The 57113-nt window shown below is 68.0% G+C and carries 45 protein-coding genes and 1 pseudogene (2 of these 46 running past the window's edge); 12 read left to right on the forward strand and 34 right to left on the reverse strand.

Annotated features, from left to right (window positions below; all coding sequences use genetic code 11):
* The 4 genes in view from KBY95_RS06450 to KBY95_RS06465 are tightly spaced (each overlapping or abutting the next) and all read left to right on the forward strand, a layout consistent with a single transcriptional unit that may run on beyond the window.
* Positions 1-579 carry the 3' portion of a MoxR family ATPase gene (locus tag KBY95_RS06450; RefSeq protein WP_254964144.1) on the forward strand. The gene continues 333 nt to the left of window position 1, outside the view, so the window shows 579 of its 912 coding nt (coding positions 334-912); its start codon lies beyond the left edge, outside the window; it ends in the stop codon at positions 577-579.
* Complete coding sequence (locus KBY95_RS06455; protein WP_254964145.1) at positions 566-1477, forward strand: hypothetical protein; 912 nt, start codon at positions 566-568, stop codon at positions 1475-1477. The genes KBY95_RS06450 and KBY95_RS06455 overlap by 14 nt, the downstream gene beginning before the upstream one ends.
* Positions 1474-3333, forward strand: coding sequence for a DUF3488 and transglutaminase-like domain-containing protein (locus tag KBY95_RS06460; protein WP_254964146.1), 1860 nt, complete (start codon positions 1474-1476; stop codon positions 3331-3333). The genes KBY95_RS06455 and KBY95_RS06460 overlap by 4 nt, the downstream gene beginning before the upstream one ends.
* Positions 3330-4163: a pentapeptide repeat-containing protein gene (locus KBY95_RS06465; RefSeq protein WP_254964147.1), complete on the forward strand. Its 834-nt coding sequence runs from the start codon at positions 3330-3332 to the stop codon at positions 4161-4163. The genes KBY95_RS06460 and KBY95_RS06465 overlap by 4 nt, the downstream gene beginning before the upstream one ends.
* Before the next feature lie 32 nt (positions 4164-4195).
* On the opposite strand, the gene KBY95_RS06470 is transcribed toward KBY95_RS06465, so the two are convergent.
* The 6 genes from KBY95_RS06470 to KBY95_RS06495 are packed head-to-tail and all read right to left on the reverse strand — an operon-like array spanning position 4196 to position 11186.
* Positions 4196-6841: a type II secretion system protein GspD gene (locus KBY95_RS06470; RefSeq protein WP_254964148.1), complete on the reverse strand. Its 2646-nt coding sequence runs from the start codon at positions 6839-6841 to the stop codon at positions 4196-4198.
* Positions 6842-6843: 2 nt separating this feature from the next.
* The gene (locus KBY95_RS06475) at positions 6844-7605 is read right to left on the reverse strand and encodes a hypothetical protein (RefSeq protein WP_254964149.1); all 762 of its coding nucleotides are present in this window, start codon (positions 7603-7605) and stop codon (positions 6844-6846) included.
* Positions 7602-8309, reverse strand: coding sequence for a PilN domain-containing protein (locus KBY95_RS06480; RefSeq protein WP_254964150.1), 708 nt, complete (start codon positions 8307-8309; stop codon positions 7602-7604). The genes KBY95_RS06475 and KBY95_RS06480 overlap by 4 nt, the downstream gene beginning before the upstream one ends.
* Positions 8306-9208, reverse strand: coding sequence for a hypothetical protein (locus KBY95_RS06485; protein ID WP_254964151.1), 903 nt, complete (start codon positions 9206-9208; stop codon positions 8306-8308). Before KBY95_RS06485 ends, KBY95_RS06480 begins: the two co-directional genes overlap by 4 nt.
* A gap of 33 nt (positions 9209-9241) precedes the next feature.
* The gene (locus KBY95_RS06490) at positions 9242-10429 is read right to left on the reverse strand and encodes a quinone-dependent dihydroorotate dehydrogenase (RefSeq protein WP_254964152.1); all 1188 of its coding nucleotides are present in this window, start codon (positions 10427-10429) and stop codon (positions 9242-9244) included.
* Positions 10430-10439: 10 nt separating this feature from the next.
* Complete coding sequence (locus KBY95_RS06495; protein WP_254964153.1) at positions 10440-11186, reverse strand: ribonuclease H; 747 nt, start codon at positions 11184-11186, stop codon at positions 10440-10442.
* A 73-nt stretch (positions 11187-11259) separates the two neighbouring features.
* On the opposite strand from KBY95_RS06495, the gene KBY95_RS06500 reads away from it, so the two are divergent.
* Entirely contained in the window at positions 11260-12003 is a 744-nt protein-coding gene (locus KBY95_RS06500) for a DUF3747 domain-containing protein (RefSeq protein ID WP_254964154.1), read from the forward strand.
* A gap of 324 nt (positions 12004-12327) precedes the next feature.
* Here the strand turns inward: KBY95_RS06500 and rplL are convergent, their stop codons facing one another.
* The 9 genes from rplL to gloA all read right to left on the reverse strand — a co-directional run bounded on the left by rplL (position 12328) and on the right by gloA (position 19940).
* Complete coding sequence (gene rplL / locus KBY95_RS06505) at positions 12328-12714, reverse strand: 50S ribosomal protein L7/L12 (protein WP_254964155.1); 387 nt, start codon at positions 12712-12714, stop codon at positions 12328-12330.
* A gap of 63 nt (positions 12715-12777) precedes the next feature.
* The gene (rplJ, locus tag KBY95_RS06510; RefSeq protein WP_254964156.1) at positions 12778-13305 is read right to left on the reverse strand and encodes a 50S ribosomal protein L10; all 528 of its coding nucleotides are present in this window, start codon (positions 13303-13305) and stop codon (positions 12778-12780) included.
* 259 nt (positions 13306-13564) lie between these two features.
* A complete protein-coding gene (locus KBY95_RS06515; protein WP_254964157.1) occupies positions 13565-14173 on the reverse strand; it encodes a GDSL-type esterase/lipase family protein in 609 nt (202 codons plus the stop codon).
* Between the two features lie 45 nt (positions 14174-14218).
* Positions 14219-14926, reverse strand: coding sequence for a 50S ribosomal protein L1 (rplA, locus tag KBY95_RS06520; protein ID WP_254964158.1), 708 nt, complete (start codon positions 14924-14926; stop codon positions 14219-14221).
* An 82-nt stretch (positions 14927-15008) separates the two neighbouring features.
* Positions 15009-15434, reverse strand: a complete 426-nt coding sequence (gene rplK, locus KBY95_RS06525; protein WP_216906672.1) for a 50S ribosomal protein L11 — start codon at positions 15432-15434, stop codon at positions 15009-15011.
* 158 nt (positions 15435-15592) lie between these two features.
* Positions 15593-16327 carry a transcription termination/antitermination protein NusG gene (gene nusG, locus KBY95_RS06530; protein ID WP_254964159.1) on the reverse strand — a complete coding sequence of 245 codons (735 nt, stop codon included), beginning with the start codon at positions 16325-16327 and terminating at the stop codon, positions 15593-15595.
* A complete protein-coding gene (gene secE / locus KBY95_RS06535) occupies positions 16327-16620 on the reverse strand; it encodes a preprotein translocase subunit SecE (RefSeq protein ID WP_396094880.1) in 294 nt (97 codons plus the stop codon). Before secE ends, nusG begins: the two co-directional genes overlap by 1 nt.
* Positions 16621-16669: 49 nt before the next feature.
* A complete protein-coding gene (locus tag KBY95_RS06540; protein WP_254964160.1) occupies positions 16670-19549 on the reverse strand; it encodes an ATP-dependent Clp protease ATP-binding subunit in 2880 nt (959 codons plus the stop codon).
* Positions 19539-19940: a lactoylglutathione lyase gene (gloA, locus tag KBY95_RS06545; protein ID WP_254964161.1), complete on the reverse strand. Its 402-nt coding sequence runs from the start codon at positions 19938-19940 to the stop codon at positions 19539-19541. The genes KBY95_RS06540 and gloA overlap by 11 nt, the downstream gene beginning before the upstream one ends.
* A gap of 141 nt (positions 19941-20081) precedes the next feature.
* Between gloA and eno the strand changes: the two genes are divergently transcribed.
* Complete coding sequence (eno, locus tag KBY95_RS06550; protein ID WP_254964162.1) at positions 20082-21377, forward strand: phosphopyruvate hydratase; 1296 nt, start codon at positions 20082-20084, stop codon at positions 21375-21377.
* A gap of 11 nt (positions 21378-21388) precedes the next feature.
* Here eno and KBY95_RS06555 read toward each other — a convergent pair whose 3' ends face one another.
* From KBY95_RS06555 to argJ, 4 genes are read right to left on the reverse strand one after another with little or no spacing between them, the layout of a single operon-like run.
* Positions 21389-23086 (reverse strand): AarF/ABC1/UbiB kinase family protein, encoded by a 1698-nt coding sequence (locus KBY95_RS06555; protein WP_254964163.1) that lies wholly within the window; start codon positions 23084-23086, stop codon positions 21389-21391.
* On the reverse strand, positions 23086-23427 hold the full coding sequence (locus KBY95_RS06560) for a hypothetical protein (protein WP_254964164.1): 342 nt from the start codon (positions 23425-23427) through the stop codon (positions 23086-23088). The genes KBY95_RS06555 and KBY95_RS06560 overlap by 1 nt, the downstream gene beginning before the upstream one ends.
* 34 nt (positions 23428-23461) lie before the next feature.
* Positions 23462-24043, reverse strand: coding sequence for a hypothetical protein (locus KBY95_RS06565; RefSeq protein WP_254964165.1), 582 nt, complete (start codon positions 24041-24043; stop codon positions 23462-23464).
* A 46-nt stretch (positions 24044-24089) separates the two neighbouring features.
* Entirely contained in the window at positions 24090-25355 is a 1266-nt protein-coding gene (gene argJ, locus KBY95_RS06570) for a bifunctional glutamate N-acetyltransferase/amino-acid acetyltransferase ArgJ (protein WP_396094881.1), read from the reverse strand.
* A 16-nt stretch (positions 25356-25371) separates the two neighbouring features.
* Between argJ and coaE the strand changes: the two genes are divergently transcribed.
* Positions 25372-25992 (forward strand): dephospho-CoA kinase, encoded by a 621-nt coding sequence (coaE, locus tag KBY95_RS06575; protein WP_254964166.1) that lies wholly within the window; start codon positions 25372-25374, stop codon positions 25990-25992.
* Here coaE and KBY95_RS06580 read toward each other — a convergent pair.
* Positions 25985-27484, reverse strand: a complete 1500-nt coding sequence (locus tag KBY95_RS06580) for a 2OG-Fe(II) oxygenase (RefSeq protein WP_254964167.1) — start codon at positions 27482-27484, stop codon at positions 25985-25987. The two genes, coaE and KBY95_RS06580, sit on opposite strands and share 8 nt — an antisense overlap.
* Positions 27485-27528: 44 nt before the next feature.
* Entirely contained in the window at positions 27529-29010 is a 1482-nt protein-coding gene (gatB, locus tag KBY95_RS06585) for an Asp-tRNA(Asn)/Glu-tRNA(Gln) amidotransferase subunit GatB (RefSeq protein ID WP_254964168.1), read from the reverse strand.
* Positions 29011-29120: 110 nt separating this feature from the next.
* Between gatB and thiO the strand changes: the two genes are divergently transcribed.
* Complete coding sequence (gene thiO / locus KBY95_RS06590; protein ID WP_254964169.1) at positions 29121-30296, forward strand: glycine oxidase ThiO; 1176 nt, start codon at positions 29121-29123, stop codon at positions 30294-30296.
* Positions 30297-30318: 22 nt separating this feature from the next.
* Here thiO and KBY95_RS06595 read toward each other — a convergent pair.
* The 3 genes and pseudogenes from KBY95_RS06595 to ndk form a co-directional block, all read right to left on the reverse strand.
* A pseudogene (locus tag KBY95_RS06595) lies at positions 30319-32064 on the reverse strand (CHASE2 domain-containing protein); the annotation flags it as partial.
* Positions 32064-32750 carry a FecR family protein gene (locus KBY95_RS06600; RefSeq protein ID WP_254964170.1) on the reverse strand — a complete coding sequence of 229 codons (687 nt, stop codon included), beginning with the start codon at positions 32748-32750 and terminating at the stop codon, positions 32064-32066. The gene KBY95_RS06600 and the pseudogene KBY95_RS06595, both read right to left, overlap by 1 nt.
* 34 nt (positions 32751-32784) lie before the next feature.
* The gene (gene ndk / locus KBY95_RS06605) at positions 32785-33243 is read right to left on the reverse strand and encodes a nucleoside-diphosphate kinase (protein WP_254964171.1); all 459 of its coding nucleotides are present in this window, start codon (positions 33241-33243) and stop codon (positions 32785-32787) included.
* 128 nt (positions 33244-33371) lie between these two features.
* Here ndk and speA point away from each other — a divergent pair, with 128 nt between their 5' ends.
* Positions 33372-35366 (forward strand): biosynthetic arginine decarboxylase, encoded by a 1995-nt coding sequence (gene speA, locus KBY95_RS06610; protein WP_254964172.1) that lies wholly within the window; start codon positions 33372-33374, stop codon positions 35364-35366.
* Here speA and KBY95_RS06615 read toward each other — a convergent pair.
* The 4 genes from KBY95_RS06615 to KBY95_RS06630 all read right to left on the reverse strand — a co-directional run bounded on the left by KBY95_RS06615 (position 35351) and on the right by KBY95_RS06630 (position 39947).
* Positions 35351-37249, reverse strand: coding sequence for an adenylate/guanylate cyclase domain-containing protein (locus KBY95_RS06615; RefSeq protein WP_254964173.1), 1899 nt, complete (start codon positions 37247-37249; stop codon positions 35351-35353). The genes speA and KBY95_RS06615 overlap by 16 nt on opposite strands.
* Positions 37250-37338: 89 nt before the next feature.
* Positions 37339-38430, reverse strand: a complete 1092-nt coding sequence (locus KBY95_RS06620; RefSeq protein ID WP_254964174.1) for a hypothetical protein — start codon at positions 38428-38430, stop codon at positions 37339-37341.
* A 7-nt stretch (positions 38431-38437) separates the two neighbouring features.
* A complete protein-coding gene (locus KBY95_RS06625; RefSeq protein ID WP_254964175.1) occupies positions 38438-39166 on the reverse strand; it encodes an iron dicitrate transport regulator FecR in 729 nt (242 codons plus the stop codon).
* A 76-nt stretch (positions 39167-39242) separates the two neighbouring features.
* A complete protein-coding gene (locus KBY95_RS06630; RefSeq protein WP_254964176.1) occupies positions 39243-39947 on the reverse strand; it encodes an SIMPL domain-containing protein in 705 nt (234 codons plus the stop codon).
* Between the two features lie 87 nt (positions 39948-40034).
* Between KBY95_RS06630 and KBY95_RS06635 the strand changes: the two genes are divergently transcribed.
* Both KBY95_RS06635 and KBY95_RS06640 read left to right on the forward strand, forming a co-directional pair.
* On the forward strand, positions 40035-41516 hold the full coding sequence (locus KBY95_RS06635; RefSeq protein WP_254964177.1) for a mechanosensitive ion channel family protein: 1482 nt from the start codon (positions 40035-40037) through the stop codon (positions 41514-41516).
* Positions 41516-43468 carry a CHASE2 domain-containing protein gene (locus tag KBY95_RS06640; protein WP_254964178.1) on the forward strand — a complete coding sequence of 651 codons (1953 nt, stop codon included), beginning with the start codon at positions 41516-41518 and terminating at the stop codon, positions 43466-43468. Before KBY95_RS06635 ends, KBY95_RS06640 begins: the two co-directional genes overlap by 1 nt.
* On the opposite strand, the gene KBY95_RS06645 is transcribed toward KBY95_RS06640, so the two are convergent.
* The 3 genes from KBY95_RS06645 to KBY95_RS16375 all read right to left on the reverse strand — a co-directional run bounded on the left by KBY95_RS06645 (position 43422) and on the right by KBY95_RS16375 (position 48794).
* Entirely contained in the window at positions 43422-44060 is a 639-nt protein-coding gene (locus KBY95_RS06645) for a hypothetical protein (RefSeq protein ID WP_254964179.1), read from the reverse strand. The genes KBY95_RS06640 and KBY95_RS06645 overlap by 47 nt on opposite strands.
* A 95-nt stretch (positions 44061-44155) precedes the next feature.
* Positions 44156-44479 (reverse strand): DUF3307 domain-containing protein, encoded by a 324-nt coding sequence (locus KBY95_RS06650; protein WP_254964215.1) that lies wholly within the window; start codon positions 44477-44479, stop codon positions 44156-44158.
* Positions 44480-44600: 121 nt separating this feature from the next.
* Complete coding sequence (locus KBY95_RS16375) at positions 44601-48794, reverse strand: CHAT domain-containing protein (RefSeq protein ID WP_254964180.1); 4194 nt, start codon at positions 48792-48794, stop codon at positions 44601-44603.
* Between the two features lie 509 nt (positions 48795-49303).
* Between KBY95_RS16375 and KBY95_RS06660 the strand changes: the two genes are divergently transcribed.
* Entirely contained in the window at positions 49304-50749 is a 1446-nt protein-coding gene (locus tag KBY95_RS06660; RefSeq protein ID WP_254964181.1) for a ShlB/FhaC/HecB family hemolysin secretion/activation protein, read from the forward strand.
* 17 nt (positions 50750-50766) lie between these two features.
* Here the strand turns inward: KBY95_RS06660 and alaS are convergent, their stop codons facing one another.
* The 3 genes from alaS to KBY95_RS06675 all read right to left on the reverse strand — a co-directional run.
* Complete coding sequence (alaS, locus tag KBY95_RS06665) at positions 50767-53442, reverse strand: alanine--tRNA ligase (protein WP_254964182.1); 2676 nt, start codon at positions 53440-53442, stop codon at positions 50767-50769.
* A gap of 65 nt (positions 53443-53507) precedes the next feature.
* Positions 53508-55400 (reverse strand): glutaminase A, encoded by a 1893-nt coding sequence (gene glsA, locus KBY95_RS06670; RefSeq protein WP_254964183.1) that lies wholly within the window; start codon positions 55398-55400, stop codon positions 53508-53510.
* Positions 55401-55490: 90 nt separating this feature from the next.
* A protein-coding gene (locus tag KBY95_RS06675) for an HD family phosphohydrolase (protein WP_254964184.1) crosses the window boundary here: on the reverse strand, positions 55491-57113 show its 3' portion. Its footprint extends 195 nt past the window's final position; only the last 1623 of its 1818 coding nucleotides appear in the window; its start codon lies off the right edge, out of view; it ends in the stop codon at positions 55491-55493.

Consider the following 57113-nt stretch of genomic DNA (forward strand, 5'->3'; position numbering starts at 1 on the left):
CGCACCCAGAGCGCCCTGCTGGAGGCGATGGCCGCCGGGAGGGTGAGCGTGGACGGCGTCAGCCATCCCCTGCCCCAGCCCTTTCTGGTGATCGCCACCCAGAACGGCCTCGACCAGGGGGGAACCTCGGCCCTGCCGGAATCCCAGCTGGACAGGTTCCTGATGCGCCTCAGCCTCGGCTACCCCCCCCGCCAGGCAGAACGGGCCCTGCTGCAGGGCGAGGGTCTGCGGCCCGATGGCCTCAGCGGCGCCTTCGGGCCGCAGGATCTGCTGGAGCTGCAGGCCCGTTGCGAGCGGCAGCACTGCAGCGCCGCCCTGCTCGACTACGTGCTCGACCTGCTGGACCGCAGCCGCAGCCAGCCGGCCCAGGGCCATCCCCTCTCCCCCCGGGCCGGGCTGGCCCTGGTGGCCGCCGCCCGCGCCTGGTCGCTGCTGGAGGGTCGCGAGCATGTGATTCCAGACGATGTCCAGGCGGTGCTGGCCGCCGTCTGCGAGCACCGCATGGACGGCGGCCAGCGGGGGGAGAGCGATGGGAAGCTGAGCCAGCGACTCCAGGCGGGTGTCGATGGACTTCGGTAGGCCCCAGCAGGGGGAGCGGGTGCGCCTGCGGATGCGGAACCTCTACATCCTGCCGACGCGCTTCGGCTGGCTCTGGCTGGCGGGCACCGTGTTGCTGCAGGTGATCGGCGTCCAGATGCAGAGCAACGGCACGCTGCTGCTGAGCTTCCTGATGCTCAGCCTGTTCCTGCTCACCCTGCACCTCACCCACTTCAACCTGCAGGGTGTGGAACTGGGCTGCGGGGCCCCGGCGCCGGGCTTCGCCGGGGCCCCGGTGGCCTATCCGATCCAGGTGCGCTGCCCCGGCCGCAGCGAAGGGGTGCGTCTGCGGCTGGCGGGAGAGGCGGCGGGTGCCCCGTTTTCTCTGTCGCCGGGGGAGCACGCGCTCACCGTGACCTGGACGCCTCCTGGGCGGGGCTGGCACAAACCTGGATTGCTACGCGTCCAGACCACCGCGCCCCTGGGGCTGTTCTGCTGCTGGTCGCGCTGGTACCCGGAGGCGGCCCAGCTGATCTACCCGGCCCGCCGGGCAGGACCGGTGCGGCTGCTGGCCGGTGCCAGCGCCCCAATGGCCGGTGAGCCGGCCGTCGCCAGCCGCCAGGACGGCAGCGACGACTGGCGCGACCTGGCCCCCCATCGCCCCCAGGACAGCCCGAGCCGGCTGGCCTGGAAGCTGCTGGCCCAGGGGCGGGGCGAGTACGCCAAGCGGTTCCTGGACCAACCGGACACGGCACCGCTGCTGGCCCCGGACCCTGGGGTGCCCCTGGAGGTGGCTCTCGAACACCTGAGTGAGCGCATCTGGAGCTACCACGGCCAAGGCCTCAGCTATGGCCTGGTGCTGAGTGGCCAGAGCATCGAGCCCGGCCGGGGGATGGTTCACCGCGACCAGTGCCTGGCGGCCCTGGCCTGTTGCCGATGAGCCGCGCTGCTGCTCCCTTGCAGTGGCTCACCATGGGCCTGCTGACCGTGGGTCTGCTGGGCCTGTCGCCGGCCCTGTCCCTGAGCCTGCTGGCCTTCGGCCTGGCCGTGCTGACGGCCCTCAAGCTGCGCGAAGCCCGCAGCCTCGAGGAACGGCGGGTGGTGGCCCTGCTGCAGCTGGTCGGTGCCGGTCTGCTGGCGGCCCTGCGGCCCGAACTGGGCCCGAGCCTGCTGCAGGGCCTGGCCATCCTGATGGCCCTGGCCGGCCTGCTGGCCCTGGAACTGGGGGCGGGTCCGGACTGGAAAGCACTGATGCGCCGCAGCCTGCAGGTGCTGGTGGCGGCGCTGCCGATCGCCCTGGTGCTGTTCCTGCTGCTGCCCCGGCTGATGCCCTTCAGCAGCCTGGGATCGGGCCATGGCATGGGGGCGATGACCGGCCTCAGCGACAGCATGGACCCGGGCTCCATCGCCAGGCTCGCCGTCAGCCGGGAAGCCGCGGCCCGTGTTGCCTTCCCCCTCGGCGGCGGACCACCCCCTCTGGAGCAGCGCTACTGGCGGGTTCTGGTGCATGAACGCTTCGATGGCCGCAGCTGGCGCAGCACCGCCCCGCCGTTCCCCAGGCCTGCGGCCGGCCAGCCCCCCGCGCCGGCACCGACGCCCGCCGCCCCGGGGGAAGGGATCCAGCTCTGGCTGGTGGAACCCAGCGGCCTGTCGGCGGTTCCCTGGAGCGGCGCCGGCCGGCCCCTCTCGCCCGACCTGACCCCACAGCGCAGCGGCGAACTGCTGAACCGGGCGCCGGGCAGCCAACGGCGTGTCTACGCCCTCACCCGGACGGCGGATCCGGGCGACTGGCGCACGGAACCGCCCGGGCCCATCGATCTGGTCCTGCCCCGGGGCGAGAACCCACGACTGGAGGCCCTGGCCGCTGGCTGGGGACGCCTCGGCAGCGACCGGGAGCGGCTGAACGCCGCCGGCAGCTGGTTCCGCAGCCAACCGTTCCGTTACACCCTTGAGCCCGGGGCCCTGCCGCGCCAGGCCCCCCTCGACCATTTCCTCTTCGAAACCCGGCTCGGCTTCTGCGGCCACTACGCCAGCGCCTTCACCACCCTGATGCGGGCGGCGGGGGTGCCGGCACGGGTGGTGAGCGGCTACCGCGGCGGCCAGTGGGTGCAGCCGGTGGGGGGCACCGGCTACGTGGACCTGCGCCAGGCCGATGCCCACGCCTGGAGCGAGGTGTGGCTGCAAGGCGAAGGCTGGCAACGGGTCGATCCCACCGCCTGGGCCGATGGGGACCCACTGGCGACCGCGGAGACCAGCGGCGAGACAGCCACCGGCACCGCCCCCTGGGACTGGCTGCAGCGGCAGTGGTGGGGCCTCGACATCGCCTGGGCCCGCTGGTGGCTGGGGTACGACAGCGAGCAGCAACAGGCCCTGGTGCAGCGGCTGCTGGGCGACCAGCGCCATCTGCTCGGGCTGGTGGTGTTGCTGGCGGTGGCCATCAGCCTGGCCGCCAGCCTGGGGGGCCTGGGCTGGCTGGGCCGCCGCCGCAGCGGCGATACCCTGCGCCTGGAGCTGGAGCACACCCTGCGGGCCTTCGCCAGGCACGGCATGGCGCCCGATGCGGGGGAAACCCTCCCCGTCTTCGCCCAGCGGCTGACGCAGCGATGGCCGGCCCTGGGCGATCCCCTCAACGCGTATGTGGGGAACTACCAGCGGCAGCGCTTCGCCAGCACCCCCAGCCGTGCGGGACGGCGAGAGACTCGGCGGCTGGGACGGGCCCTGCGCCGTTCCCTGCGAACCGGCAACCTGCCAAAAGAAGCGGTACAACGGGGGGTACCCCTGAACAGGCGACCATGACCAGCGTGCACGGGTCCGCCCGGAGCCAGATCCACCTCAGGGGCCTGCTGTTCACCGGCGCGGCGTTGCTGGCCCTGCTGCTGCCCGGGGCCGTCCAGGGGCGCAACGACGACGACCTTCTCCGCCTGCTGAATCAGCGGAACTGCCCCGGCTGCAAACTTCAGGATGCCGACCTGGTCCATGCCGACCTGCGGGATGCGGATCTGCGCGGGGCCAAGCTTCAGCGCGCCAATCTGGGCCAGGCCCGGCTGGACGGGGCGCGTCTTGAGGGGGCCGACCTGCGCTTCACCAGTCTCCAGGGAGCCTCCCTGCGGGGCGCCGATCTGCGCGGCGCCAACCTGGAGGGCACCGACCTGCGCCAGAGCGATCTGAGCGGCGCCCAGCTTGACCCCGGCGGTCTCGCCCGCAGCCACTGGCAGGACGCCAGAGGTGTCGCCCCCACGGTGCTGAGCTACCCCGAACTGCACAACGCGGGCGTCACTGCGGCCCTGGAGGGCCGCCATCCCCAGGCGGAGCAGCTGTTTTCCGAGGCGATCCGGCTGCAACCCGAGGCAGCGATCAGCTGGGTGGCCCGGGGCCTGAGCCGCACGGAACAAGGCAAGACGGAGCTGGCCGCTCAAGACATTAACTATGCCGCCGTCCTTTACGGCCAGGCCGGCGAGGAGGCCCAGGCGAAACAGCTGACAAGCGTTGCCGCAGCGATATTGAAACCCAATCGCAAAGCCGACCAAGGCAGTGCCTTGGGAGGTCAATTACTTACAGGCGCAGCCGGCTTTGCTCAGTTTGTGGCGCCCCTGGCTCTTAAGTTCCTGCTCCCCTTGGCATTCTGACAAGAAGACAAGATGCCAACTTTCGCGTCTTCCTAAGGCGTACCTCCGAGGAACGCTCGGGAGGCTGGCGTTGAGGGCTGATAGCCATAACCATAGGTGCCTCCCTCTGTGTCATTGATGATGCGTGGAGATACCATAATGACAAGTTCTCTCTTCTGGCGGTTATTGGCAGAGCCTCGAAAGAACTGACCAATCAAGGGAATGTCGCCAAGAATTGGCCACTTCTTGACCTCGGCAACATCAAAGTCAGAGATCACACCAGTGAGAATCAGAGTCTGCCCATCACGTACCCTTAAGGCGCCTGTATCAAGCCGTCGAACGCTGAGAATATCGATCGATCCACACCCTGGAACTGGCAGTCGATCGGTAACAGCAGAAACACTAGGCGAAAGCGAAAAAGTAACAAAACCATTATCATCAATTTTCTCAACTCGGGCCCCAAGCACGAGTCCAGCGGTAGACAAGGTTGGGGTACAAGTGATCACATTACTCGCCGTGCCGCTATTGGCCGATGAATTGGTTTCGAATTCGGTGATCACATTAGTACCCACTCTCACCACCGCTTCGTTAGCACGACGCCGACCGATCGGAGAATCGATCGTGTACTGGTCCAAACCGCCAGGTCTATCTTCATCAGCTCCACTCGAAGATCCACCGCCAGAAGATTCACGCAAAAAAGAGGAATTCTCCTGCAGAATCAATGTAGGGCTGGCGATGAGCTTGGAGTTGCGTGAAACGATTTGAGCTTGGACGAAATTAAAAAAGTTGTCAGGCGGATAATTCAATCCAGGGTTGGGCCTGCGAGATCCAGAGAAAGCAGACGATGCAGATTCGTTAGCACTAAACGAGGAAGAACTGGAAGCGTTTGAGTTTTGTTGAACATTGATATTGCGACCAAGAACATTAGATATCACCCGTTCAACGCTTGACGTCGCATTAGACAATGATCGACTCAGCTCAGAATCAATTGGCCGAATAAGTCCCGAAGGCAAAAGCTCAAAACCCGTCTCTCGAGTGAGCGTTGAGTTGATAGAGGAAAGCTGACTAAGGGTCAAATTACTGGTGTCAGCAGAGTTTAGGCCTAGCTGCGCAGAAGAGGTATTTGCAGCAGAACCCAAAGCAGAGCCTTCTGTACGACTTGATCGGGTGATCAGTTCTGTTTCTGAAAAGTTATCGGCGGTGGGAGGGAGGCTTCGCCCAAAGGCTCCCAATAGCTGGCCATTATCATTAACAATGAAGTTATTTCCCCAGCGAAAAGCAAAACTATTGGCCACCTCAAAATCATTCTCTAGATTTACATCCAGAATCTTCACCGCCAGAGCCACCTGCCGCTGGCGTAGATCCATTTGCTTGAGATACTGCTCAGCGATGGTTACCAAGCGCGGAGCGCCCACCAAGGTGATAGTGGAGAGCCTGGTGTCGGTGGTGGCCTGTAGGCCTACCAGTGGGCCGTTGGCGGCCCCGTAGGACTCCACGCTGGTGATCGTGCTGGAGGTAGTCGTGGAGGACGTTGGACTGCCGACAGGAGCGGCCGTTGCGGCAATTCCCTCAGAGACTGCTGTGGAGATGGTGTTGGTCTTGGTGACCTGGGCCCCAAGGTTTGCCAGATAGTCAGCAGCAGAGTTGGCTGGCACCTGATTCAACCTGTAAACCTTTGAGAGCTGGGCGCCGAAGCTCTTGGAAAGCACCCTGGGGCCGGCGAAGATCGTGTTGCCGTCGCGCTTGCCTTGGAGCCCAGCCGCCAGCAGGGCGGAGTTGATCGCCCGGCCATAGCCTTCGCGCCGGAAGGAGATCGAGATGGGCCGCATATCTGGGGACGAGGCCGATGGTGCAGCGCCTCCCGAGGGTCCGGAAGCCGGGGTGTCGCCGACGTAGACGAACCCGTATCCACCCAGCTGACTGAGCGCCATCAGCACATCCTTGGCCGGAGCGTTGCGCAGGGTCATCGTCACCGGCGGCCCGCTGACATTCACATAGCTGGGATTGCTGATGGTCATGGTGCCCACAGCCATGTCCCCGAGCGGCGGCGCCACGGCGCGGGGCTGCAGGGGGGGGATGAAGCCTGGCTGCGGCACCCTGCCCGGGGTGTTGACGTTGGGGGTCAGGGTCTGAAGGGTGGTCTGAGCAGGCGCGTTGAACGTAAGGATCAGGTTGCTACCGTCGGCGCTGACCACAGGACGCCCGACTGGAAATCCGGGAGTGGGGGAGACCCTTAGCTCGAAGAGGTTGCCTGAACCCTGCAAGCTGATGCTCTGGAGTCCAGCCTCTGGCAGGGAGAGCTGCACCGGGCCGCGCCTCAGGGTCATCGGCATGGCCGTCTGCAGACGGCCCGACCAGATGGCTCCCTGGGTGGTTTGTTGCAGCAAGGGGGAAGGGCCAGTGCCTTCGATCACCACCTCGACCGAATCGGGCGTGCGCCGCAACTTGATGTCGAGGGAGCCGCTGGCCTGGGCGATCTCATACAGCCGTGGGCTTGCAGCCCGCCCTGCTGCGGGTGGGACAGCGGTGGCAGCCACAGCGTGGAGCCCTGTCCCCTGCTGCAAAACAACGAAGCCGAGAGATGCAGAAATAACGTGCCGCCACTGACGTTTTGCCACGTTCCGAAGCTCTCCGAATCGGTCGAATGGTATCGGCGATTGGGCGAAACGGCCAGTTTCCGGATCCCGTTGCAACGGCATGGTCAGTTGGGAGTTGCAGGAGCAGCTGGCGCCGGGGCTGCCGCTGCGGGGGGCGCGGCAGCAGGAGCCGAAGATCGGCTGTAGAGACCCAGGGTGAGCTTCATGACCACTTGGGGACTCGGTTGGAGAGATTGGCCGTCGGAGGGTTTGTCGTCGGGCAGGGTGAGATTGAGATCGCTCTGCACCACCAGCACATTGAGGGATTCCAGGCGACGCAGAAAGGCCAGCAGCGCAGGGAATGACCCACGGGCCGACACCAGTAGCGTTCGCTGGCTGAGTCCCTGCTGTGCCAGAGGATCACTCGGGGCGGCGGCGGCGCCTGCCGGCGCTGCGGGTGCTGCGGGGGCAGCTGGTGCGGCGCCAGCGGCGGGCGGTGCCGTGGCCGCGGGCACCGCCTGGGTGGGCTCGTACAGGGTCAGCTGAACACCCGAACCATCGGCCTCGCGGTCGAGCATGGCCAGAAAGGTTGAGAGGTCGCCGTTGCCGGTGATCAGCCGCTCGATCTTGGCCTTGCTGGCCATGGCCGCCTCGGTGTTCTCCTGGGTCGCGACCAGCTGCCCCCGCATCAGCGTCACCTGATCCCGCAGCTGCTCCAGCTCCTGGAGGCGCTGGCTGTCCCGCTGGAGGGTGGCCCAGAGGGGCAGCAGGGCGGCGAGGACCACCAGCAGGCCCAGCCCGCCGATCACGGCCGCCGGCAGCGTCAGCCAGATCAGGCGCAGGGTGGAAACGGGGAGCCTGGAGGCCTCTTGCTGAAGATTCGTCATGGGATGAGGCCCTCCGCCTGAAGGAGTTGGAGCCGGCGCACCATGCCCTCGGATCCCAGCTGCCGCATGACCACCAATTGACGGGCGGGAGTCAGGCTGGCGAAGGGACCGACAAGTTCGAAGCTGACCGCGGCCGGGGCCGCCGGCCCGGTCTGGCCGGCAACGGGGGCGGCCGCAGGGACCCGCTCCAGCTTGACGAGCGTCACGCCCTTGGCCTCCATCAACGGCGAGCGGGCCAGCTCCAACTGCAGCGCATTGATGCGGGCAAAGGCCAGGGGGTCCAGCGCCTGCCCCTTGAGCACCAGCTTCTGCTCCTGGGCTTCCACGCTCTGGAGCTGAATCCCCTCGGGAATGCGCAGCTGCAGGTCGGCCAGAAGCGCCGAGGACGTGCGCAGGGTGGTGAGGCTCTCGGTCAGGCTGCGGGTGGTGGTGGTGAGCTGGTCGAGCTTGGCCTTGCTGGCCGCCATCTCCGCCTGCATCTGGGTGGCCTCGACTTCGAAACGGGTGAGCTGGGCCGTCTGGGCCTTGACCACCGGGTAGCGCAGGAGCACCAGGGCCGTGCCGACCACGGCCGCCGCCAACACGGCCGTTCCGATCAGGGCACCCCGCAGCAGCAGGGACCGTCGATCCAGCAGGGCCGTGACGATGCTCTCCTGGCCGAGTTCCTTGCGCCGCTCCCGCAGCAGATCCAAGGGAGCCGTCATCGGTCCCGCTCCGCCATCGCCAGCCCCTGCAGAACCAGGGACCCGAACGGCTGGGGGGTGAGCAGCTCGGCGCGCACCTTCAGGGTGTCCTGAAGATGGTCCTGGCTGGCCAGCGGCCCGCTGAGCAGCAGCCGGAGCCGATGCACGGAAGGATCGCGACGTCGATAGAAGGCCACGCAGCGGACCACGTCCCGGACGAGCTGATCGTCCTCCTCGGGCAGAAGCCAATCGAAGACCGGCTCGGCGCGCCGCAGCAGCAGCAGCCGGGCACCCACCGGCAGCGGATGGATCAGCAGGGTCAGGACGTCTTCCGCGGCGTGCTCCAGCAGCGCGTTCACCGCGGCCAAACGGCAGGACTGGGCCGGGGCCAGCCTCTCCAGCTGGGCTCCGGCCAGGTTGAACACCTCAATCCAGTCGTCTACCAGCTTTTTGGACGCCACGGCCAGCAACATGCGCGGACTGGGGCCCGGCAGAGGCCGCAGGTCGATGCTCGCTTCGCTCAGGGGAACGGCCAGCGTGAGGGGCGGGTCGATCGTCCGCAACGCTTCGATGGGGTCGTCGGGGGTGGCCTCCAGGGGCCAGTCAATGACGCGCCACTCGACAGCCCCCTCCGGAAGCGAGGCCAGCACCACGGCATCCAGCAGACCGTCACGCACCAGCAGATCGCCGATCAGGTCGCCCAGGGGTTCTTTCTCCAGGGGCTGGCCATCGAGGCAGGTCAGCGGAGGCAGCGGCAGATCAATGCTCACGGGCTCCGGTCCGTTTCCCCGCAGGACCTGTCCCATCAAGGACACGTCCTGCAGCTCAAGCAGCAACTGCCGCGGAAAAACTTGCGCACGGATCGGACGCAGGCGATCGTCCAGATCATCCTTCAAGCCGATCAGGCCAGAAAAAACCAAGGCTGAGATCCGTTGCCTGCGAAAGGTACCGAATTATGGGCGCCAAGGCATCCCCGAACCTACAACTTCAGAAAGCGTCCGACATCCATGGCGATCGAGCTGGCGGGTCAATCCCTCCAGAATCGATGGCACAAGTGCGGGGCCTGCATAGATCCAACCGGTGTAGATCTGGATCAGGGACGCTCCTGCGCTGATGCGCTCCCAGGCAGCCTCGGCTGAGTCGATGCCGCCCACACCGATCAGCGGCAGTGCGGGACCTGCGGTCGCCCGCAACCGGCGCAGCACTTCCACCGCCCGTCGCCGCAGGGGCCGGCCGCTCAGTCCTCCGGCTTCCTCGGCAAGGGTCTGACCGGTGGCCTCCAGACGACGTCCTTCGAGCCCGAGTCGGTGGACCGATGTGTTCACCGCGATCACTCCGGCCAGACCCTCCTCGTAAGCCAGGCGGGCAATCGTGTCGATGGCATCGTCCTCGAGATCGGGGGCGATCTTCACCAGCAGGGGAGGACAGGCCGGTAGCCGCCGCAGACGCTCCACCAGCCGCCGCAGCTGGGCTTCCTCCTGCAAATCCCGCAACCCCGGGGTGTTGGGTGAGCTGACATTCACCACCGCATAGTCGGCCAGGGGGGCCAACAGCTCCAGGCTGGCCGCGTAATCGTCGGGGGCCATCTCCAGCGACACCATCTTCGATTTTCCGAGATTGATGCCGAGCACCGCGGGCCGCTGGCCCGGCGGGGGCAGACCCTGGCGCTCCAGGGTTCGACGCACGCCCCTGGCCCCATCGTTGTTGAAACCCATGCGGTTGAGCGCCGCCCGCTCCTCGGCCAGCCGGAACAACCTCGGCCGGGGATTCCCCTGTTGTGGCTGCCAGGTGATGGTGCCCAGCTCGGCGAAGCCGAATCCGAACAGATGCCAGATCGCGGCCGCCACACCGTTCTTGTCGAAGCCCGCGGCCAGCCCCACCGGATTGGCAAAGCGACAGCCGAACAGCGTCTGCTCCAGGCGGGGATCCCGCCGCTGCAGCTCCGCCCCCAGCCCCGCCAGGCTGCCGCTCACCAGGGGCCATTGGCGGCGCAGGGACGCCTGGCCCAGGGCCAGCAGCGTCAGACGACTCAGCTGTTCGGCGTCGGCGCCGTCATCACGACGCAGCAGCGGCTCGACGAACCGGGCATAGAGGGCACCGGTTCCCAGCTGGCCGCCACCGGTCGATTGCTCCTGCGGCATCCCTGTCTCCTTACTGCGGCCTGGCCAATCCTCCCGCGCCGCGCTCCAGCCGCCAGTTCCCATTGCCCAGGGGCCTGACAAGCCAGTCGCGCCAGAGCCAGGGATCCTCTTTCCCCTCCAGGGTGGCTGTGGGTACCTCCAGCAGCCTGGCAAGCTCCACGGCCCGCAGGCTGTAGCCCCCCGCGGCCAACCGATCGGCCAGCTCCATGCGGGAGAGCAACTCCTGCAGCGACGTGGGGGCCAGATCCCTGGCCTCAGACTGCGGCGCGAGGGAGGGCTGGGTTTCGACGGCCAGGGCCGGGGCCTGGCCACGGGAGAAGGCGACGGCGATGGCATCGCAGCGGTCATTGTCCGGATCACCGCTGTGGCCACGCACGTGGCGCAGGGCCAGCCCCGGCAACCTGGCGGCATCCAGCAGTTCCCAGAGGTCGCGGTTGAGCACGGCTCCACCGGACGCGGTGCGCCAGCCCTTGCGCTTCCAGCCGGCCATCCACTTCTCGTAGCCATCGATCAGGTAACGGCTGTCGGTACGCAGCACCAGATCGGGATGACGCGGCAGGTCCCGCAGCGCCTCCAGCACCGCCAGGGCAGCGGTGAGCTCCATCCGGTTGTTGGTGGTGGCTTGGGCCGCCCCCCCCAGCTCCCGACGGGAACCGTCCTCAAAGCGCAGCAGCGCCCCCCAGCCTCCCGGCCCGGGGTTGCCACTGCAGGCCCCGTCGCAGGCGGCAGCCAATACCCGCACCGGACGATCACCCATGGAGTTCCCTTGACAGCATCGCTTGAATTAGCCTCTGTCTCCCGGAAAACGCCCGGGCCCTGGAGGTGTTTCCATGCAGCGAACCTACCTGGCCCTGGCGGGCCTGGTCCTGGCAGGAGCAGGCCTGCCGATGGTCCAGCCCAAGCTGGCCATGGCCGCTGCTCTCTTCCAGAGCACGGAGGTGGACGCCGAACGTTTCGCGGTGCTGGCCAGGCCGGTCGGCGACAACGACTGGACGCTCCTGGTGTTGGAACAGCTGGCCGCCAAGCCCTCCTGCTGGCAGGCCCGCCCGGATGGCCTGGTTGATCCGACCCTGAACCGGTTCGACTTCACCGGCATCTGCAATCGCTACCTCGACAGCAACGGTTACTCGCTGCGGGTCGCCGACCAGGACCTGGGCACCAGCTATCGCCTGCAGGTGCAGCAGGTGGGCTCCCGCCTGGAGCTGCAGGCCGTCTCCCCAAGGAATTCCGCCGTTCTGGTGGTTGGCAGGGCCGAGGTGCCCCTGCGTGACCGCGACGGCTTCGTGGCCCTCAAGCTCGAGCCAGGCTGGGATCTCCAACGGCGCACCTATGAACAAAGGGCGTTGACGCACCTCTACTTCGCCAGCCCGGCCCCCTTGGAGCAACTGATCGCCCGGGCCGGCGGCAGCCAGACCTTCCGACGTCCCCAGGGCACCGGCCGGGCTGAACTCCCTGGAATCGATGCTGACCCGATGCTGGGCCAGGGTGACGACAGCATGGGCTCGGGCCGCTCCGGTCGGGCGATCGCCCTCCAGGTGATTCCCTACAGCGAAGCCAACCCAGGAGGGCTCTGAGCCCACTCTTTATCCCGTTTGGTTTCCCGGGCCTGGGGGCCAGTTGGATCACCGGACTGTTCACCCCGCACCTGCCTTTCGCCTCACTTATTCTGATCTGGTGAGGAGTGAAGGACGCTCTTCCAGGGTCGAAACGAGGACAGACTCCCGGAATCGTTCCATCTCCAGAGCCCTGCCTTCGGCGGGGCTCTTTTTTATGGATCGGGCTCCCGGTTGCCGGTGTGGGCCACGCGCCCTCAGCGGCCTGGAGCATGAAAAAAGCCGGCCCGAAAGGCCGGCTGGAAACGAAGGGGTCGCCGCGCCCGGGGGCACGGCTTCGGCCGGTCACTTGATGGAGACCTTGCCACCCACTTCTTCGATGCTCTTCTTGAGAGCTTCGGCATCGTTCTTGGAGATGCCTTCCTTGACGGCCTTGGGAGCGGCTTCGACAAGGGCCTTGGCTTCGCCCAGACCGAGGCCGGTGGCCTCGCGGACGGCCTTGAGCACCTTGATCTTGGCGGCCGGATCGAAGCCATCGAGGATGACGTCGAATTCGGTCTGCTCCTCAACCGCCTCGGCGGCGGCGCCGGGGGCGGCAGCGGCCATGACGACGCCAGCCGAAGCGGCGGCGGACACGCCGAAGGCCTCTTCGATCTGCTTGACGAGCTCGGAAGCCTCAAGCAGCGAGAGGGATTTCAGTTGTTCGAGAATCTGGTCGGTGGTAGCGGACATGGGGGGGGAATCAGCAACAGAACGGGAGGATCGGTGGAGCCCAGGGGTTCGCGAAAGGCGAACTCAACCTTCGCCGGATTCGGCGTGCTGCTTGAGCGCCCTGGCGAGACCGGACGGAACCTCGTTGATACCCACAGCCAGCTTGGTGGCCAGGCCATTGATCGCACCGGCGATCTGGGCCATGAGCACCTCCTTGGAGGGCAGATCCCCGATGGCCTGAATGTCGGAGGGGGACAGGAGCTTGCCTTCGAAAAGGCCTCCTTTCACATCCGACTTCTTGGTGTCCTTCTGGAAGGACTGCAGGGCCTTCACCGCACCGCCGACATCGCCCTTGACCAGGACGAAGGCGTTGGTGCCGGTGAGCAGGGAATCGAGATCCGACCAGGCGCTGTCACCATCAATGGCACGGCGCATCAAGGTGTTTTTGGTCACCTTGCACACACCGCTGCTGGCCTGCAGACGGGTCCGCAGATCAGTCATCTCCTTGATGGTCAGGCCCTTGAAATCCAGGACCAGCGCCATTTCGGCTTCACCGAGGAGCCCTTTGAGCTCTTCGACGATCTGTTGCTTGTTCTCCAGCGTGCGGCCCATAGGAGGTGGATCGGATCGGGGGAACAAGCAGGGAACGCGGCCCGGACGGCCTCCCGGGAAGGGAAGCTTCGAGGCCGCTCATCGCTCCGCTCCGATCTGAGGGACTCCTGCGGAGACCCCAGCACAGGCAAAAACCAATCGCGTGAACCTCGGCAGGGCTTATGACGGAGCAACATCGACCGAAATCGACGACCCTGACAACCTGCTGTCTTGGGTGGGGCGCGAGCCCTTCTGGACGAATCCAGCCTTTTAACCTACATCACGGCAGGCCCAGTTCCCGCAGTCGCGACTGCCACCGGGCGTAACCGGCGGCGTTGAGATGCACGCCGTCCACCGTATAGGCGTGCTTCAGCCCATCGGCGTCGGCCATCACCGGGGTGAGGTCAACAAAGTCCTGCGGGGGAATCTGTTGGGCAAGCCGCTGGTTGAGTTCCGCCACCCGGTGAAGACCCTCGGGACCACAGCGGAACCGTGCGCAAGGGATGGTGGACTGGACGATCACCCGCGCCCCGCCGCCGAGCTGCAGGCCCGATCGCAGCCACTGGATCCGGCTGGCGATGCCCCTGGGGCTATAGCCCCAACCGATGTCATTGATCCCCACCATCACCAGATAGGTGCTGGCACCCGTCTGGCGGACCGCCGGCAAGCGGGCCATCAGCTGGAAGGTGGTGTCACCGCTCACGCCCCGGTTGTGAACCTGATGCCCGGGAAAGGCCGCCTGCCAATCGCCCTGGGCCGTGAGCGAATCACCGACGAAGGTCACCGGACCGCCACGGGTCAGCAGCGAGCCGGACGGCTCCTGCGATAGGGCACCGGGCCTGGCGAGCAGGGCCCACCCCAACCCCAGCAGAAGGAGCGGAAACGCCACCCAGCCAGCGGTCCGTAGCCATGACGACGCAGGCACGGTGATGACTCAGCTGTCCTGCTTGATGTCCTGGAGGGCGGCGAAGTCGACCTGCACCGAAGGGCCCATGGTGGAGGCCAGATAAAGGCTCCTCCAGTAGCGGCCCTTGGCTCCGCTGGGCTTGTTGCGGTCGATGGTTTCCTGCAGGGCCTTGAGGTTCTCCAGCAGCTTGGCGCTGGTGAAACTGGCCTTGCCGAAGCGCACGTGAACAATCCCGGCCCGGTCGGCACGGAACTCCAGCTTGCCAGCCTTGAACTCGTTGATGGCACCGGCCAGATCGGTGGTGACGGAGCCGGCCTTGGGGTTCGGCATCAGGCCGCGGGGACCGAGCACCCGGCCGAGCTTGGCCACCTTCGGCATCATGTCGGGGGTGGCGATCAGCAGATCGAAGTCAATGGCGCCACCGGCGATCTGGTCGACCAGCTCATCGTCGCCGGCCAGGTCGGCACCGGCGGCCTTGGCTTCGGCCACCTTCTCACCACGGGCGATCACCGCGATGCGAATCGACTGACCGGTGCCGTTGGGCAGCGCCACGGTGGTGCGCAGCTGCTGGTCGGTGTACTTGGGATCGATGCCGAGACGCACATGGGCTTCGATCGTCTCGTCAAAGCGCGCGGTGGCGGTGTCCTTGACCAGCTCGATGGCCTCGAGCGGTTCATAGGCGCGGTCCTCCACCTTGGCGGCGAGGGCCGTGAAGCGTTTGGAGATTTTTGTCATGGCAGGAAGGGGTGCGGACGACCGTGGACGGTCTCCCCCGGATAAGTGAATGGAAATGGAATGGAACGACGCCCGGGGAGGGTCAGTCGCTGACGGCAACACCCATGTTGCGGGCGGTGCCTTCGATGATGCGCATGGCCGATTCAACGCTGGCGCAGTTGAGATCGGGCAGTTTGGTCTTGGCGATCTCCTCGAGCTGGGCGCGGCTGATGGCACCCACCGCGCCCTTGGCGGACGTGGCGGCACCCTTGTCGATGCCGGCGGCCTTGGAGATCAGCACCGAGGCGGGCGGGGTCTTGGTGATGAAGGTGAAGCTGCGGTCTTCAAAGACCGAGATCTCCACCGGGATCACGTACCCGGCTTTCTCCTGGGTGCGGGCGTTGTATTCCTTGCAGAACGCCATGATGTTGACCCCGTGTTGACCGAGGGCAGGGCCCACCGGTGGTGCAGGGTTCGCTTTGCCGGCCTGGAGGGCCAGCTTGATCACAGCTACGACTTTCTTGGCCATCGTCTGGGCTAGGGGACGGAACTCCCTTGCGGGAGAGCGGGACGGGACTCCCTTGCGGGAGCACTGCGGATGGCCGGGGCGGTGGCCGGCCCGGCAGCGTGGCGGTCCTGTGAGGGACCACCCTGGGCCGCCCTCCGCAGGGAGGCGGCCGCCGCTGATCAGCTCTGTTTGCTGATCTGGGAGAACTCGAGTTCGACCGGGGTTTCCCTGCCGAAGATCGACAGGAGGGCCTTCAGCTTGCTGCGTTCGCCTGAGACCTCAATCACTTCGCCCTGGAAGTCCTTGAAGGGACCGGCCGTGACGAGGATCTGATCACCCTCGGTGAGGTCGACCTTGAGAACGGGCTTCTTCTCGGCGGCACGCTTGAAGATCCGATCGACCTCCTGGCGGCTGAGGGGCCGGGGCCTGATGTGGCCCCGGGCCTTGCCGGTGGCGCGGCGTTCCTCCTGGCCGACGAAATTGATGACGTTGGGGGTGCTGCGCACCGCCATCATCGTGTCCTCGTCGAGGACCATGCGCACCAGCACATAGCCGGGGAACACCTTCTCCTCGATGGACTGGCGGCTGCCGTCCTTCTTGAGCTTGACACCAGGGGTCTGGGGAATCTCGATCTCGAGGATCCGGTTGCTGACACCCAGGGTGACGGCCCGCTGCTCGAGGGTGGCCTTCACCTTCTTCTCGCAGCTGGAAGCCACCTGAACCGCGAACCAGCGCGCCACCTGGGGCTTGACGGCTTCACCCGCCTCGGCGCCAGCCTCCCCAACAAGCTCGCCCCCCTCGTTGGCCACGTCGATGGCAAGGGCATGGCCTTCGCCAGGAGGCTCGAGCACCTCGGGGGCGTCCGGTTCGATCTCGGGCACGGTCTCGGGCACGGCAGACAGGGGAGGGGTCATCAACGGAAGATCTGGGCCGATCCCCAGTGATAGAAGCGATCGATCGCGGCGATCGCCGCAGCCGAAAGACTCACCATCAGGATCACCGCCACCGACTCGCTGAACAGCTGCTGGCGGCTCGGCCAGACAACCTTTTGCAGCTCCGCAAGGGTGACCGCGAGGAAACCGGTGGGGGTCTCCTCCTCAGCTCCAGGACCGTCCTGCCCAGCTTCGGAGGCGGACAGGCCGTTCCTCTGGGCCAGGGGCCCGTCGGGACTGCTCGTGGTGGTGGTGGCGGGGGGGATGGGTTCCACGGCGTGGATTCCGAGGCCTGCCGTTCTATCGGCAGACATCGGCAAACGATCACCCTACCGGACGTCCTTCCCCTGCAGCCTTCAGGGGAATGAAGCGAAAGCCCGCTTCCCCGGGGCCGGCGAGCTCCAGCCGCACCCCCCTGGCCCCACTGAAGTGCTCCTCCAGCAATTCGGTCGCCAGGGGGTTCTCGACACGCCGGCGCAGCACCCGCCGCAGCGGACGGGCGCCGTACTCCGGCTCGTAGCCCTGTTGGGCCAGGGCCACCACGACAGCCTCATCCAGTTCCAGTTCCAGGTGCTGCTCCCGCAGCAGGGCGGCCAGCTCCGCCAGTTGCAGCCGCACGATGCGCTCGAGATCGGTGCGGGCCAGGGGCCGGAAACGGATCACCTCATCGATGCGGTTGAGAAATTCCGGGCGGAACTGGCGCGACAGGGCCTCCTCCACCGCCAGATCGAGGGCCCGTTCCTGGGCCAGCTCCCCCTCCGGGGAGTGGGGATCCCCGCCGCTGTCGGGGCTGGAGCCAGAGCGGGCCCGCTCAAGGATCGCCCGGCTGGCCAGGTTGCTGGTCATGATCACCACCGTGTGGCGGAAGTCCACCGTGCGGCCCTGGGAATCGGTGAGGCGGCCGTCATCGAGCACCTGCAGCAGCAGGTTGAACACATCGGGGTGGGCCTTTTCCACCTCGTCGAGCAGCAGCACCGCATAGGGGCGGCGGCGCACGGCCTCGGTGAGCTGGCCCCCCTCCTCATACCCCACGTAGCCGGGAGGGGCCCCCACCAGGCGGGCGACGGCGTTGCGCTCCATGAATTCACTCATGTCCAGCCGCACCAGCGCCTCCTCCTCATCGAACAGGGCTGCCGCCAGGGCCTTGGCCAGTTCCGTCTTGCCGACGCCCGTGGGCCCCAGGAACAGGAACGACCCCACCGGCCGGGTGGGGGCCTGCATCCCGGCCCGGGAACGGCGGATCGAGGCCGCCACCGCCGCCACCGCCTCCGGCTGGCCGATCACCCGCCCGGCGAGCCGCTGCTCCAGCTCCAGCAGCTTCTGGCGTTCCCCTGCCAGCAGCTGCTGCACGGGAATGCCGGTCGAGCGGGCCACCACATCGGCGATGTCCCCCTCCTCCACCTGCTCCCGCAGCATCGGATCGCTCTGCAGTTCCGCCTCGACGGCGGCGCGGCGCTGCTGCACCTTGTGCAGCTGGTCGTACTGGAGTCGGGCCGCCTCCTCCAGGTCCCCGTCCCTCTCCGCCTCGGCGATGGCGTGGCGCAGGTCCTCGTCCTGGTGCATGAGCTCGCGCAGTTCCTCAAGGCGTTCCCGCTCCCCCGCCCAGCGACGCTGCAGCCGTTCGAGCTGCTCATGCGCGCAGCGTCGCTGCTCCTGCAGCTGCACGCGTTCCTCCAGGGGGGCCGCTTCAGCGGCCAGCAGCTCCAGCTCCACCCGCCGCAGGTCCGCCTCGGCCGCCTCCACCACCTGGGGCTTGGAGGTGGCCTCCATGCGCAGGTTGGCGGCGGCCTCGTCGATCAGGTCGATGGCCGAATCCGGCAGGCAGCGGTCACTGATGTAGCGGGCCGCGAGCCTGGAAGCGGCCACCAGGGCCCCATCGGTGATGGTGACGCCGTGGTGGAGCTCGTAGCGCTCCTTCAGCCCCCGCAGAATCTCGAGGCAGGTGGCGCCGTCGGGCTCGCGGATCACCACCTGCTGGAAACGGCGCTCCAGGGCCGGATCCTTCTCGATGCTGCGCCGGTAGTCCTCGGGGGTGGTGGCGCCGATGCAGCGCAGGTCGCCCCGGGCCAGCACCGGTTTGAGGATGCTGGCCGCATCGGTGCCGGAGCGGTCGCTGCCCACCACCGTGTGCAGTTCGTCGATGAACAGCACCACCCCGCCAGACCGGCCAACGCCCCTCTCCGCGCCAGCAGCACCATCGTTGTCTCGGACCTCGGCCAGCACGCTGCGCAGGCGCTCCTCGAACTGGCCGCGGAACTTGGCCCCGGCGATCAGGGCCCCCAGATCCAGAGCCACCAGCCGCAGCCCCCGTAACGCATCGGGCACCTCACCGGCCACGATCCGCTGGGCCAGGGATTCGGCCACGGCGGTCTTGCCGACGCCGGGCTCACCGATCAGCACCGGGTTGTTCTTGCTGCGGCGGGAGAGCACCTGGATCAGCCGGCGGATCTCCAGATCCCGTCCCACCACCGGATCGAGTTCTCCGGCCCGGGCAGCGGCGGTGAGATCACGGCCGTAGCGGGCCAGGGCACCGGGTTCGGGGTCCTCCTCCCGCTGCAGGGTCATGGTGGTCTCCGCTGCCGGCGAAGACCGCAGCGTCGACGGCGGAGCCGACTCCCTCACCGGCGGCGGCGCGGCTGGTGACACGGCAGCTGGAGGCGAAGCCGAAGCCGTAGAGGTCGGGGCTGGAAAGGACGTGGCCGGAGAGGCCGTCGCAACGGCCGGCAGCGGCCGCCACTGGCGCAGCAGCAGGTCCTCGCTCAGCCCTTCCTCCACCAGCAGGGACGCCCCGATCCGGGGTTCCACCAGCAGAGCCAGCAGCACGTGGGGCACGTCCAGCAGCCGGGATCCCCAGGCCGCCCGGCGACGATCGGCCTCCTCCAGCAGATCTTCGAGGGCATCGCCGATGTAGAGCGTGCCGCCGTCGCCGCCGGGCTGCTCGGCACAGAAGCTTTCCAGCCGGTCGAGCAGCCGGTCCTCGTCGAGGGGCAGCGGCGCCACCCAGCTCGAGAAGCGCCGGTTCAGCAGCAGGGTGAGCAGCAGGTGCTCCACATCCATGGCGCCATGGCGCCAGCGCCTCGCCTGCTCCTGGGAAGCGATCAGCAGATCCCAGGCGGCGTCACTGAAGCGGTCGGGATCACTGGTGAGGCTTGCGGCAGCGCCCGCCGGCCCCCGGTCGTCGCGCAGGCCGGAATCAGGGCGCATCGGACCTTGACGACGTCTGGATCAGTTCCACCTTGTAGCCGTCGGGATCCTCCACAAAAGCGATCACGCTGGTGCCGTGCTGCTTCGGCCCGGGTTCGCGCACCACCCGGCCCCCCTTGGCGGCGATGGCCGCGCAGGTGGCATAGATGTCATCGACGCCGATGGCCAGATGGCCGAAACCCGTGCCGAGCTCGTAGGCGTCGGTGCCCCAGTTGTGGGTGAGTTCCAGCACGGTGGTCTCGTGTTCATCGCCATAGCCCACGAAGGCCAGGGTGTAGGAGCCACCGGGATAGTCCTTGCGGCGCAGCAGCTTCATGCCGAGCACCTCGAGATAGAAGCGCAGGGAGCGCTCCAGATCGCCCACCCTGAGCATGGTGTGAAGCAGTCGCATCGGCGCTGGACCAGCTGGCGCCATTCTGACCAGGGGGCCGTAGGCCTGGGCCGCGTCCGGATCTATGGCCGGGGGGTGGCGCAGGGAACACAGGCAACGGTGGAGGGCCACCCATAGGATTCGCCCACCAGCACACTCCCTGTGTACGACTCCCTCGACCTCGTCATCGACTCCATCGTGGCCCGTGAGGTGCTCGACTCCCGCGGCACCCCCACCGTGGAGGCCGAGGTGTACCTGGAGGGGGGCGCCAGCGGCCGCGCCATCGTGCCCAGCGGCGCCAGCACCGGCGCCCATGAAGCCCACGAGCTGCGAGACGGCGAGAAGGCCTACTTCGGCAAGGGCGTCAGCAAGGCGGTGGAGAACATCGAGGAGCGCATCGCCCCGGCCCTCTGCGGCCTGAGTGCCCTCGACCAGGGCGCCGTGGACGAGGCCATGAACGAGCTCGACGGCAGCGACAACAAGTCGGCCCTCGGCGCCAACGCCATCCTGGCGGTGAGCCTGGCCACCGCCCACGCGGCCGCCAAGGCCCTGGGCCTGCCCCTCTACCGCTACCTGGGCGGCCCCATGGCCACCCTCTTGCCGGTGCCGCTGATGAACGTCATCAACGGTGGCGCCCACGCCTCCAACAACCTCGACTTCCAGGAATTCATGCTGGTGCCCCACGGGGCCGGCAGCTTCCGCGAGGCCCTGCGCATGGGCGCGGAGGTGTTCCACACCCTCAAGGGTCTGCTCAAGGATCAGGGTCTCTCCACGGCGGTGGGTGACGAGGGCGGCTTCGCCCCCGACCTGGCCGGCAACGACGCAGCCGGTGAGCTGCTGATGCAGGCGATCGAGAAGGCCGGCTACCGGCCCGGCGACCAGATCTCCCTGGCCCTCGACGTGGCCAGCACCGAGTTTTATGCCGATGGCCGCTACGCCTTCGGAGGCGGCAGCTACACCAGTGCCGAGATGGTCGACCAGCTGGCGGCCCTGGCCAGCCGGTTCCCGATCGTCTCGATCGAGGATGGCCTGGCCGAGGACGACTGGGAGGGCTGGCGCCTGCTGACCGAGCGCCTGGGGAGCACGGTGCAGCTGGTGGGTGACGACCTGTTCGTGACCAACACCACCCGTCTGCAGCAGGGGATCGAGCAGGGCATCGCCAATTCGATCCTGATCAAGGTGAACCAGATCGGCTCGCTCACCGAAACCCTGCAGGCCATTGATCTCGCTGGCCGCGCCGGCTACACCAGCGTGATCAGCCACCGCAGCGGCGAAACCGAGGACACCACCATCGCCGACCTGGCCGTGGCCACCCGCGCCGGCCAGATCAAGACCGGTTCGCTCAGCCGCAGCGACCGGGTCGCCAAGTACAACCAGTTGCTGCGCATCGAGGACGAACTGGGCAGCCAGGCGATCTACGCCGGGGTGGAAGACCGGGGGCCGCGGGGCCGGGGCTGAGGCCGCCTCCGCTACTCCCGCCGTGCCGGTGGGACGACACCGGGCAGCTGGTCAAGGCGGCCATCGCGCTTGAGCCTTGATTGCAGCTTCAGCCAGGAGAGGCCCACCGGCAGCCCCAACACCAGGGGCACCGCCACCAGGGCAGGGCGACTGCTCGCCGCCAGCAGCGCCGCCGCCACCGCCAGTGCCCCCAGCAGAAACGACTGACCGGTGCTCTGCTGGGCCAGGGCCAGGCGACGCAGCAGCCGATCGGTTTCACCGGCCCGGATCAGCACCTGCAGATCCCCCTGTTCGATGCGGGCCAGGCTTTCGTCGAGGCGCCGCGGAATGCCGAAGGCCCGGCTGCCCACTTCAGCCGCCTGGCGGGAGAGCTCGCTGAACAGTTCGTTGGGGCCGTTACCGCTGGCGGTCATGAGGGGCAGCAGGTAGGGACGGGCGATGGCGATCAGGCTAAAGCCCGGATCGAGGCTGCGGCCCACCCCCTCGAAGGTGGAGAGGGCCCGCATCACAAAGATCAGCTCCGGGGGCAGGCGAAACGGCTGGCCGTACACCAGCTCATACAGATCGCCCGAGAGCTTGTCCAGAACGTTGGCGCTGAACGGTGGTGTCAGCGCCTCCGTGAGCATCACCCGCACCAGGCGCCGCACCGGCCCGGGGTCGATGCCCTGGGCGATCACCCCCGCCTGCTGCAGTTCATCCACCAAGGCTGAGGCATCCCGCGCCGCCGCCGCCCGCACCATGCGCCCCAGCCGGCTGCGCAGCCGCTCGGAGATCTGGCCCATCATGCCGAAGTCGTAATAGATCAACGACCCATCCCCGGCGACCGCCAGGTTGCCCGGATGGGGATCGGCATGAAAAAAACCGAAGCGGACCAGCTGCTGCAGATAGCTGGCGGCCCCCTTTTCCGCCACCGCCGCTGGATCAATGCCGGCGCGGACAAGGGCCTCCCGGTCGTTGATCTTGATGCCGGGCACATAGTCGAGGCACAGCACCCGGCGGGAGCTGAGTTCCCAGATCACCGCTGGAATGCGGATGCCGGGATCATCAAGAAACTGCTGACGAAAGCGGGCGGCGTGCTCCGCCTCCAGGCGGAAATCCAGTTCCCGCAGCAGCACCCGCCGGCATTCCTTGGCGATGCCCACCCAGTCGCGGCCGGCGCCCCAGCGGGGATGGCGCTGCACCACGGCCGCCACTTGCTGCAGCACCTCCAGATCCAGCCGGAACAGCCGCTCCAGCCCCGGCCGCTGCACCTTGAACACCACCTGGCGGCCGCTGCGCAGGCTGGCCCGGTGCACCTGCGCCAGGCTCGCCGAACCGAGCGGGTCCACCTCCAGATCGATGATCTCCGCCCGGCGCTCACCAAGCTCCTGCTCCAGCAGCGACTCCACCACGGGGAAGGGGAAGGCCGGCACCCGGTCCTGCAAATGGGCCAGCTCCTCCACCACGTCAGCGGGGAGTACATCGGGGCGGGCCGACAGCAGCTGCCCCAGCTTGATGAAGGCGGAACCGAGCTCGAGGAACTGGGCCGTGAGCCAGCGGGCACGGCGTCGCTGGCGGGCAGCCTGGCGTTCGGGGGTGCGCCCCCCCGGGTAGGTCCAGGGACGGCCATCCCACCACAGGCCAGCCAGCAACTGGACGACAAGCCGCCAGATGCGCAGGGGACGCCACAGGCGGGACAGCCGGTTCCCGGGGCTGGACGGGGCCGCCATCAGGCCTGCCCCGGAGACCGCGGCGGACCATCGGGGGAGGCCACAGGAAGCTGATCGAGGCGCCTGGACAGTTCAGCCACCTTCGCCCGCACGGCATCGATCCGTTCCTGGGGATCCTCAGCCGAGCTCCCCCGGGAGGCGGACGGAGCACTGCGGTCGTTCTCGATCCGTTCAGCTTCCATGGCCACCTCTTCCCAGAACAGGCTGAGTTCCTGCTGCACCCTCGCAGGCGCCTCCTGGGCGAGAACCGCCAGGGTGGCGGCCGCATCGGCCAGGCCGCTGCCCAGGCGAGCGGCCAGGCGGTTCATGGCCGCCATGGCGAGGGACTGCGGCGCGCTCATGACAAAGCCGGAGGATTCACCGAACTGTGGCAGATCAGGGCTGGTTTCCGGGAGCCGGCGGGGCGCTCAGGGGAGGTGGGGCGATCGGCGCGGGGCCGGACGCCTCCCGCTCGCGGGCTGGCGGCGTCCGCGGCGGCGGCAGGGCGGGAGCGGAGGGGGGCTGGGCATCGGCGGCCCCGGGTGCTGCCGGCTGGTCGGTTTGCAGGGGGTCCTCGGTCGGCTCGAGCAGCTGCTGCCGCTCCTGCGCCTCCCGCTCCTCCATTCCCCGCCGCCGCTCCTCGAGGTCGGCCTCCTCCTGTTTCTGCTGCTGTTCCAGCTCAAGCAGGTCCAGATCTCCACGGATCTCCCGGGCGTCGCCACCGAAGCGCTGGCGCAGGGATTCCAGCGTCGTGCCGGGGGCAGCCTGGACATCGAAGCGCTGGCTGGCGCCCCGTTCCTCCTCACCGCCCAGACTCAGCAGGCGGAGGCTGGCGCCGTAGCTGAGCCCGAAGCAGAGCCCGATGATCCACCACACCCGCCAGTCCCAGCCAGAGCGGAATCCGGCGCGGGCGCGGGGCCCGCGGGGAGGGGTAGAGGGCCTGGCCGTGACCATCGACGTCAGCGCAATCGCTGCCATCTTGCCCAGCCGCGGCCGCGGCACCCATGCGCTGGGGCCGGTCGCCTCAGGTGGTGTAGTCGGCGTTGATGCGCACGTACTGATCCGAGAGGTCGCAGCCCCAGGCAAGGCCGCTGCCCGGGCCCTCCCCGACCTGCAGCCGAATCGCCACAGTGTCGTCGTCGAGATAGGAGCCCGCAGCCCGGGCCTTCAGGTAAGCGGAAGCCGCCGGACGGTCGAAGGCCAGGGGCTGGCCCGCCGCCATCAGCTGGTGCCCCCCCAGCCACAGGGCCACGGCCAGCGGGTCGAAGGCCACCCCGGCCCTGCCGGCGGCGGCCACGATCCGGCCCCAATTGGGGTCGCGGCCGTGGACGGCGCACTTCACCAGCGACGAGCCGGCCACGGTGCGGGCAATGACGCGGGCGCCGGCCTCATCGGCCGCCCCCTTCACCCGCACCTCGATCAGGCAAGTGGCGCCCTCGCCATCCCGAGCGATCGCCCGGGCCAGGTGCTGCGACACCGCCGTCAGGCCGGCCTCCAGCGCGTCCAAGTGTTCGGGGCCCAGGGGCTCACCGGCGGCAAAGGCCAGGAACGTGTCGTTGGTGCTGGTGTCGCCGTCCACCGTGATCGCGTTGAAGGAACGATCCACCGCCCGCTTCACCATGTCCTGCCAGACATCGGCCGGCACACCGGCATCACACGTCAGGGTGCCCAGCATCGTGGCCATGTCCGGGTGGATCATCCCCGAGCCTTTGGCCATGCCGCCGATGCGCACAGCGCGGCCGCCCAGCTGGGCCTCCAGGGCGATCTCCTTAACCACCAGATCCGTGGTGAGGATCGCCTCGGCCGCCGCGCCGCCGCCCGTGGGGCCGAGGGCGGCCACGAGGGGATCGAGGCCCGCCACAAGCACCTCCATCGGGATCGGCACGCCGATCACCCCGGTGGAGCAGATCAGCACCTCTTCGGGCGCCAGGCCCAGCCGCCCGGCCAGCTCGGCGGTGGCCCGCAGGCTGTCGGCCAGGCCGCGCTCGCCGGTGCAGGCGTTGGCCTGGCCGGAGTTGGTGAGCACCGCCCTGGCGTGGCCGCCGCCGGCCGCCAGGCGCTCGGCGCAGAGGTCGACGCAGGCGGCCCTCACTAGCGAGGTGGTGAAAGTGCCGGCGCACACGGCCCCCTGGGGCGCCAGCAGCAGGGAGAGGTCCGGCCTGCCGGAGGCCTTCAGGCCGGCGGTGACGGCGGCGGCCAGGAAGCCCTCCGGGGCCGTGACGCCTCCGGGGATCGGGGTCCAGGCGTAGGTCAAGGCGATGCGGCCACTGGGGGCATCCTGAAACGGCACGGACCAGAGTGGCCCGATGGCCCCTTCCCCCCAGCGCCGCATCGGCCTCACTGGCGGCATCGCCAGCGGCAAGAGCACGGTGGGGCGTCTGCTGGCCGAGCGCGGTCTGCCGGTGCTGGATGCGGATGTCTATGCCCGTGAGGCACTTGCGCCGGGCAGCCCCGGATCCGCAGCGGTGCTGGCGCGCCACGGGCCGCGGGTGGCGCTGCCGGGCGAGGGGGAGCCGACTCTGGACCGGGCGACCCTGGGGCGGATTGTGTTCAACGACGCCGCCGAACTCGGCTGGCTGGAGCAGCTGGTGCATCCGGTGGTGCGGCAGCGCTTCGCCGCCGAACTGGAGCGGCTGCGGGAGTCACCGGCCGTCGTGCTGATGATCCCGTTGCTGTTCGAGGCGGGGCTGGAGCACCTCTGCACCGAAATGTGGCTGGTGGACTGTGAGGAATCTCAGCAGCTGCAGCGGCTGATAGGGCGTGACCAGCTCGGGGAGACGGAGGCCCGTGACCGCATCGCCGCCCAGTGGCCCCTAGCCCGCAAACGGCTCCTGGTCGATGTGGTGATCGACAACCGCGGCAGCCCGGAGGCTCTGGCCCACCAGGTGGATCAGGCTCTGAACAGCGACCCGGAGCCCCTCAGGTGATGCGGCCCTTGCGAGCCCGAAACCACTTCGTGACAACCCATTTTGAGCCAATTTGCACTGGCATCGCCTCGTGCAGCGTGTAAGGGTTGGGAGTGCCTTCGGCCATCAGGTTGTTCCAGGCGAGTGCCATGCCCTGAATTGGCGCGTAACAACGCCCGAGTCGCTTAAAGCAGGTCTGCCCACCACGATCGACGGTGTTGAGATAGATCATCACAGTCCATGTGCGCTGTCCTCCGGGATTGGTGTGGGCAGCGAACTCATTGGTGCCAGGCTCAAACCAATCGGTGTGTTCCTTGAAGTACTGACCCACGTCATAACGCTGCCCCTGCAAAGGCTCAGAAAACGATCTCTCAACGCCAAAAAGAGCGACCAGCCGCTGCTCAAGCCGAGTCACCAGATCTGGATCCACACCACCGAGATGACAAGTGCGACTGGTGCGATAGCTACTATCGCCACGGGTGACCGTGGAGGGCACAAGGCAACGGTCAATCGCAGACATCAACTCCTCACAATCCTGGCGGGAGAGAAAATCCGGCAGTTCGTAAACCTGGGCCAATGGGGTGTCCAGCCGCCAGGCCCTCGGCTGGTAGTCTTGGTGCGTTAGCGGGACGGCAAACCAATCCAGCCAAGCAGGAGCATCGGCTGCATCCAGCGGGGCGGCTGAAGCCAAGCTGGCCTTGGCATCTGGAAACTGGTCAAGCACAGCCTCAATGGCAGCATGAGCCAGGCCGGCTTCGATTTCAGCTTTCTCCACCATTCCCTCGCGAGCACACCCACGAGCCTTGTTAAGGCGTAACCAGTCCTGCCAATCCTCAGGAACAGTGGCCACCAACTGGGCACGAGCAAGGCGTTGACAGTCCTGCTGCGCCTCATGCAGGCTGGCGAACTTACAGCGCAAGCTCCTGTAGGACACGGGATCCCAATCGAGGGGACGCCAGTGCAAGTACATGTTGCGGTAATAGTCCCCACGGAAGGGCTGGGTGCGCCCATGGGGACAAAGACTCTCGTAAAACAACATGCTGCCGGCCTCAAAGAGAACAGCATGGTGATCACCATCATGGCTAATGAAATCAAGCGGCCATGGCTGAACCGAACGGTCCGCTACGTGCAGGATGCAACTAACAACATGGGTATCCACCCGATCGCGATGAATGTGCAGAACCGAACCTGGCCCGTAACTACGAATGCCGTAGCCCCAGCTGCGCTCCAATCGACAACCAGCCCAATCCTCGATCAGTGGCGTGAGCTGCGAAAAGGCAAGATCCATGAGTTCATCGCTGATTGAGGCACAATCGATACGGGGAGCAGGTTCATCCACTGAGGAAATACCGTGCACCACAGCGGCGCCATAGTCAGCATCCGAATTCACTGCTTCAGCAATGGGCCTGAAGGTCAGGCGACCGTATTCAGCATCGATCGCGGCCTGCAGAGAAGCAGGTGTTTCCATCAGCTGGTAAGGCTGGGCCCCGAACCTGGGAAGAGCGATCGACATCTCAGAACTACAGAGTCATCCCGGCATGGAACAGCCCATGGGCTTCAGCCCTTCAGCTGCTCGCTGAGGATCCGGTTGGCCAGTTTGGGATCGGCGCGGCCGCCGGTGCGCTTCATCAGCTGCCCCACGAAGAAGCCCTGCAACTTGTTCTTACCGCCGCGGAAGGCCTCCACCTCCTCGGGGTGGGCCGCCAGCAACTCCGCCACGATCGTGGCAATCGCCGCCGGGTCGCTGATCATGCCCAGGCCGCGGGATTCGACGATCTCCCTGGCCGATCCGCCCTGCTCCAGCAGTTCTGGCAGCAGATCCTTGGCGATCTTGCCGCTGATCGTGCCCGTCTCGATCAAGTGCACCATCTCGGCCAGCTGCTCGGGCCCCAGGGGCAGCTCGGTGATCGACAGCCGGTTGGCGTTGACATGGGCGGCGATGTCACCCGTCACCCAGTTGGCCACGGCCTTGGGGTCTCCGCCGGCAGCCACCGCCGCCTCGAAGTACTCCGCCATGGGGCGCTCATCGGTGAGCACGCGGGCGTCGTAGATCGAGAGGCCCAAGCCTTCCGCGTAGCGGTGGCGCTTGGCGGCCGGCAGTTCGGGAAGCTCGGCGCGCCAGCTTTCCCGCTGGGTAGGTGTCACCTCGATCGGGCCCAGATCGGGCTCGGGGAAGTAGCGATAGTCGCTGGCCCCCTCCTTGCTGCGCATGCTCTTGGTGAGTTGCTTGCCCTCGTCCCAGAGGCGGGTTTCCTGCACCACCGGCTCGCCGGATTCGTAGGCCTTGATCTGGCGGGCGATCTCGAAATCGATGGCCTTCTGGATCGCTGAGAAGGAGTTCATGTTCTTGATCTCCACCTTGACGCCGAAGGGGGCTTCGGGCCCGCGGCGCACGGAGATGTTGACGTCGCAGCGCAGGGAACCCTCCTGCATGTTGCCGTCGCTGACGCCCAGGTAGCGCATGATGCGGCGGATCTCGGAGGCGTACTCGGCCGCCTCCCGACCGGTGCGCAGGTCCGGCTTGCTGACAATCTCGGCCAGGGCCACCCCGGCCCGGTTGTAATCAACGAGCGAATGGGTGGAGCCGGCCAGCCGGTCGCTGCCGGCATGCACAAGCTTGCCGGCGTCTTCCTCCATGTGCAGCCGCTCGATACCCACCTTTTTCAGGTAGGTGTCCTTGCCTTTCTCGGCCACCTCGACCTCGATCCAGCCGTCCTCAGCGATTGGCTGGTCGTACTGGGAGATCTGGTAGTTCTTGGGCAGGTCGGGATAGAAGTACTGCTTGCGGTCGAACTTGCTGTGCTCCGCCACTTGCAGGTTGAGGGCCAACGACGCCTTGACCGCGTACTCCAGCACCTTCTGGTTCAGCACCGGCAGGGTGCCGGGCAGGCCGCACACGACCGGATCGATGTGGGTGTTGGGCTCGTCGCCGAAGGTAGTGGAGGCGGCGGTGAAGATCTTGCTGGCGGTGCCCAGCTGCACGTGGGTTTCCAGGCCGATGACGGCCTCCCAGGCCCCCTGTTCCTTTGCTTCAGCCATGGTCGCGAGTCCTGCCGGCGCTGTCGGCCCCCCGCGCTCGGCCGGAAGCACTGGTGGCGATACTAGGCAGCGGCGGGCAGCCGCTTGAATGAAAGCCTTCCGAACTGGAGATGCGCGCCCTGGCTGGCCCCCTTCCCGACGCCGAACCCGTCCTGATCCTCGGTGGTGGCCTGGTGGGCCTGGCCATCGCCCATCAGCTGGCCCGTCTCGGCCGCTCCACCACCGTGCTCAGCCGCCGCCGCAGCGAGGCGGCTGGCTTCGTGGCCGCCGGGATGCTGGCCCCCCACGCCGAGGGGCTCAGTGGGCCGATGCTGGCCCTGGGCCAGGCCAGCCTGGAGCGCATTCCGGCCTGGGTGGCCCGCATCGAGGCCGACAGCGGCCTGGCCTGCGGCCTGCGCCCCTGCGGCATCGTCGTCCCCTTCACCACAGCCGCCGAGCGGGAGGCCTACCCCACGGCCGCCTTCGGCGAGCCCCTCGACCGCGCCGGCCTGGAGCGGCAGGTGCCCGGCATCGGGCCCGCCTGGCGGGCGGGCCTGCTGTTTGCCCAGGACGGTCAGATCGACAACCGCCGCCGCCTGATGCGCGCCCTGGAGCGGGCCTGCGCCGCCCTGGGGGTGCGCTTCGAGGAGGGCACCGAGGTGCTGGAGCTGCTCACCGGGGACAGCGGACGCCTGCGGGGGGTGCGGCTGCGCCGCGCCGAGGGGGGCGAGCACATGATCGCCGCCACCACGGCGGTGCTCGCCTGCGGCGCCTGGAGTGGCCGGCTGCTGCCCTCGCTGCCGGTCCATCCGGTGAAGGGCCAGATGCTGTCGCTGCAGGGTCCCAGGGCCAGCCTGGAGCGGGTCGTGTTCGGACCCGGCACCTACCTGGTGCCGCGGGAGGACGGCCTGCTGGTGGTCGGCGCCACCAGCGAACCGCAGGCCGGCTTCGATGACGGCCTCACCCCCGAGGGACAGAAGCAGCTGCAGCAGGGCCTGGTCGCCCTGCTGCCGGAGGCCGCCCTGTGGCCGCCGATGGAGCGCTGGTGGGGCTTCCGGCCCGGCACCCCCGACAACATGCCGCTGCTGGGCCCCGGACCCATCGAGGGGCTCTGGCTGGCCACGGGCCACCACCGCAACGGCGTGCTGCTGGCGGCCATCACGGCGGAGCTGATCGCCGACGCGATCACCGCGGCCGGCCAGGGCTCCTGGGCGAGCCCCGAACGGCTGGCGCCCTTTCGCTGGGACCGGCCCCAGCCTGCAGCCCCTGGAGCGCATACACCTCCAGGGGCACGGGCCAGCCTTTGAGGGTGTGGCTGCCCAGCGGCAGCACGGCCAGCTCCCCCGGCAGCAGCGCCAGCAGATCGCCGCTGATCAGGATCGGGTGCTCGAGGAACAGTCGCGTCAGACCCTCCAGGCGGCTGGTGACGTTGACGCTGGCCCCCACCACCGTGAACTCCAGGCGCTGGGAGGAGCCCAGGTTGCCGGCGATCACCTCCCCGAAGTGCAAGCCGATCCCGTGCCGCAGCGGCGGTGCGCCCGCCGCGGCCAGCTCAAGGTTCAAGGCCTCCAGGCGCTCCTGCATGGCCAGGGCGGCCCGCACCGCGGCCCGGGCCTCCTGGGCATCCCCACGGCTGCGGGGCACCCCGAACTCCGCCATCACCGCATCACCGATGAATTTGTCGAGCAGGCCCTCCTGCTCCAGCACCGCCGCGGCCATCGCCTCGAAGTAGCGGTTCAGCAGGGTGAACAGCTCGGCGGGCGCGAGCACGGCACTCAGGGGCGTGAACCCCACCAGGTCGCTGAACAGCACGGCGCAGCGGGCACGACTGCCCACGGCCTGGTTCCATACGGGCCCGGGGCTGCGCAGGATGTCGCGCAGCAGGGTGGGGGAGATGCGCCGGCTCAGCACCTGGTGCAGGTAGGCCCGCTCCCGGCTCTCCGCCAGCCCCTGGCCCACGGCCCGCACCCCGCCCCCGGCGACCGGAGCCAGCAGCAGGGCGGCCAGGGGCAGACGCAGCAGGGCCAGAGCCCAAAGGGCCCAGCCGGCAAGCAGCGCCGTCGCCGCCAGGAGCAGCACCACCTGCAGGGTCCCGCCGGCACTGGCAGGACGCCGCAGCAGCAGCCCCGCCACACACCCCCAGCCCAGCAGCAGCAGCCCATCCCCCGCCAGGGGCAGCCGGATCAGGCCACGGTTCTGCAGCACGTTGGCGAGCGCCACCGCCTGGATCTCCGTGCCGGCCATGGGGCCGACGGGCGTCTCCTGAAGGTCCCCCAGGCCCGGGGCCGTGACCCCGATCAGCACGGTGCGTCCCCGCCAGGTGGACGACGGCGCCTCCAGCACCCGCCAGGCCGGCACCCGGGGCATGGTGCCGGCGGGGCCGGGGTAGTTGAGCCCCATTGGTGCCACCGGCGGTGGCGCCGGACGCGCCAGGAAGGCCATCGGCCGGGGCAGGGGGGGCGGGAACGCGCCCAGCCTGGAGCGGATCCAGTCTTCGCCCGGCACCGCCTCCACCACCCCGCGGGGGGACTGGAGCAGGGTGGTCAAGCCGGGGGCACCCAGCTGGTGGAGGGGCCGCCGCAGCCGGCTCTGCTCCAGCCCCCCCTCCTGGCGCAGGTCGTAGTGGACGGCCAGATGCACCCGCTGCCGCCAGGGGGCGAGGCTGGCGGCGAAGGCCCGATCATCGGCCGGGCCGTAGCGGCTGGGCTGGCTGTACTCGACGTTGAACAGCACCCGGGCCGCCCCCCGCTCCAGCACGTGGGCCGCCAGCCGGGCCTGCAGGGCCCGCGGCCAGGGCCAGGGGCCCATCTCCCTCCAAAGGGGCGACGCCTGGCGTTCGCCCGGGGCCAGCAGCTCCCCCAGTTCCAGGGAGTCGGCATCGATGGCCAGGATCACCGGATCGGGGGGGGCGGGACGGGCCCCCCGCAGCAGGAAAAAGGCCTGCAGGAGCTGATCATCGAGCAGCCGCGGCCCCTGACCAAGGGGAGTGAGGGGGACCCGGTCAAGACCCGCCAGCAGGGGGAGGGCCAGGGCCAGCCACGAGAGCCGGCGCCCCAGGCCAGGCCTGGAGAGCATCAGGGGCTGAGCCCGAGTTCGCGCTCGATCACAGGCAGCGTCTGCATCGGAGCCTCGAAGCCATTCAGCAGCTCACTGTTCCGCCGCCGCTGCCGCGTCTCCGCCGCCTCCATCCGATGGGGGCCCTTCCAACCCTGGGGCGTGGCCTCCAGACGCTGGCCACTGGTCAACCGAAACAAGGTGCCGTCATTGGCGCGCACCTCCACGTCCCCCTCCCAGCTGAGGAAGAGCACGGTCTCGGAGGTGTCCTCGATGAAGACCGTGGTGCCCTGGATCGAGGCGGTGCCCACCCGGGTGCGGACCCGAAGCGGCGTGGTGCCTTTTGATCCCGGATCGATCCAGGCGATGATCCGGCCGCGGACCAGGTCGAGCAGGCTCGGCTCGATCCGCAGCAGGGCGTTACCCCCCAGCCGGAAGTTCCGCCCATCGGCCAGCAGGATCTGAAGCCGGCCGGGGTTTTCGGTGCGCAGCACGGTGGCAGGCCCGAGCACCTGGCCCACCAGGGCCGGCCGCTCGGGCGCCGCCTGAGGCCTCACGAACGCCGGACGCGAGGGCACATCCACCACCCGGGGCACCCGGGGAGCGGCCGTGACAACGGGCAGAACATGGGCCAGGCCGGAGACGACCACAGCCGCGGCCGCCAGGCTCAGCGTCCTGGGATGACGGAGGCACCTGCGCAGCACCATGGCCCGGGGACGCGAAGGTCTCCAGGATGGCCGCTCAGGGCTCGACCCGCCACACCTGGTCGGCCGGCGTCCACTCACACAGCTCGGAGGGCGCGAACCAGAGACCGATCTCGAAGACGGCTGTTTCCGGCGCATCGGAGCCGTGGATGACGTTGCGGCCGATGTTCACCGCCAGGTCGCCGCGGATGGTGCCGGGCTCGGCCTCCAGGGGCTTGGTGGCGCCGATCAGCTTGCGGGCGCTGGCGATCACCCCATCCCCTTCCCACACCATGGCCACCACCGGCCCGCTGGTGATGAAGTCGACCAGGCCAGCAAAGAACGGCCGCTCCCGGTGCACGCCGTAATGGCTTTCGGCCAGTTCGCGGCTGGGCACCAGCTGCTTCAGGCCCACCAGCTTGAAGCCCTTGGTCTCGAAGCGGCCGAGGATCTCGCCCACCAGGCCCCGCTGCACCCCGTCGGGCTTGATGGCGAGGAAGGTGCGTTCGGTGGCCATGGCAAAGGGAAAGGGGATCGGGCCATCGTCCGCGCTGGGCCTGCCGCTTGGCAAGCGGCCACACCACAGCAGCCCGCCTGGAGCGGCTGACTAGATTCCAACGGCAGTGCAGAGCCACCCAGCGCCCCATGGTGCTCGCCGATTCCCCCAGCGGCCTGCGCGCCGACAGCTGGAGCGCCGCCGACGGGGCCGCCCTCTATGGACTCGACCGCTGGGGCGAGCCTTACTTCAGCGTCGGCGCCCGGGGCCATGTGATGGTGCAGCCCCGCGGCGACCGCGGCGGCTCCCTCGATCTGGTGGAGCTGGTGCGGGAGCTGCAGGGGCGCGACCTGACCCTGCCGCTGCTGATCCGCTTCGACGACATCCTCGAGGACCGGCTCGAGCGTCTCCACGGCGCCTTCGAGCGGGCCATCGCCCAGTACGGCTACAACGGCCGCTACCAGGGGGTGTTCCCGGTGAAGTGCAACCAGCAGCGCCACGTGGTGGAGCAGCTGGTGGAGAGCGGCCGTCGCTGGCACTTCGGGCTGGAGGCGGGCAGCAAGGCCGAGCTGCTGATCGCCCTGTCCCTGCTCGACGATCCTGACGCCCTGCTGATCTGCAACGGCTACAAGGACCGGCGCTACATCGAGACGGCGATCCTGGCCCGGCGCCTGGGGCGCCAACCGGTGGTGGTGATCGAGCAGGCCGACGAAGTGGAGCGGATCATCGCCGCCAGCAGCGCCCTGGGCGGGGCGCCGTTCATCGGCATTCGCGCCAAGTTGTCAGCCCGCAGCACCGGGCGCTGGGGCAGCTCGGTGGGCGAGCGGGCCAAATTCGGCCTCTCGATCCCCGATGTGCTCACCACCGTGGAACGGCTGCGGAAGGCCGGCCTGCTCAACGACCTGCGTCTGCTGCACTTCCACGTCGGCAGCCAGATCAACGACATCGCCGTCCTCAAGGACGCCCTGCAGGAGGCCGGCCAGATCTACGCCGAGCTCACCCGCCTGGGGGCCCCGATGGGATTCCTCGACGTGGGTGGCGGCCTGGGCATCGACTACGACGGCAGCCGCACCGCCACCGCCGCCTCCACCAACTACTCCCTTCAGAACTACGCCAACGACGTCGTCGCCACCATCAAGGAGTGCTGCGAGCCCCACGGCATCCGGCCCCCCACGCTGGTGAGCGAGAGCGGCCGGGCCCTGGCCAGCCACTTCAGCGTGCTGGTGTTCGACGTGCTCGGAGCCGGCGGCCACAGCGACAGCGAGGCGCTGCCGCCGCAAGCCGAGGGCGAGGCCCTGATCCTGCGCAACCTGCGTGACACCCATGCGGTGATCACGGCGATCGCTGCGGGGGGCAGCGTCGATGGGGAGGACGGGAACGAGCGGGCGGTGGTGGAGCGGCTGCAGGAGGCCTGGAACGATGCCCTCAAGTTCAAGGAGGACGCCCTCACCGCCTTCCGGCTCGGCTACCTGAGCCTGCCGGAGCGGGCCACGGCTGAGCGACTCACCTGGGCGAGCTGCCAGGCGATTGCCTTCCAGCTCGAGGGCCTACCCACAGGCACCGTGATCCCCCAGGAGCTGCAGGCCCTGCCGGCGGCCCTGGCCGGCACGTACTACGCCAACCTCTCGGTGTTCCGCTCGGCGCCGGACACCTGGGCCATCGACCAGCTCTTCCCGGTGCTGCCGATCCACCGGCTGGATGAACGTCCCACCCGGCTGGGCAGCTTCGCCGACCTCACCTGCGATTCCGACGGCAAGATCGCCCGCTTCATCGATCGGGGCCAGGTCAAGCCCCTGCTGGAACTCCACAACCTGCGGCCCGGAGAGCCCTACTGGATCGGGCTGTTCCTGGGCGGGGCCTACCAGGAGGTGATGGGCAACCTGCACAACCTCTTCGGCAGCACCAACGCCGTGCACATCCGGCTGGCGGCCGGCGGCAGCTACCGGGTCGAGCACGTCGTGCGGGGCAACACCAACGCCGAGGTGCTGGAAGCGATGGAGCACAACCCGGCCCTGCTGCTGGAGCGGCTGCGTCTGGCCAGCGAGCAGGCCATCGGCCGGGGCGACCTGGCCATCAGCGACGCCCGGCGCCTGATGGCCCACCTGCGGGCCAGCCTGGAGCAGACGACCTATCTGGAGGCCTGACCTTCCCTGGAGGCCTGATCCCGGAGCGACACGGTGAAGATCTCCACCTCCCCCAGACTCTTCACGGGCTGGGCCCCAAGGGAACGGGAGTCGAGGCCCGCATCAGCCTGAATCAGGCTGGCGGTCTGGGCGTCGCAGACCACCGCCGCGTCCACAGTCCGGGTGGCCGACTCCAGCCGGGCCGACAGGTTGACTGTGTCCCCGATCACGGTGAATTCCATCCGGCGGGGGCTGCCGATCTGGCCCACCATCACCTGGCCGCTGGCCAGACCGATGCCGTTGTCCAGCGTGGCGATGCCGCGGCGGCCCCAGTCCTCGTTGAGGCCGGCCAGGGCTTCTCGCATCGCCAGGGCGCAGCGCACCGCCTGGCTGGCCTCCTCGGCCACCCCCCGGCTCACCGGTGAGCCGAACACGGCCATCACCGCATCGCCGATGAACTTATCGACGGTGCCGCCATGGGCCATGACCACTTCCACCATGGCGCCCAGATACTCATTGAGCTGGAGCACATGCAGCTCACTCTGGCCTTCGCCGCTGCGCTGCTTGGTGAGGACCGTGAATCCCTTGATGTCGGTCATCAGCACGGTCACCTCCAGCAGACGGCCGCGCAGGATGCCCTGGGCCGATTCCGGATCGGAGAGAATCTCCGCCACCACCCCCGGCGCCACATAGCGTTCGAAGGTGCGGCGCAACCGTCGCCGCTCCTGCCCCTCCCTCAGGTAGGCATCGCCGCCGTAGAGCAGGCCCAGCAGGGCCAGACCCGAGACCGGCGCCAGAAGCGGCAGCCAGCGGTGGGCCTGCTGCAACGCCAAGGTGACGGCGGCGCCCTGGAGCACCAGCATCAGGGCCACCAGCACGAGACGCCCGCGCAGGTTCACCCGTCGCCGGGCCGCCGCCAGCACGATCAGCAGGGGCACCAGGGCCAGCAGGGCCCGTCCCGGCGCGCTTCGGGGCCAGGGCTGCAGACCATCCCCCTGCAGCGAGTTGGCGGTGGCGGTGGCCAGCACCTCCAATCCCGACAGGTTGCCGAAGGGGGTGGGGTAGCCATCGGCCCCCTGGGCGACGACGGGACCGAGCAGAACCACCGAACCGGCCAGGTTCTTGCGCAGCGGATGGCTCTTCCAGCGCTCGGGGTCGAGCACTTCCCAGGCCGGCAGACGCTGGAAGCTGCCCTCCGGGCCATAGAAATTCAAGGCGCTGAGACGGTCGTCCTGGCGACTGCGGTGCCCCCCCAGCCGCAGCAGCGTGGAGGAGAGGGCCCTGTGGCCTTCGGCACCACGGGCGACGAGCACGCCGCTGGCGTAGGCCTCCGGGTGGCGGCTGGCCTCGCTGGAGGTGCCGGCGAGGATGTTGGTGAGCCCCAGGGAACCGGTGCCGCCGATGGCCGCCAGGAAGCGCTCCGGCCGCACGAAGCTGAGGGAGCCGGCCCCCTGGGCATCACTGGATTCGAGCATCTCGGCCGCCAGGGCGACACGGCCGGGGTAGCGCCGCAACCGCAGCTCGAGGGCCTCATCATCGGCCTCCCCCTTGCCGCTGGCACCGGCGAAGACCACGTTGACGGCCACGGACTTGGCACCGGCCTGCAGCAGCTTCTCCGCCACCATGCCGTAGGTGGCGCGGGGCCAGGGGAGGCTGCCGACCCCCCTGGCCCATTCCGGGATGCGGCCCTCCTCCCCGAACCAGTCGCCCTGCTGGAGGGTGGCGTCATCGACCGTGACCAGCACCACGTTCGGCGGGGGGCGCCGCGGACCGCGCAGCAGCAGCAGTTGCTGCTCCACACCCCGTTCCCAGACCCTCATCCGGGGCCCTGGCCAACCGGAGCTGACCCCCACCCAGGCCAACACAGCCAGCACGAGGACGCTGAAGGTTCGGGACCGCGCCATCTCGTCGTACCCCTCCCGGTGGTGGTGGCGTTAGCGCCTGACAGGCCCCCATCATCGGGGAAGCCGCCTTGGCGGACGCAGGCTGGTGCCTACGGGGTCCGCTCTGCCACGGGGCTCCAGAGGGTGCAGATGGCCACGACCCGGCCGGAACGCTCCAGCCGCACACAGTCGATGGACCGGGCCCTGGGACGGTTGATCAGAATCTGGGTGTGCAGGGGCGAGCCCATCCAGCGCGACACGATGGCCTCCGGGTTCCAGGCGCCGGCCGGCATCGGGCAGGCGATCACCTCACTGGTGGGCATCAGGTTGGCCGACCCCGCCATGCGGTTCTGGAACGCATCCCAGAGGGAACGGTCGTGGTCACAGTCGCCGCTGGCCAGCACCCCCTCCAGCACCGGGGCCAGATAGGTGGCGTTCTGGGCGGCCAGGGCTGCCGGCAGGGGTTGCAGGGCGGGGCGCCCGCCCTGGGCCCGGTAGCGGTTGATGATCTCCACCAGGGGGTCACGGCTGAGCGACGGGCTGGTTGGGGCGGGGATCACCCCGGGGAAACGGCGCTGCACGAAGGCCTCCAGCGCCGCCATGCCGGGCAGGGGAGCCGTGAACCCCTCGAACAGGGGCCCCCGCAGGATGGCGGCGTAGTCGTCCGCCGTCAGGGGTCGCTGCCAGAGCAGGGCCCCCTGGCTGGAGAGCCCCACCCTGGTGCCCCCCGCCACGAGGATCGGCGCCCCAGGCAGGGGCCGTCCATCGGCAAGGGGCTGGAGCTCCACCGAGCCCTCCAGCACCGCCACCTCCTGCTCGCCGCCGTCGCGCAGGGTGATCACGTAGTTGGTTCCCCGGGTGCTCAGCCGCGAGGAACGGGTGCAACCGTTCTGCGAACCGGACACCAGGATCTGGCCGCTGCTGAGCAGAAAGCAGGTGCTGCCGAGGCGCAACTGGGTGAAGCGGTTGAGGCGGCCAGCGGCTCCACTGGCAAAGCCCAGCTGACCGCGGCTGTTCTGGGTGCGGACCAGTTCGGGCGCGAGAGCTTTCTCCATCAGGCGGGCCTGACGGCGCTCGATGAAGAGCTCATTGCCATCGAGAATCTCCTGGACCACCGCTGATCCCGCAGGGGTGGCCGCACTGGCGGCGGGCCAGGCCAGGGCCGCCGCCAAGGCCGTCAACAGGAGCCGGTGGGATCGCATCAGCGACTCAGAAGAAGCGCGGCAGGCCGAAGGGCAGCGACGGCGGACTGATCGGCACCGGCAGGTTCGCCCCCGGCACCCTGGAGCGGATGTAGCTCTCCAGGGAGCCGTAGGCGGGCAGCGGCACCCGGAAGCCCTGAAACAGGGGGCCGCCCAGGATGCTGTTGTAGTCGCTGACGCTGAGCCCCAGGATCGCCAGCACCACCCCGGCGGGCGAGAGGCGCAGCTTCTGGCCCGCTTCCACGGTGGTGGCGGGCTTGCCGGTGGGCTCCCCATCGACGAGGGGTTCCACCTCCACCGATCCCTCGAGCACGGAGATCTCGGCCTCACCCGTCTCACTGACGTCGAGAAGGTAGTTGGTACCCCGCACGCTCAGGCGGGCCGAACGGGTGCAACCGCTCTGCTTGCCCGAGACCAGAATCTGGCCCTTCTCGATCAGGAAGCAGCCCTGGCCCAGCTTGAGCAGGGCGAAGCGGTTGAGGCGTCCGGCGGCGCCGCTGTCGAACCGGATCTGACCACGACTGTTCTGGGTGCTGACCTTCTGGGGGGCGACGGCCTTCTGCTTCACCTTGGCCGTCTTGCCATCGATGAACATCTCGTTGCCATCGAGGATCTCCTGCACAACGGCACTTTCGGAGGCCTCCACCGGCAGCGGCCCGACGGCCGGACCCGCCAGCAGGATCAGGATCGGCAGGAACGACAGGCTCGGCAGGGCGCTCGACAGGCGGTGGCGCATTCGCTCAAGGCTGCGGATTCGGATGGCTGCATTCTGCTCGGCGGGGCCCAAAACGCATCCCCACGCCTCAAAAGCATCACCGGGCGCAGAAGCGCACCGTCAGGCTGAGTCGGTCCTTCGGAAGCGCCAGCTCGGCCGGATCGAAGGGCGGGGCCGCATCGGCTGCGGCGGCACGCATCAGCATCGGCCGCATCTCGTTGCCATCCAGCTGCACCTCCAGGGGGTGGAGCTGGCTCAGGCCGACGGCGGCGGCCACCTCCCGGGCCTGGGCCAGGGCGTCCTGGTAGGCCCCCCGCAGCAGCTGGCGCCGCACCACCCCATCCAGGCCGCGATCGGCCTCGGTGCCCACCGGCGCCAGACGCACCCCGGGGAGGGCGCCCACCTCCCGGATCAGGGCCTGCAGCCGCTGGGGCAGCAGCCGGCCGCTGACCTGGAGGCTGGCCGTCACCGCCGCCGGCCGGTTGCGTTCGGCGGGGCGCTGCCAGGTGCTTGGCGAGGTGACCCTCAGCTGCTCCACCTGCTGCCCCTGCAGGGCCCTCCTCACCGCCGCCAGACGCTCCTGCAGGCTCTGGAGTGCCCCATCGGCCGTGGGTGCCTCCGCCTCCAGCGACAGCGAAAACGACAGCCGGCGGGTGGGCCGTTCCTGTTCAGCGCTACCCCTGGCCTCCAGCAGGGTGCCCTCGCAGCGCAGCTGCACCTGGCCGACAGCGGCGCCTGGCCAGACACCGACCGCCGCCAGACCCAGCAGGGCGGCAAAGGAGCGCAGGCGGATCGGGCGCATCGACTTGGAACGGCTGCCCCCAGCCTGCTCTCCCCAGGAGCCGAAGACCAGGGTCGGCGGCAGGATGGGGCGATCGAAGCGAGCGCCTTGGCCCTGCTGCAGATCTGGATCAGTGCCCTTGTCGCCACGACCGGGCTGCTGGTGCTGGCCCGCCTCTGCCGCCACAGACAGCTGCCAGCCGTGCCGCTGCGGTTGCCCCTGCTGGCCATCGCCGCCTGGGCACTGCTGAGTTCCCTGCCGCTGCAGGGGTTGCCGCCGGCCTACCGGGTGTGGGTGCTGCTCACCGACGACCTGCTGCTCACCTACGCCGCCATCCTCCTCACCCTCTGGGCGACCCTGCAGGTGCCCGCCCACCTTGGGCTGTGGCGTCCGCCCCCCCAGCTGCTGATGCAGTTGCTCACCCTGGGCAGCGGCGCCCTGGCCACGGTGGTGCTGGTGCGGCAGTCGGCCCGGCTGGATCTGGTCGGGCTGGTGACCACCTCCGCCGTGCTCACCGCCGTGATCGGCCTGGCAGCCCAGGAGTCCCTCAAGGATTTGTTCGCAGGCCTGGAGCTGCAGCTGGGGGACGACTTCACCGAAGGCGATTTCCTTGAGCTGGACCAGGGGGTGCGCGGGGTGGTGGTGCAGGTGAGCTGGCGGGACACCATGTTGCGCAACATGGACGGTCAGCTGGTGGTGGTCCCCAACAGCCTCGTCACCGAGAGGGTGCTGCGCAACCTGGGCCGCTCCGGGGCCGTCAGCAACCGGTTCAGCGTCGGCCTCGACTACGACCTGCCGCCAGCCCAGGCCAGGGCCCTGCTCGAGAAGGTGGTGCTGCAGCATCCGAAGGTGCTGCGGGAACCGGCCCCCCGCATCCGGGTCCAGGAGTTCCAGGACAGTGCCATCGCCTACGAGCTGCAGGTGTGGCAGCGGGAACTGGGGGATGGCGCCATCGGCGATCTGCGCAGCGACCTTTTGGAGCAGATCTGGTATGCCCTGGCGCGGGCGGGCCAGAGCATTCCCTTCCCGGTGCGGGAGCTGCAACCGCGCCGCAACCGGGACCGGCCCCAGCGTCCCAGCCGTCCCTCCCCGCAGCAGTGCTGCCAGACCCTGGCCAGCGTGGGGATCTTCACCGAGCTCAGCGGCGAGCAACGCAGGACCCTGGTCGAAGGCAGCCACCTGGTGGCCTATGGCCCCGGCGAAGCGGTGGTGCAGGAGGGGGCCGAGGGCCGCTCGATGTTCCATGTGCTGCAAGGGACGGTCGAGATCCTCAAGGAGTTGGAGCCGGGCCACACCGTGGCCGTGCGCCAGCTGGGGCCGGGCGAGGTGTTCGGCGAGATGACCCTCTTCCTTGATGCCCCACGCAGCGCCACAGTGAGGGCCACCGAGGAATGCCTGCTGCTGGAGGTGGACCGGGCCAGCATCAAGGCCCTGCTGGACGAGAACCCCGACCTGCTGGAGCGCTTCGCCGCCATGGTGCAGGAACGGCAGGCCGAACTGAAAAGCCTGGATCGCGAACAACACACGGAACGCTCCAATGCTCTGCTGGACACGATGAAACGGCTCTTCTTCGCCTTCACGGGCACCTGATGGACAGCAAGAAAGGGCCAGGGTCAACGCTGTCCTCCCTGCTGGCGCGGCTGGGGTTGCGCCACATGGGCGATAGCGTCCGCTCGCTCGTGCCCTATGTGGCCGCGGGCCTGTTGCTGCTGGCGCTGCAGCGCAGCCCCATCAACGAAACCCTCAACCTGCTGCTTTACGACCTGATCACCAGCCTGCGCCAGGCTCCGCCCGGCACGGACAAGCCGATCACGATCATCGGCATCGATGAATCCGACCTCGCCACCTACGGGTTCCCCATCGACGACAAGGTGCTGTGCGAAGTGATCGACCGGCTGAGTGCCGAAGGGGCGGTGGCGATCGGCCTCGACATCTACCGCGACCAGGGCGTCGGCCCCGACCAGGCCTGCCTGCGCGAGCGCTTCCGCAGCAATCCCCGCCTCGTATCGATTTTCAATGTGGCCGAAGCCATCGACCCGGTGCCGGGGACGCCGGACCATCGGCGCGGTTTCAACGACCTTGTGCTGGATGCCGATGGGGTGATCCGTCGCGATCTGGTGCATGTGGCCGGCCAGGACGAAGCCACCGTGTCCCTGCCCCTGCGCCTGCTGGAGGTGGGCAAGGGACAGCGGAGCCTGCGGCAGCGGCTCGACAAGGGCAGCGAACCGGGCCCGTGGCTGGAGCCGGCGTCGGGGGGCTACGACCAACTGGATGCCGCGGGGTTCCAGCAGATGCTGTCCTTCCACCAGATCGGCAGCTTCCACCTCTGGAATCTCCAGGATGTGCTCGGCCGCAGGCCGATCCCCGCCGACCAGATCCGCGACCACATCGTGCTGATCGGCAGCACCGCTCCGAGCCTGCGCGACCTGTTTCCGGTGCCCCAGACCCGCTCCGCCCTCGGGGAGAAACAACTGCTGGTGCCCGGCGTCGAGATCCATGCCCACCGGCTGGCCGCGCTGATGGACCGCAATGTGGCCGGAGACCCGCGGCGTCTGCGCACGCTTCCAGGCTGGGTGGAGCGACTGGCCGAGGTGCTGGCCGTGGTGCTGGGGATCGCTCTGGGGGAAGCGTTCCGGCTGCTGCGCCGCAGCGTGCTCGTGGTGGTTCTGGTAGCGGCGGTGATGGTCGGTGGCGCCGTGCTGCTGCTCTACAACTTCGTCTGGGTCGGGTTGAGCCTGCCCCTGACCGGGCTGATCGCCATGGCCGGTGCGGCCTGGGTGCGCCGGGGCGCCTCCAGCCAGAAGCAACGCCAGCAGATCGAGCGGCTGCTCGGCCAGACCACCTCCCCGGCCGTGGCCCGCCAGCTCTGGAACCAGCGGGATGGACTGCTCAGCGACGGGCGCTTCGAGGGACGCCAGCTGCCGGTCACCGTGCTGATGTCGGACACCTGCCAGTTCACGAGCGTGTCGGAACGCCTCACCCCCGGGGAGCTGCTCGACTGGCTGAACCGTGGCATGGCCCTTTTCGTGCCGGCGATCACGCGACGGGGCGGCATGGTCAACAAGTTCACCGGCGACGGTCTGCTGGCGGTCTTCGGTGCTCCCCTGAGCAGCGGCGAGCAGTCGGATGCCAAGGCCGCCGTCGATGCCGCCCTGGCCATTCAACGGGCCGTGGTGAGCCTCAATGAGGAGCTGGAGAAGGAGGGGCTGCCGGCCATGGGCCTGCGCGTCGGTGTCCACTCCGGCCTTGTTCTGGCGGGATCGATGGGCAGCAGCGAACGCCTGGAGTACGCCGTGATCGGCGATGCCGTGAACTGCGCCTCACGGCTGGAGAGCCTGAAAAAAGATCGCCAGAACAATCTCTGCCGGGTGCTGGTGTCTTCCAGCACGGTGGAACTGCTGCCCACGGGGCTGCCGCTGGAGTGGCTCGACTGGGGAGAAATGAACGTCAAAGGGCGCAGTGAACCCCTGCGAATCTGGGAGCTGCGCGGTGGCCTCAGACGGGACAGCGCACTGGAATCCGCTCCGGCCACTGGGCCGTGATCAGATCGGCGAGCCCAAAGGTGGCGCCAACCTCCTCCCGGGACACGCTGGAACCACAGGACCGTTGCAGCTTGACCAGGGAGGCCTGCACGACCGTGTCCTCCTTGGAGGCTTCCGTCACGAGCAGACTCAGGGCCGGCGGCGAATCAGCCGCCACGAAGTTGAGCGGATCGGCCGGGGTGGGGTTGGCCGCTGCGCCGGGGCAGATGTAGCTCGATTCCCACATCGTCGGCACTTTCACCGGGGGCAGCGTCAGCAGGGTGATGCCCGGAGCGGAGGCCGGCAACACCCGTCGCTGGCCCGAGGCCATCGCACCATCGACGGTGCCGTGGCCGCTCAACGGGCGGAAGGTGATCTCCAGAGGGCTGGGGGAAGCGCTCGGGCCTTCGAGCACGCCGAGAAAACGGGCCTTGCCGGGAGCGAAGACACTGCTGGACGGCACCAGATGGGCCAGAAGGCGACTGGCGCATTCACCCCGGGTTCCTCCCCCGACCCGGCGGCCCGGGAAGCTCTTGCGAAGATCACTCTGGGCCTGGGCTTGCGGTGGCTCCATCGCCACCATGGGAGCCAAGGTCAGCAGGGAAGCGGCCAACAAAGAGACGCGATCGCGACGCGAACGGCCCATGAGGACGTTTCGGGCCAGGCGAGGGAGCTGGACAGCCATAGGGGAATCAGCAACCTTTCTCTTCATTGGAACCAGAGCGGTGAGGAGGCCTGCCGAATCGCCAGGAAGGCCCAGAGGAGCTTGCAGATGATGTGAAGCGCCTGATCAAAGGACAGGGTCCACAGACGCCGGCACTTGCCCACGTCAATCAACAGATGCAAAACCCATTCTGCCACACCCAACAGGGGTGACTGGGTCACCATCCCCACCAGAAATCCATGGATGGCGGCGTGGGAGGTGAGCCACCATCCCCATCCAAGGGTGACCCCACAACCAGGGCATTTCTCCCGAGCCATGCGGTCACTCTGAAGCCCGAAATCCCCGACGAAATGGGCCATGGCCAACATCAGAAAAACGTTGAAGACCGCTGAAAGATCAGGCACTGAATGAAGAACTGAGTTGACCGGAAACGATGGTTGAGAAGGGCTAAGCGCTAGGGATCTGGACACGAGTGCCGTGGCAGATCGATCACCAGGGAGTGCCGATCAACTGGACGCCGGCCCAGAAATAAGGGTGGCCCATACCTGAAGCGATGCGGCGACGCTGGGATGGCGTCAGTTCCGTCAAGAGCGGAACGCCATCGGATCCGATGACCTTATCGCCTTGAAGCCGCACCTTGCCAGTGGCCATGGCCTGCCGTGTGGCCCGCAGGGCATCGGCTTTTTGCACGCCTTGGTCGAGGTAGCGATAGAGCTGCAGAAAATAGGCGGAGGTGGCGACATCATCGACATACCAGAGCGTGCCGATCGCACTTCGTGATCCCGCCTGAAGGGCAAGGCCGGCAAAACCGAGCTCACTGTCACTGTCCCCCAAGGCCGTGCGACAGGCGCTCAGCACGAACAGTTCGAGCGGGCTGCCACTGCGCTGCTGCCGCAGGCTGGCGAACTCCTGCAGGCTGACGGAGCCGGTTCCGGTGAAGATGCGTGCCTGGGATGGTCCCCCGGGCATGAATTCGGCATGGGTGGCCACATGCAGGCGCTCGTAGCGCGGGTCGGCGGCCTGGCTCAGCAGCACCTCGGGGGTGAAACTCTTGTTCAAGAAGCGGTCGATGCCGACCCCGTCCGGAATGCCGGCGAGCTCCTCCGGTACCAAAGGCAAGGGGCTGAGCCCCTCAAACTCCGAGGCCCCCGCCGCCAGCACCCGCCCCCTGGTCTGCCGGGGAGGGCCGAAGGAGGTGAGGTTGAGAGAGGGGGTGATGGAAAAGCCGAACTGGTCGCCGAAATAGCTGGTGCCGTCATGCAGGGCTGCGAAGGGAAGGCCCTGAAGACCCCGATCGGCGACGATCACCAGGGTGGTGATGCCCTTGGCCTTGAGCTCTTGGGCAACGGGCGCAATCAGGGCCCGGTGGATCTGCCTGGAGGGTGACTCCGGATTCTCCACCTGGAGCGGTTCGAGGCGGGCCAGCTGCCGGTAGAGCGCCCGCAGCTGTTCGCCGAAGCGTTCGCGGGACAGTTCAACCCTCTGCCCGAAAGGCTCGCCCTTGCGGCTGAGCAGGATCAGATCGAGGAAAGAATTCGCCGGCTTTGGATCGGTTCCAGCTGGGGCATTCAGCCCCTGTCCTGCAGCCTCCTTCTGTTCGGTGAAGGACACCATGAGAACAGCCGGATTGAATCGCTCGTCATCCTTGTCCCCTTTCTGGGAGGCCTTGCTGAGCAGGCGCTGCAGTTCATCGAGGCGCAGGTTTCCGTTGGAATCCGCCGCGGTGCCCACATCCCCCAGGGTCCTCCTCACATCTTCCGTGCGCTGCTGATCCCCATCCGAGAGTGCCGCGGCCACCAGGGCGGGTGACAGGGAGGTGGTGGAGGAAGTGAGGGTGCCTGGCGCCCCAATCGCGCTGCCAGCCAGGCTGAAATCGGCTTCCGAGAGGTTGACCGCCAGGGCATCGGAACCGTCCCCACGACGGCTGCTGATGAGGACCGCTCCGGTAGGAATCGTCTTGGCCGTCGAAAAAATCTGATAGCCAAGATCAGGCAACACCAAGGCCGGCCGCGGAAGAGGTGCCGGCGAGGGGGCCTGGGGTGGCGGCACTGCCTGGGGTGGCGTTACAGCTTGCGGTGGCGTTACAGCTTGCGGTGGCGGCGTGAAGGGAGGCCTCGGCGGGATGGGCGGGTCGGGCGGCGCCGGGGGAGGTGGCGGGGTCGCCGCCAGATCACCGCCGAAGCTGAACGGCAACAGGGGATCGCCTGTCATCCCCACACTCAGAAGATCAAAACCAACGGGCAGGAAGGTCTGGCCGGGGACGAAAGCTCCGGAGATGGTTTGAGCCCTGATCAGCTCGAAGGGGGTGGGGACGCCAACGATCGGCGGAGAGACCACTTCCAGTCCGCCGCCGAGAATGGTGTCACCAAAGACGGAAAGCTGATCGTCAGTGGAGAGGTCGAAAAGGACCTGGCTGTTGTCGGCCAGCCGGAAGCTGCTGGCACGGATGACGAGCGATCCGATGGGATCCAGCACCGCCACCGGGGCCCCCGGCAGAAGGGAGCCTCCGTTGCTGAACGCCCCCAGACCGGAACCCACCTCAATCACACCGGAACCCTGGAGCAATCCATCATTCTGAAATGTGGGACTGTCGATCAACAGACTTGCTGAACCACTGCCCTGAAGGACAATCGAGGTACCAGGGGAGATGTTGGCACGCTGAAGGTTCAAGGTACTGAAGGGAGCAATCAGGATTGATCCGGCACTATCAAGAGCCGCCAACTGATTGGATCCAGACAGCTGTAGCTGTGCCCCACTGTCAAGAGCCAGATTGGGACCGATGACGTTTGCATCTGTGAGTGCGAGAGTGGCTCCATCAGCAACTCTGATGAAGGTCGTAAAGATCTGGGTTGTATCTCTGAAGGTTCCACCATCGATACGGCTGCTCTGCGCTGAAGGGCCAATCTTCAGAAGTGATGTCGCGAAGGCTGTAACGGTGCGGCCAGGACCCTGCACGTACCGTCTTGTGATATCAAGAATGGCAGGCTTCTGGCTTTGAAATACCGAAAGCTGAACGTCTCCCAGGCTTGATGCATTCCAGGAGAATTCGCCAGTGCGAACGGTACCCGAGAATAGATTGAACGGTGCCACGGCACCCGTCAATTCAATGTTGCCATCAATCCGAGACGCACCCTGAATGGTTCTGAGCGTTCCGGTGTTGATGTCCACCGCGCCCTTCTGCCAGCTGATGGAACCCACGGGCGAGGATGCATCAGCACCCTTTTGATACCAAAGGTTGACATCCAGTTTCCCCTGAACGGACGTGTTCGAGAAGGCAACGGGGGCAATACCTGGAACCTCCGGAACATTGATCAGGATGTTGCCATCGGCCTCCAGATTGAGGGTGGCATTCCCACCAGCCGTTTTCCTGACACTGGCCAGAAGGGAGATGTTACCGGCCTGGGTGCCCTGGGGATCCGTCGTGTCAACGATCACCGTCTGGCCGAAGTTGAGGGCCGTGTTAATCAGTGAAACATCGATGAGCGACGGGGAACCCGGCGCCCCGTTGGAGCCGCCGGGTGGCGAGCCCCCCGCTCCGGCGACGATGGCGATGTCGCGGGGATCGATCAGCCAGGTGCCCCCTTTCCCCCTGGGTGCCGACAGATCCGGCGCGGTGGACAGTGCCAGCCAACCTGCCGAGGTTTCCACGAAACCACCATCGCCAGCCTGGGGACCGCCCCTGGCGCTGATGGCGCCACCCACCTCGGCCCTTTCCTTGCCGAGGACCAGGATGCGGCCACCACGACCAGCGCCGGTGGCATCAGCACGCAAAGCGGAGGCCGCGTCGACCGTGGTGCTCAACGCGGTCACGGCGCCGAGGCGATCGGCACCGACATGCACGTCCCCACCCGCCGTACGGCCCGTCGCCAGAAGGCTGGATCCAGCCAGCGACACCTGGCCCCCGGAGAGGCTGATGCTTCCGCCAGCGCCGGCCGGATTGGAAACATCCACCGTGCTGTTCTGGAGCGCCACCTGCTGGCCCTGCAGAGCGATCTGCCCGCCGGGGGCCTGAAGCCGGGATCCCCCCAGCAGCACGTGGCCTCCCTGGGCATCCAGCAGCAAACCGCCATCCACGGTGAGCAGGCCGCCATCCAGGGAGAGATCCCCCTGGGCGGAAAGGCCAAGCTGGCTGAGGGTGGACGGGTCGGTGCTGAGACCGGATAGGCCAAGGACAGGCGCCCCGACCAGGGAAGTGGCGGCAGCGGCCGTGGTGCCGAACACATCAAACCGCCCCTCTCCCAGCCGCAAGCTGGTGGCGGTCGACAGATTCAGTTGCTGAACATTGTTGAAGGTGCCGGCACCACTGAGCCGGATACCACCCGGCGAGAGCCAGACAAGGTTGGCCGGCCCGCTGAGGGTGATGGCCTTGTCGATGAAGCTACCCAGGGGGTGGGTGACGCCCACCATGACGTTGCGATGTCCGCCCACCTCGAGGCTGACGCCGGTGATGCCGCCGCGGGTATCGAAGGCGGAGAAGCGGTGAAAGAGATTGGCCCCGGCGGAGGTGCCGCCCTGGATCGCACAGGCACCGCTGAAGCAGCTGCCTCCTGGCTGGCCATTGACCGCACTGCCCAGCCCCAGCACCCCGCCGGTGGCGGTGATCTCGCCAGCGGCAACGGGAGAGCCAGCCAGACCGAGCAGGACGGCGACACCCAGAGTGGAGAACCAACGCGTGGATTTCACAACAGGAACGGCATCCGAGCCAGCATGGGCGGCCAACTTTCCTGGCAATTGGTAGCCGTTGCTACTCAAAGTCCCGCCCATGGTGTTGATCGGCGGGTAAATTCCCTAAGCATCAGCGACTGAGGCATTCCGGTCATCATTATTCACGCATCAGGCTCTACTCCGCCTGTCCTCATCAATATTCAAGAACGTTACCAGTCTGTCTTTCTGAGCGAGAACACGGCCCCTCCTGATGCTGCTCCTTCTCGCCCAGTTGGTGGCCCCCCCCCCTGCAGGACGGCCCTGTCCGACTACCAGGTCCACCACGCCAGCTTGATCGGCCAGCCCCTTCCGAAACGCAGCCGCCCGTCCCCGTCGACATCCGGCCCCTGGAGACACCAGCGCCCGAGCCCGACGGCAACAGGCCGCCCGCTGCCACACCGACTCCCGGGACACCGGCCACCCCCCTCACCCAGCCAGTCGGCCCGCTGCCGGAGATCCGCGGACTGACGCTCTACAGCCCTCTCCAGGTGCAAGGGATCCTGGCCGAATGCAGCAGGATCGCCGATCCCCAGGAGCGGCTCAAGGCCTGCGCCGTGGCCCTCAGCACGCGGCTGGTCTTCGATGGCTATGTCAGCAGCCGCGTCTACGTGGTGAGCGACCCGGCACCGGGATACCTCGATGTGGTGGAGGGACGTGTCGTCGGAATCCAGGTGACGGGCAGCGACCCGTGGCTGAACCGTCGCATCGCACGGCTGCTGCGCCCCCTGCGGGGCCAGATCCTTCAGCTGTCCGCGGTGGAGCTGCAATTGCAACTGCTCAAGCGGCAACCCGGCATCGAGAGTGTGAGGGGCACCCTGGCTCGGTTAGGCAGCGACCCCTCCGAAGGGGTGTTTCGGGTCGCCGTGGAGCCGGCCCGCGAGCCCTGGCAAGGGGATCTGGCGCTGCGCAACGACGGCACCAATGGCTCCGGGGAGTTCCGGGCGGTGGCCACGCTGCTGAAGCCCGGGGCGCTGAGGCGAGGGGACACCCTGCTGATCTACGGAGAGCTCGATGCCACCGACACCCCCGAGCTCGGCGCGGCCATCGCCTCGGTGAGTTACACCTACCCCTTCAGCGACACCTTCAGCCTCACCGGCGGTTTCGGCTTCAGCCGCCGCAACCTGGTGGAACTGCCGGCGCCGGTCGATGGATTCTCCACCAGCCAGTACCAGGCCTTGGCCCAATTCGAATGGGTGTTTCGCGAATCCCTCAGCCAGCGCTGGAGCCTCTTCGCCGGCTACAGCAACAGCCGCAGCAACACCTACGAACAGGACACCCCCCTGCCGGCCGCCGTGCCCGAAAGTATTCGTAGCCCTGCAGGCGGTTACCTGCGCTTCGGGGTCAACGGCAGCGGCACCGGCCGCCAGGGGGGCTGGAACGGCAGTGCCTACCTGCTGCAGGGCGTCACGGCAGCGACCCCGGCGATCCAGCGCCAGCAACTGGCAGAGGCAGGCATCGCCGTTGGGGGCGCCACCGCCATCGGTGGTTTCATCTCCGGCTCCTGGACCGTGACTCCCCGCTGGCAGATCAACCTGCGGACCGCCGCCCAGCTGGCCTTCGCTCCCCTCACCTCCTCCATGCAGTTCACCCTCGGCTCCGATGTGGGACTGCGGGGCCTCCCCGGCCAGCTGATCAGCGGGGACAGCGGCTGGCTGGCCAGCACCGAAGCGGCGTGGACCTTCTGGAACGGCAAGACCAGTGCTCTCCAGCTGGTGCCGTTCATCGGCGCCGGGGGCATCCGCACCAACTTCAACGGTGGCTCCTTCGGTGACACCGTTGGGGCGGGTGGGGTGCTGGTGCGCTGGCTGGCCAGCAACAACTGGACCCTGGAACTGGGCTGGGCCCAGCCCTTCTCCACCACCGACAACCTCGGGGTCTGGAATGACTGGCTGCTGGGCCAGGGGCTCTACACCAGGGTGAATTTCCGCTTCTGAGCCTCAGCCACCGAGCGTCAGACCCCGGCCAGCTGGTCGGACAGCAAGCGGCGGGCCTCCAGCAGCGCCCCATCCAGGGCCGTGCCGTCGCGCCCCCCCGCCTGGGCCAACTGGGGACGGCCGCCGCCACCGCCGCCGCAGAGCCGGGCGATGCCGCCGATGAAGGCCCCCGCCTTGGCACCGGAGGCCACCACCGTCGCGCCAAAGGCCGCCACCAGGATCACCTTGCCCAGATCCCCAGGATCCGGCAGACCACCGAGCACCACGGCCGCCGCCTCGCCGAGCTGCTGTTGGAGGCGCTGGGCCGCCTCCTGGAGGCCGGCGCCATCGACCCCATCCAGGCGCTGCACCAGCAGCCGATGGGAACCGACCGCTTCAGCCCGCTCCGCCAGGGCACTGGCCTTGGCCACCGCCAGGGCGCCACGCGCCGCCACCAGCTCCTTGGCGGTCGCCCGCAGCTCCTCGGCCTGGGCGGCGACGCGCTCGAGGATCTCACCGGGCTGGGCCTTGAAGCGATCGGCCAGCTCCCGCACTACCTTGTCGCGCTCCCTCAGGTAAGGGAGCAGGGCAGGACCGGCCACGGCCTCGATGCGGCGGATCCCCGCCGCCACCCCCGTCTCGGCGATGATCCGGAACAGACCGATCTCAGCCGTGTTGGCCACGTGGGTGCCGCCGCAGAGCTCCATCGAGACGCCGGGCACGTCCACCACCCGCACGACCTCGCCGTACTTCTCCCCGAACATCGCCACGGCGCCGGCGGCCCGGGCCCGCTCCAGCGCCATCTCGCCCACTTCGAGGGGGTGGGCCTCGGCGATCCAGCCATTGACCAGGTCCTCGATCTGCTCCAGTTCGCCCGGGGAGAGGGCCCGGGGGCAGTGGAAGTCGAAGCGCAGCCGGTCGAAATCCACCAGCGATCCGGCCTGGGACACCCCGTCATCGACCACCTGCTTCAAGGCGGCCTGCAGCAGGTGGGTGGCGGTGTGGTGGGCCTGGGCGCGGCGACGGCAGCTGCGATCCACCCGGGCCTGCACCACCTCACCCACCGCCAGGCTGCCGCGCTCGATGCGACCGCCATGCACGAACACACTGCGGTTGCGGCTCACTGCATCGATGCGAACGATCGTGCCGGCCTCGACGCCCGCATCCCCGGCCAGCAGCACGCCCCGGTCCCCCACCTGGCCGCCGGATTCGCCATAAAAAGGGGTGCTGTCGAGCACGATCTGCACCAGATCGCCAGCGCCAGCGACGGTGGCCGGTTCCCCGTTCACCACCAGGGCCAGCACACAGGCCGCCTGATCGAGGGCCTCATAGCCGCGGAACTGGGTGGGTTCCAGGGCCGCGGCCACCTGGTCGATCGCCCCCTGCAGGGTGAGGTCGATGCTCACGGCCGCGGCCTTGGCCCGCTGCCGCTGTCGCTCCATGGCCGCCTCGAAGCCCTGCAGATCCACCGTGAGACCGTGCTCCTCGGCGATCTCCTCGGTGAGCTCCAAAGGGAAGCCATAGGTGTCGTAGAGCTCGAAAGCCGCCTCGCCGCTGATGCGCTCCGGCCGGGCGGCGAGCACCTCAGCCAGCAGCTTCTCGCCCCGCTCCAGGGTTTCCAGGAAGCGGGCCTCCTCCCGCACCAACTCGGCCAGGATCACCTGGCCCCGTTCCAACAACTGGGGGTAGGCCGAGGCCATCAGGGCGATCGCCGCCTCCCCCATCACCACCAGGAAGGGGCGGTCGATGCCCAGCAAGCGGCCATGGCGGACCGCGCGGCGCAGCAGGCGGCGCAGCACATAGCCCCGGCCCAGGTTGGAGGCGGTGACCCCGTCAGCGATCAGCTGGGTGATGGCCCGGCTGTGGTCGCCGATCACCTTGAGGGACGTCTGGGCGCGGGCGTCGAGGGCGCGGTAGTCGAGCCCCGCCTGCGCAGCGGCGGCTTCGATCAGGGGATAGATGAGATCGGTTTCGTAGTTGTTCGGGACGTGCTGGAGGATCTGGGCCATGCGTTCGAGCCCCATGCCGGTGTCGATGCTGCGCCGGGCCAGGGGCGAGAGGGTGCCTGCCGCATCCCGGTTGTGTTGCATGAACACCAGGTTGTAGAACTCGATGAAGCGGGAATCGTCCTCCAGGTCGATGGCCTCATCGCCCTGCTCGGGGTGGAAGTCGTAGTAGATCTCCGAGCAGGGTCCACAGGGACCGGTGGGGCCGGAGGCCCAGAAGTTGTCGGCCTCGTCCATGCGGATGATCCGCTTGGCCTCCACACCTACGGCGTCACGCCAGATGGCCGCCGCCTCGTCGTCCTCACGGAAGACGCTGACCACCAAGTGGGCCGGATCGAGGCCGAAGACGTCGGTGATGAGCTCCCAGGCCCAGCGGATCGCCTGCTCCTTGAAGTAATCGCCGAAGGAGAAGTTCCCCAGCATCTCGAAGAAGGTGTGGTGCCGGGCGGTGCGGCCCACGTTCTCGATGTCGTTGGTGCGGATGCACTTCTGGCTGCTGGTGGCCCTGGGCGCAGGAGGCGCCGCCTGGCCGAGGAAGACCGGCTTGAACGGCAGCATGCCGGCGATGGTGAGCAGCACCGTGGGATCGTCCGGCACCAGGGAGGCGCTGGCCATCCGCCGGTGGCCCCGTTCGGCGTAGAAGGACAGGAAGGCCTCACGGATCTCGGCCCCGCTGCGAGGCCTGGGGCGGGTGGGGTCGGCAGCCATCACGAGTACGCAGGGAGATGTCCTGGGACAGGCATGATCGCCCAGCGCCGGAGCCAGGCGGGAGCTCAGTAGTGCTCCATCAGGGTCAACTGGACGCTCGTCTGGCTGAGCTTGGCGCCGATGTCACAGGTGAGGGCCTTGAGCAGGGCGATCACCACATCGGGATGGCTGGCGCTGAGGGCCTCGAAGTCGCTGCGGTGCAACACCCAGCACTCGCCGGGCTGGGTGGCGATGATGTCGGCGGTGCGCGGCGTCTGGGCCACGAAGCCGATCTCACCGAAACAGAGCCCGGGGCCGAAGGTGGCCAGCCGGGTGGAGTGGCAATGGCCATCACCGGTCTTGATGTCGAGGGCGATGTCGAAGGAGCCGGAACGCACCAGGAACAGTTCGTCGCCGGGGTCCCCCCGGCGGATCACGAAATCCCCCGCCACGAAGGCTCTTCTGACCATGCACTCCGCCAGAAGGCGCCGATGCTCCTCGCTCAGCGGCGCCAGAAAGCCCTGTTCCGGGAGGTCGGGGCCGCCATCGCTGCCGCCAGCAACCGCCTGTGGCCGGTACCACGACAGGAGCAGCTCCTCGGCGGCTTCGAGGGCCGAATCCAGGTGCTCGTAGGCGTCGATCCGATCGGTGATGCTCCAGTCGGTCTTGGAGACCAGGGGCAGCCGGCCGGCACGGGACAGGAGGATCTCCACGCCATCGTCCTCGATCGAACAAAGCTGGCGATCCAGCAGGCCAGAGGATTCCATCGGGCATTCGGTCACGTGGGCCAGGTCGAGGATGAGGATGCGCACGTCGTTGCTGAGCCGCACCAGTTCGGAGGCCAGCTGCTCGATCCCCCCGAAATCGAGCACCCCCTGCACGTGGATGATGCGCACCTCGTCCCGGTGGGGCGCCAGGATCTCCAGCTCCCTTTCGCTGCGCCAGCGGCGCGATTTTCGCTGCGACCCCTGATACGAGCGGCGGATGGTGGCATCGGCCTGGGAGTACTGGTTGAACAGACTCAGGCCCACACCCACCGACAACTGGCGGCAGACCGCCACCCCCCGGACGCTGTTGCCGAAGTTGTCGAGGGGCGGGGAGTAGGTGGCAATGCCGAGTCGCCCGGGAATCACCGCCATGACCCCGCCGGCGACGCCGCTCTTGGCCGGAATGCCGACGTCATGGAGCCACTGACCAGCGAAGTCGTACATGCCACAGGTGCCCATCAGGGCCAGCACCCGGACGGTGATGTCATAGGAGAGGGGATGACCACCGGTGAAGGGATTGCGGCCCTGGCAGGCCAGGGTGGAGGCCATCACGGCCAGGTCGTGGCAGGTGACGGAGATGGCACATTGCTGGAAATACAGATCAAGGGCCGGCTCGGGGTCGGACTCGATGATGTTGAAGTTGCGCAGCAGGTGGCCGATGGCACGGTTGCGATGGCCCGTCTCCTTCTCCGAGCGGTAGACGTCCTCATTGATCGTCAGGCGCCGGCCGGCCAGTTCCCCGAAATACTCCAGCAGCAGCTCAACAGCGCCACTTGGATCGGCGTCGCAGATCTGGGCGGAGGCGGCGATCGCGCCAGCATTGATCATCGGATTGCGCGGCTTTCCCGAGTCCGGATCCAGGCTGATGGCGTTGAAGGCTTCCCCTGAAGGCTCCACGTCGATCTTGCTGGCCATGAAGTCGAACGAAAGCGTCTTCAGGGCCAGTGCATAGATGAAGGGCTTGGAGATCGACTGGATCGTGAATTCCTTCCTGGTATCACCGATCTCATAGATCCGCCCACCCGAGGTGGCGATGACGATGCCGAAATCATCGGGACAGGCTTTGGCCAGCTCGGGAATGTAGTCAGCCACCCGACCTTCCCGGACGCCGGAGAAGGAGGCGTGCAACTCGCCGAGCAGCTCCTGGATGACGTTGGGATGGCGATCGGTACCCTGCCGCGGCAGCCGTTCGTCCCGAAGTTGATCAAGCATTAGGTAACAACAGATACCAGAAAGTGGGTGGCCCTTCTGGCCCCGTCACCCACCTTGCCAGCGTCAGGGCTGGCCGTCCGTCCGCGATTCTCAGGACTCTCGGGCGCCGGGCTGCAGCAGAGCCTCCAGGTCCACCGGATCGATCTGGTCGGCGGCCAGAAATCGCTGGGCATAGGTGAGATAAACCCCGGAGCGCAGGAAGAGCTCAAACAGGTCCGCATCGATGCGGCCACGGTCCCGCAGGCCGGCCAGGATCTTCAAGGACTGGGACAGGGGCATCCCCTGCTTGTAGGGGCGATCGGCGGCGGTGAGCGCCTCGAAGATGTCGGCGATGGCGAGGATCCGGGCCGGGATCGACAGTTGCTCCGCCGTCAGTCCCCTCGGGTAGCCCCGACCATCGAGGGTTTCGTGGTGTCCCCCGGCGATTTCTGCGACGCGGCCCATGGAGGGGGGGAAGGCCATGCTCTCCAGCATCACGATCGTGTGGATCATGTGCTCGCGGATCTTGTAGATCTCTTCGCCGGTGAGCGTGCCCCTGGCCACCGACAGGTTGTAGAGCTCGCCGCGGTTGTAGAGCAGCTCGGGCACCGTCAGATTGAAGCCCCAGCTGGACTCCGGCACTTCAGCCGCAGGTCTGGGCAGACGATGGTGGGGGGCATCACTGAGCAGGGTCTCTGGGGCCGGCAAGGGCTGCGGCGCCACGCCGTACCGGACCTGCTCCTCCCAGCCCAGGCCCAGTCGGTCGTCGAAATGGCGCCACCAGCGACGCCCCGCCAGCCGTTGCAGCTGGGCGAGATCGTCAGGATCGGTGCCTTCGCTGCCCAGATTGCAGCGGGCCACGCAGGCGAAATCACGTCGCAGCTCCTGCTCCAGTTGCGCGTAATCACGCCGCAGGGTTTCCGGGTCACCGCCCGCCAGCAGGCCCTCGAGCATGGCGATGCGGCCATCCCGCAGCAGCACCTCGAAGCGGGTGCGGATCTCATGAATCCGGTTGAAGGGGGCATCCAGCTTGGTGGCCTTCTCCACCACCGCCTCGGGGGTCACGAGCTTGCCGCAGTCGTGCAGCCAGGCCGCCGTGCGGAATTCCCGCCGCTCCGCCTCTGAGCTGAAGCGGAAGGGGGCCAGCGGTCCCGCTTCGGTGGCTTCCGCCGCCGCCGCCAGCAGCAGCGCCAGCTCGAGCATTCGGGAACAATGGCGGCCGGTATGGGAGCTGCGGGCATCGATCGCCCCCGCCAGCAGGGCGATCATCGAATCGATCTGCCGCTGCTGCCCTTCCAGAGCCTGGGTGCGCTCGACGCAGACGGCCGCCAGGGCCGCCAGGGCCTCGATCAGCTGCTGGTCGCCCGCATCGTAAGGACGCACGAGGGCGGAGGCCGTCTCGGGAGTGAGCAGGGAGGAGGGCTTCCGCTTCCTGTTGATCAGCTGCATCACCCCCACCACGTCCCCGGCCATGGTCCGCAGCGGCACCACCAGCATCGACACCGCCCGATAGCCGGTGCGGCGATCGAGACCGGCATCGAAGCGGTAAGGGCGGTCCGGGGGAATCGCATACACATCCGGCAGGTTGAGCACCTCGCCCTGCAAGGCCGCCCAGCCCACAAGGCGCTCAGGCGTGATCGGGAAGCGCACATCCAGCAGGCCCGAATCGATGCCCTCTCCGCGGGCCGCCAGGGAACTGTTCTGGAAAGCCGTGAACCAGAGTCGCTTTTCCCC

This window comes from Cyanobium sp. Aljojuca 7A6 (assembly GCF_024346455.1).
Classification (GTDB): domain Bacteria; phylum Cyanobacteriota; class Cyanobacteriia; order PCC-6307; family Cyanobiaceae; genus Cyanobium.

What these genes read in the sequence shown, in the direction of transcription:
- KBY95_RS06455 (WP_254964145.1), top strand. Translation starts at nt 566, where the DNA reads ATGGACTTCGGTAGGCCCCAGCAGGGGGAGCGGGTGCGCCTGCGGATG.
- KBY95_RS06460 (WP_254964146.1), top strand. Translation starts at nt 1,474, where the DNA reads ATGAGCCGCGCTGCTGCTCCCTTGCAGTGGCTCACCATGGGCCTGCTG.
- KBY95_RS06465 (WP_254964147.1), top strand. Translation starts at nt 3,330, where the DNA reads ATGACCAGCGTGCACGGGTCCGCCCGGAGCCAGATCCACCTCAGGGGC.
- KBY95_RS06470 (WP_254964148.1), bottom strand. Translation starts at nt 6,841, where the DNA reads ATGCCGTTGCAACGGGATCCGGAAACTGGCCGTTTCGCCCAATCGCCG.
- KBY95_RS06475 (WP_254964149.1), bottom strand. Translation starts at nt 7,605, where the DNA reads ATGACGAATCTTCAGCAAGAGGCCTCCAGGCTCCCCGTTTCCACCCTG.
- KBY95_RS06480 (WP_254964150.1), bottom strand. Translation starts at nt 8,309, where the DNA reads ATGACGGCTCCCTTGGATCTGCTGCGGGAGCGGCGCAAGGAACTCGGC.
- KBY95_RS06490 (WP_254964152.1), bottom strand. Translation starts at nt 10,429, where the DNA reads ATGCCGCAGGAGCAATCGACCGGTGGCGGCCAGCTGGGAACCGGTGCC.
- KBY95_RS06495 (WP_254964153.1), bottom strand. Translation starts at nt 11,186, where the DNA reads ATGGGTGATCGTCCGGTGCGGGTATTGGCTGCCGCCTGCGACGGGGCC.
- KBY95_RS06500 (WP_254964154.1), top strand. Translation starts at nt 11,260, where the DNA reads ATGCAGCGAACCTACCTGGCCCTGGCGGGCCTGGTCCTGGCAGGAGCA.
- rplL (WP_254964155.1), bottom strand. Translation starts at nt 12,714, where the DNA reads ATGTCCGCTACCACCGACCAGATTCTCGAACAACTGAAATCCCTCTCG.
- rplJ (WP_254964156.1), bottom strand. Translation starts at nt 13,305, where the DNA reads ATGGGCCGCACGCTGGAGAACAAGCAACAGATCGTCGAAGAGCTCAAA.
- rplA (WP_254964158.1), bottom strand. Translation starts at nt 14,926, where the DNA reads ATGACAAAAATCTCCAAACGCTTCACGGCCCTCGCCGCCAAGGTGGAG.
- rplK (WP_216906672.1), bottom strand. Translation starts at nt 15,434, where the DNA reads ATGGCCAAGAAAGTCGTAGCTGTGATCAAGCTGGCCCTCCAGGCCGGC.
- nusG (WP_254964159.1), bottom strand. Translation starts at nt 16,327, where the DNA reads ATGACCCCTCCCCTGTCTGCCGTGCCCGAGACCGTGCCCGAGATCGAA.
- KBY95_RS06540 (WP_254964160.1), bottom strand. Translation starts at nt 19,549, where the DNA reads ATGCGCCCTGATTCCGGCCTGCGCGACGACCGGGGGCCGGCGGGCGCT.
- gloA (WP_254964161.1), bottom strand. Translation starts at nt 19,940, where the DNA reads ATGCGACTGCTTCACACCATGCTCAGGGTGGGCGATCTGGAGCGCTCC.
- KBY95_RS06555 (WP_254964163.1), bottom strand. Translation starts at nt 23,086, where the DNA reads ATGGCGGCCCCGTCCAGCCCCGGGAACCGGCTGTCCCGCCTGTGGCGT.
- KBY95_RS06560 (WP_254964164.1), bottom strand. Translation starts at nt 23,427, where the DNA reads ATGAGCGCGCCGCAGTCCCTCGCCATGGCGGCCATGAACCGCCTGGCC.
- KBY95_RS06565 (WP_254964165.1), bottom strand. Translation starts at nt 24,043, where the DNA reads ATGGCAGCGATTGCGCTGACGTCGATGGTCACGGCCAGGCCCTCTACC.
- coaE (WP_254964166.1), top strand. Translation starts at nt 25,372, where the DNA reads ATGGCCCCTTCCCCCCAGCGCCGCATCGGCCTCACTGGCGGCATCGCC.
- KBY95_RS06580 (WP_254964167.1), bottom strand. Translation starts at nt 27,484, where the DNA reads ATGTCGATCGCTCTTCCCAGGTTCGGGGCCCAGCCTTACCAGCTGATG.
- gatB (WP_254964168.1), bottom strand. Translation starts at nt 29,010, where the DNA reads ATGGCTGAAGCAAAGGAACAGGGGGCCTGGGAGGCCGTCATCGGCCTG.
- thiO (WP_254964169.1), top strand. Translation starts at nt 29,121, where the DNA reads ATGCGCGCCCTGGCTGGCCCCCTTCCCGACGCCGAACCCGTCCTGATC.
- KBY95_RS06600 (WP_254964170.1), bottom strand. Translation starts at nt 32,750, where the DNA reads ATGGTGCTGCGCAGGTGCCTCCGTCATCCCAGGACGCTGAGCCTGGCG.
- ndk (WP_254964171.1), bottom strand. Translation starts at nt 33,243, where the DNA reads ATGGCCACCGAACGCACCTTCCTCGCCATCAAGCCCGACGGGGTGCAG.
- speA (WP_254964172.1), top strand. Translation starts at nt 33,372, where the DNA reads ATGGTGCTCGCCGATTCCCCCAGCGGCCTGCGCGCCGACAGCTGGAGC.
- KBY95_RS06615 (WP_254964173.1), bottom strand. Translation starts at nt 37,249, where the DNA reads ATGGCGCGGTCCCGAACCTTCAGCGTCCTCGTGCTGGCTGTGTTGGCC.
- KBY95_RS06620 (WP_254964174.1), bottom strand. Translation starts at nt 38,430, where the DNA reads ATGCGATCCCACCGGCTCCTGTTGACGGCCTTGGCGGCGGCCCTGGCC.
- KBY95_RS06625 (WP_254964175.1), bottom strand. Translation starts at nt 39,166, where the DNA reads ATGCGCCACCGCCTGTCGAGCGCCCTGCCGAGCCTGTCGTTCCTGCCG.
- KBY95_RS06630 (WP_254964176.1), bottom strand. Translation starts at nt 39,947, where the DNA reads ATGCGCCCGATCCGCCTGCGCTCCTTTGCCGCCCTGCTGGGTCTGGCG.
- KBY95_RS06640 (WP_254964178.1), top strand. Translation starts at nt 41,516, where the DNA reads ATGGACAGCAAGAAAGGGCCAGGGTCAACGCTGTCCTCCCTGCTGGCG.
- KBY95_RS06650 (WP_254964215.1), bottom strand. Translation starts at nt 44,479, where the DNA reads ATGTTGGCCATGGCCCATTTCGTCGGGGATTTCGGGCTTCAGAGTGAC.
- alaS (WP_254964182.1), bottom strand. Translation starts at nt 53,442, where the DNA reads ATGGCTGCCGACCCCACCCGCCCCAGGCCTCGCAGCGGGGCCGAGATC.
- glsA (WP_254964183.1), bottom strand. Translation starts at nt 55,400, where the DNA reads ATGCTTGATCAACTTCGGGACGAACGGCTGCCGCGGCAGGGTACCGAT.